Genomic DNA, 57671 nt, shown 5'->3' with positions numbered 1-57671 from the left:
ATTCAGCTTCTCGGGTCGATTGAGCGTGACGACGGCAACCGGCCCGGTTTTTTCGATCTGGATGAGCGGTTGATCAGACATGACGCGCCTCCTTGAGCTTCAAACCAAACGACGAGTCCGTGAAGATCGATGCGTCCATGGTTTTGAGCACAGGCGAAACGGCCAGCTCGATGTCAGACTGATCCAGCACGTCCTTTTGCAAATCGATGCCCGGTGCTATTTCGGTTACCTCGAGTCCATCGGGGCCGAGACGGATGACGCAGCGCTCCGTGACGTAGAGCACTTCCTGATTACGCTGCCGGCCCATGCGGCCGCTGAACGTGACGTGGTCCACGTCGGCGATGAATTTTTTCTTTCCTTCCTTGAGGATCGTGAGGCGGCCATCGCCCACTTCGAGCTTCGCGCCGGCGGTAAAGTAGCCGCTAAACACCAGCCGTTTCGCGTGCGTCGTGATGTCGATAAAACCGCCGCAGCCCGCAGTTAGATAAGGTTTGCTGGGCAACTTCGAGACATTCACGTTACCGACCCGGTCGACCTGCAGAAACGACAGCAGTGAGACGTCGAAGCCGCCGCCCTGGAAATACACGAACTGTGACGGCGAAGGCATGATCGCGTCCGCATTGCCGGCGCAGCCGAATGCGAAGCCGAGTAGGGGAATGCCGCCGACCGCGCCTTGCTCGATCACCCATGTGACGTCGTCGCGATACCCTTCCTCGAGCAGAATGCGCGGAACATTCGCAGAAATGCCGAAGCCGAGATTCACCGCATCGTTCTGCGCGAGTTCCATCGCGGCACGCCGCGCAATCACCTTGTCAGCATTCCAGTCGGAAAACGCGAAGGCACTGTCGGGCAGTTTCACTTCACCACTGATTTCCGGGTCGTATTCGATCTGCGTCGTCTGTTTCTGTTCAGGATCGACGACGACATAGTCCACGAGGTTGCAGGGGATATGCACCGCTTGCGTATGGAGCGAACCGGACTTGACCACCCGCTTGACCTGCGCGATCACAATGCCCCCGTTATTCCGTACTGCCAGCGCCTGATCCCGTCCACCGAGGAGCGCACCTTCGTGTTCGAAGGAGAGGTTGCCGCGTTCATCAGCCGTGGTGGCACGCACAATGGCAACTTGAGGAACGAAGTTCCTGTAGTGCAGCCATTCGTCCCCGTCGAACGAAACCTTCTCCACGATCGGATGTTCGGCGGCCCGCGCGTTCATGGCGCCGCCTTGCCGGGACGGATCGACATGGGTATCGAGTCCAACCTTGGTCAACACGCCAGGCCGTTTGGCGGCCACCTCGCGGTGCATGTCGAACAGCACGCCGCTCGGCAGGTTGTAGGCACGGATATCGTTGTCGACGACCATGTGCCAGATATCCGGCATGGGCAGGCTCGACGGACCACTGGGAAATGAACCGGCAATGACGGTATCGATCAAGCCCTTCTTCGCCAGATGATCGATTCCCTTGATGCCATACATATCGCCGGCAGCGATCGGGTGAAGCAGCGTGAGATTGAGCGGATGGTTCTCCTTGTCGAAGCGCGCGCCAATCGCGGCGAGCATCGCATCCGGGCAGCCGAGCCCGCTTGACGAACTCACGGTCACCACGTCGCCATCGTTGATCAGGCCGGCAGCCGTTGCCAATGAAACTACCTTGCTAGAAACCACAGTGAATCTCCTCGGACTTTCTTATCGCGCGAATTGCGTAGGAACCGGCACGTGCTCACCTGTCCCGGCGGATTTCGCTAGTGCCAGTGCGGTGATCAGGGAGCGGTATCCGTCGGCACCGGTCGCAGCCGGATCTTGCCCCTGCGTTATCGCGAGATGAAACTGGGCAACTGCCGTGACGTACAGGTCGCCGTGCGCGACATCGATGAACTCGACACCGCCGGCTGATCGCAACTGGATTTCTCCCACGGCGCGTTGGGTCATGACGTCTCGCGCGAACAGTGAACCGGCTGTGCCGTGAACTTCCAGACCCGTCGGCGCGTAGGGGACAGTGAAGGCGTCGTGGATCTGAGCAAGGACACCGTTTTTGAAACGGATGATGGCCATCACGCCGTCGGCGATGCCCGCGGCACTCATCGTTCCTGAGGCGGTCATCGCGCTGACTTCCACGGGTTCGTCGTCGAGAAGAAAGCGCAGGGTATCGACGTCGTGCACGGATATGTCCAGGACGACACCGCCGCCTGCGTCCGGACGCTCGATCCGCCAGCCGCGCAAATGCGGCGGAAGAGAGACGGCGTGAAAAACCCGCACGTAAAGCGGTGTTCCAACAGCGCCGGCACGGATAAGTTCGCGCATCTTCCGATGCGACGCCGCGCAACGCAGATGATGGTTGGTGCCGAGCATCACCTTGTTTGCGGCACAGGCTTCGATCATCTGTGCCGCCTCTACTTCCGACAGGGCGAGGGGCTTTTCACAGAGGACGTGCTTGCCGGCTTTCGCGGCGGCGAGGACCTGGGGGAGGTGTTTCTCGTTGGTGCTGCTGACGTAGACGGAATCAATTGCCGGATCGGCGAGGACAGCGTCCAGATCCGTCGATGCCATTGAAATACCGTGCTTTTGTGCGAATTCACGGGCGCGGCCGGCGTCGCCGCTAACGATGGCTTCCACCGAACCGTTCGGCTGCGACTTGATGGCGTTGACCATCCACTCGTCGGCGATGGTGCTGGCGCCTATCAGCGCCCAGCGAATTTGGGGCATCGTCTCTCTCCGTTGGAACGTTCCAACTACAGTTCGTTGGATCGTTCCAACGAACTGTAGTAGACTCAAATCACACTGTCAAACACTTTTTGGAACGTTCCAATTGTGCATAGCAACATGAAATCTGGTCCGACCATTCAGGACATTGCCGCCGAAGCTGGCGTTTCCAAATCGACGGTATCTCTGGTTTTGCAGGAGAGTCCGCGGATCAAGGCGGAAACTGCGGAAAAAGTGAGGGAGGCGGCTCGCAAACTGGGCTACGTCTACAACCGGGGCGCGGCCACGCTGAGAGGGCGGCGAAGCACGACGATCGGGATGGTGATCAACGACCTGACCAATCCCTTCTTTGTGGAGTTGCTGGTTGCAATCGAGCGGGTGCTCGCGCAATCGGGCTACACCACATTGATGGCGCACACAGCCGAAAACCTCGAAACACAAACCAGGGTTTTACGCTCGATGCGCGAGCAGAATGTCGCGGGTCTCATCATGTCTCCTGCACTCGGCACATCCGATGATTTACCCGCTGAAATCCAGTCTTGGGGCATTCCGCTGGTTCTGGTCATGCGTCCGATGGGTGCCGACGTTGACACAGTAGGTGTCGATAACGAATACGGCTTTGCCCTCGCAACTGAACATCTGATCGAGCAGGGACACACACGGATCGCTTTTGCCGGCAACCGGAAAGGCTACGCCGTTGCCAACCAGCGCCGTCAGGGCTATTTGTCTGCCATGGCGAAGCACTCTCTGTCTGTCAACGACGACTGGATTATCGATGTCGAGTTGACACCGGAGGGAGGCCGCAAGGCGGTTCGTGCGATCTTTGAGATGAAGCCGCGACCAACGGCAGTCGTTTGCTATAACGATCAGGTTGCCATCGGCGTATTGCACGAGCTCGACAGGATGGGTAAGCGCGCGGGTAAAGCGCTGGCCGTTGTGGGCTGTGACAATGTCGTGGCGGCAGAGCACACGAACCCGCCGTTGACCACGCTATTCGCCGGCGCGGACAAGCTCGGCACCATTGCGAGCGAGACGCTGCTCGCCCGGTTGAGCGAGACGCAGGAGGACGAAAAGCCGGCCGTGCAATACTTCGCGGTGCCTGCACTCGTGGTCAGAGAATCGAGTGTTGGCGCTGACGCAACGACGTCTGCGGCGACAAAAAAACAGGCACTTGTCGCTGGCGAACGATGAACTTTTCCTTCGTAATCTCCGGCAATGAAGGCGTGCCTCCCTGGTTCAATCCCATAGGCGCTGTCGCGAACATCTTGAAATAGACACGTTTAATTTTACATAATATAAATTATCAACAAACGGTGTGTTAGTCCAAAGTTCAGATGTCGTGTTTCCGCTAAATTGAAATGTCGTGTTTGCGGTTCAGGCTGGTGCCAGCCTTCCTTAAGGAGCGCTGGCCATGAACGCATCCGGGACGATCACCATGTCGATGACCGAGCTGGACCGGTTGAAGGTCGTGCAGGCCGTTTGCGAGCGGCGTCTGAAGCCGGGCCAGGCAGCGGACCGGCTTGCGTTAAGTGTGCGTCAGATTGAGCGCCTCGTGCAGCGCTATCAGGCCGCAGGAGTTGCCGGACTGGTCTCGGGCAAACGTGGTCGGCCGGGAAATCATCAATTGTCCGACGGTGTGTCGCGACGCGCGGTGGCCATCATTCGCGAGCGCTATGCCGATTTCGGGCCAACACTGGCGTGCGAGAAGCTTCGGGAATGTCACGGCATCAGTCTGTCGGTCGAGACGGTGCGCGCGCTGATGATGGCCGCCGGCCTGTGGATTCCCCGCAAGGATCGGCCGCCCAAGGTGTACCAGCCCCGCAACCGCCGCGCGTGCCTGGGTGAACTGATCCAGATTGACGGCAGCGATCACCGCTGGTTCGAGGAGCGTGCGCCGGCCTGCACGCTGCTGGTGTTTATCGACGATGCGACTGGCAGGCTGATGACGCTTCACTTCACGGCGACGGAATCGACCTTCAGCTATTTTGAGGCCCTGTCGACGTATCTGGCAGCACACGGCAAGCCCGTCGCGTTCTATAGCGACAAGTTCAGCGTGTTCTACGTCAAGGATCGGGCGAGCACGGCTGGCAAAGGCGTCACACAGTTCGGCCGCGCCCTGTATCAGCTCAATATCGAGGCGTTCTGTGCGAACACGAGTCAGGCCAAGGGGCGTGTCGAGCGCGCCAACCTGACGTTGCAGGACCGGCTCGTCAAGGAACTGAGGTTGCGTAACATCAGTACGCGGGAAGCCGCCAATGCCTATGCGCCCTCCTTCATCGCCGATTTCAACCGGCGCTTCGGCAAGCCACCGAAGAGCGACCACAACGCGCACCGGCCGCTGCGTGATGACGAGGACCTGAAGCAGATCCTGGCCTATCGCGTGGCGCGCAAGGTCTCCAATGCGCTGACAGTGCAGTACGACAGGGTGATGTACCTGTTGCAGGACACCGAGGCAAACCGGCGTCTGATGCATGAATACGTTGAGGTCGTTGAATACCGGAACGGAGCCATAGAGATTCAGGCGGCGGGCCGTGTGTTGCCCTGTCGCGAATATGACCGGATCACGCAGATTGATCAGGGCGCGGAGGTTGAGAACAAGCGGCTGTCCGCGGCACTGGCGGTTGCGCGGCTGGTGCAGGCGCAGCGCGATGACCGGCGCGTTTCCGGCTCGCCTTCACGCACCCATCTTGGCGAAGACGTCCGGGCAAGGAAGGCGCTTGCGGGCTTGAAGAAACAGCGGGCGATCACGCTAGCGGATGTCACGCAGGCCGTTCACGAGGTGAGCATCAAAAAACATGAAGAACAGGGGGTGGGCGGCTGCGCCGCCCACCCCAAAAACATAAGAAAAAGCACAGCAGCACAGCAAAACCCGACATTTCAATTTAGCGCAGACCCCGACATTTGAACTTGGCGGGGACACGGTGTGTTACGGCAAAGCTGTAATGTCGTGTTCTAGCCATTTAAAAATGTCGTGTTTGGAGCTCTGTATGCTTGCCGGTTCCTCGTGGGACTGCAGAGCCGGCGATGCATGCAGCTGCACTGGTGACATTGAACATGCGCGAACTCGACAGCTTCAAGGTCATTCAGAATGTTGCCGACGACAGGCTCAAGCCGGCAGTCAGGCTTTGTAGTCGCAGCCATCCCGATCGAGAAGTCGTAACAATGCCGTCCATTCGCGGTCGAGATGCACCGTGTCGAGGTATGCATAGTCGTCGTGCTGCTTCGCTGCGTGTTCGCAAACCTCCGGCGAAGGAATCACGACTTTCTGCCCAGCCGATAATGTCGCAACCTGAATTTCGCAGGCTTTATTCAGGTAATACATACGGGTGAACGCTTCGGCCACTGAACGTCCGGTCGTCAGCAATCCGTGGTTACGTAAGATCAGATAATCTTTATCGCCAATCGACTTCACGATGCGCTCACGCTCGTCGAGCTCGAGCGAAATGCCCTCGTATTCGTGATATGCGACGCGGTTGTAGAACTGCATGCTGATCTGATTCAGCGGCAGCAGCCCACACTCCATTGCGGCGACGGCCATGCCATAGGTCGTGTGCAGATGCACGACGCATTCACTGTCGTGACGCGCCTGATGCAACGCGCTATGAATCGTGAATCCAGCGGCGTTGACTTCGAACCTGTCGTCATCGACCGGATTGCCACGCACATCAATCTTGACCAACGATGACGCCGTGATTTCGTCGAAGAACCAGCCGTGTGGATTGATCAGGAACTGGTCGCTTGTGCCAGGCACGCGGGCCGAGATATGGGTGTAGATCAGGTCCGTGAGCTCGAATTTGGCTGCCAGCCGATACGCCGCGGCGAGCTGGACACGCGTATCCCACTCCGCTTGGGAAATGTTTCTGGGTTTGCGATTGACGTGCGGATCAGTAGTGGAAATCATGCTGAAATCTCTCCGTGTTTAAGATTGACGACGAGTCACGAGCAATTCATTAGCTGGGGCGTGACGCATCCAACTGTTGTTCGGGTTGGCGAGTTGGGGAAGCTCTACAGTTCGGCGACGAGAAGCGGCAATGCTTCAAACAGATCGCCCACCAGACCATAATCCGCGACGCTGAAAATCGGCGCTTCCGGGTCCTTGTTGATCGCGACAATCACCTTGCTGTCCTTCATGCCGGCCAGATGCTGGATCGCGCCCGAAATGCCGACTGCCACGTACAGTTGCGGCGCGACGATCTTGCCGGTCTGGCCAACTTGATAGTCGTTCGGCACGAAGCCCGCATCGACCGCTGCACGCGATGCGCCCAGCGCTGCGTTCAGCTTGTCCGCCAGCGGTTCGAGAACCTTGGTGTAGTTCTCGCCGTTGCCCAGACCGCGGCCACCCGAGACGATGATCTTCGCCGAGGTCAGCTCCGGACGGTCCAGCTTCGTCACTTCACGGCTCACGAACTGCGAGAGACCCGTGTCGGCTGCCGCGTCGATCTTTTCGACCGTTGCGCTGCCGCCAACGGCTGCGACTGCATCGAAGCCGGTCGTGCGCACCGTGATGACCTTGATCGGGTCAGCCGATTGAACCGTCGCGATGGCGTTACCCGCGTAGATCGGGCGCTCGAACGTATCGGCGCTGTCCACTGCGGTGATGTCGCTGATCTGCGCGACGTCGAGCTTCGCGGCGATACGCGGCGCGATGTTCTTGCCGTAGGCGGTCGCCGGCGCGAGGATGTGCGTGTAGTCCTTCGCGATGTTGAGCACCGTCGCTTCGACGTTTTCTGCGAGGCCGGCCGCGAGTTGCGGCGCATCGGCGAGCAGCACCTTCGAAACACCTGCAATCTTCGCTGCCGCGTCCGCTGCGGCTTGCGCGTTGTGACCTGCCACCAGCACGTGAATATCGCCACCGATCTTCTGCGCGGCGGCAATCGTGTTCAGCGTCGCGGCCCTGATCGACGCGTTGTCGTGTTCTGCTATTACCAGATTAACCAGATTCGTCATTTCGTCCGTCTCCGCGTTTTACTTAAAGCACCTTGGCTTCGGTCTTCAGCTTCTCGACCAGCGTCTTCACATCCGGCACCATCACACCGGCGGAGCGCTTCGGCGGCTCGGCGACTTTCAGCGTCTTCAGGCGCGGCGTCACATCAACGCCGAGGTCTTCCGGCTTGACGACTTCCAGCGGCTTCTTCTTCGCCTTCATGATGTTCGGCAGCGTCACGTAGCGCGGCTCGTTCAGGCGCAGATCGGTGGTGACCACAGCGGGCAGGCTCAGCGACAGCGTTTCCGCGCCGCCGTCCACTTCGCGCGACACCGTCGCCTTGCCGTCCGCGACAACAACCTTCGAGGCGAACGTGGCTTGCGGCAGGTTGGCCAGCGCAGCCAGCATCTGGCCGGTCTGGTTCGAATCGTCGTCGATGGCCTGCTTGCCGAGAATGATCAGCGAAGGCTGTTCCTTGTCGACGAGTGCCTTCAGCAGCTTGGCAACCGCCAGCGGCTGCAGGTCTTCGCCCGACTCGATCAGGATCGCGCGGTCCGCGCCGATCGCGAGCGCCGTGCGCAGCGTTTCCTGCGCTTGCGTCACACCGGCGGACACGGCGATCACTTCGGTCGCCACGCCCGCTTCCCGCAGACGAACAGCCTCTTCAACCGCGATTTCGTCGAACGGATTCATCGACATCTTCACGTTCGCGATGTCGACGCCCGTGCCGTCCGACTTGACCCGGACCTTCACGTTGTAATCGACCACTCTCTTGACTGGCACCAATACCTTCATCACCCATCCTTTGCCTTGCTGTTCATTCGATCCTTGTTTCGTTCACCCGGACAAGCCGCCCTTGCCTTCAGAGAACCCGATACAAACGCACCTCGCAAACCCACCTCGAAAACGCTTCAACCAGGACGGCGCGTCCGCCAAAAAAACCATCTAAAGACCAATTTTTTCTCCAAATTTCCATCCGAAGGCATAGTGGTTTACCGCTAGCGCCCAACAGTGCTCCGGCACACGTCACATCGCCACAAAACTTTATAAAACAATGCTTTACAAGAGCAAATCCGGGGAGAAAAATGACTGGAAACACGAGATTTAATTTGTTTGAGTTGACATCACTGTAAGACGTCACTCATCATATGTCAACGAGCAAAAAATAACGGATTCAATGCCCTTCCGAACACGCGGCGAAGGGTCGGTCCGGATGGCGCCACGTGCCCGCGCATACGCCTTCCGATGCTCGTCGAAGGGATTTTTCGCCTGGCGTTTTGCTCGGCGCATGTCATGGTTTTAAACAGGAGAGTCATGGTGGCCAGTCACGACAAGGCACGAGTGGGTGTGGACATTGGTGGGACGTTCACCGACGTCGCGCTTGAACTCGGTGGAGAACTCTTTTCCACCAAGGTCCTTACGGATTACACGGCGCCTGAGCGCGCCATCATCAAAGGCATCGGCATCGTCGCGGGCAAGGCCGGAATCGAGCTGAAGGACATCGGTGTCATCATCCACGGCACGACGCTCGCCACGAACGCGCTGATTGAGCGGCGCGGAGCGAAAACTGCCTTCGTTACGACTGAAGGCTTTCGCGACACCATCGAGATGCGAACCGAAAACCGGTTCGAACAGTACGATCTGAATATCAAGCTCCCCCCTCCCCTTATCGAACGCTGCGACCGGTTCACGCTGGGCGAACGCATCGACGCTCAAGGCGGTGTGCTGCTGGCGCCGACAGAGGCTCAGATCGCCTCTATCGTTCAACGCATCGAACAGGGCGGCTACGAGAGCGTCGCCGTGGGCTTCATTCACGCGTATGTGAACGGCGTGCATGAGCGGATGGTGCGCGACGCGATCGAGCAGCGTCTGCCGAATGTCTCGGTGTCCATCTCGAGCGAAGTGTCGCCCCAGATCCGCGAATTCGAGCGTTTCAACACGGTCTGCGCGAACGCCTATGTTCGCCCCATCATGAAGTCCTATCTGGATCGTCTGCTCGGAAAAGTTCGGGAAGCCGGAGCTGTATGTCCGATCTTCATCATCCATTCGGGCGGCGGTATCGTCTCGGTCGAAAGCGCATCCGAGTTTCCTGTGCGGCTGGTGGAGTCGGGGCCGGCCGGCGGCGCAATCTTCGCCGCGCACATCGCCGCGCGCTACGACCTGAATACCGTTCTTTCGTTCGACATGGGCGGCACCACTGCCAAGATTTGCCTGATCGACGATCTCACGCCGAAAACCGCCAACACCTTCGAGGTTGCGCGCACCTATCGGTTCAAGAAGGGCAGCGGCATGCCGATCTCCATTCCTGTGGTGGAAATGGTCGAAATCGGTGCGGGCGGCGGTTCGATCGCTTCCGTCGACGTGATGCGCCAGATTCGCGTGGGTCCGCACAGTGCCGCCTCGGAACCTGGTCCCGCGTGCTATCAGCGTGGCGGCATGCAGCCGACCGTGACCGACGCCGATCTGCTGCTCGGCCGTCTCGATCCCGCGAACTTCGCAGGCGGTTCGATCCCGCTCTCGATCGACGATGCAGCCGGCGCAATGGTCAGGCAGGTGGGCGGCGCGATCAATCTCAGCGCGGAGGAAACGGCCTACGGCGTCGCCGAAGTCGTCGACGAGAACATGAGTAATGCCGCGCGCGTGCATGCGGTCGAAAGCGGCAAGGACATCGGCGATTACACGATGATCACGTTCGGCGGCGCCGGTCCGCTTCATGCGGCACGTCTGTGCGAGAAAAGCGGCATCAGGAAATTTATCGTACCGCCGGGCGCCGGTGTCGGCTCCGCGATTGGTTTTCTGCGCGCGCCGTTCGGTTATGAAAGCGTGCGCAGCGCCAGCATGCGCTTTAACGAGTTCGATGCCGACGCACTCAACGAGATCGTCGATCAACTCAGCGAAGAGGCCGTGCATTTCGCGCGCCAGGGTTCGGGTGACGCGGAGCCGATCGTCGAAATCAAGACCTTCATGCGCTATGTCGGCCAGGGCTGGGAAATTCCTGTCGCTGTGCCGTATCGGCGCTTCACCGCGGAAGATCGCGTGACGTTCGCGGAAACGTTCACCAAGGCGTATACGCAGTTTTTTGGACGGCCGATCGATGGCCTCGACATCGAAATCGTCAGTTGGGCCGTGAAGGCAAGCTCGCCGTTGCCGCCCGTCGAGCGATTGCAACTCGTGACGTCGCGCGACGCCGTCGTTGCACCGAAAACCCGCAAGATTTTCGACGCGGCACTGCATCGTTTCGTGGACGCCGCGATCGTCGAGCGCGGTTCGCTGAAGATCGGCGAGAGCGTAACGGGGCCGGCCATCATCGTCGAGCCCGAAACGTCGACGCTCGTCACGTCGTCGTTCGACGCCATGGTGCAGCCGGACGGCTGCCTGCTCGTGGTCGCCAAAGAACTGAACGCCGCCCAGTAATCAGGAGAACAACCATGTCTCTCAGCAACCTCGACACCATCCACATGCAGGTCATGTGGAACCGCCTGATCTCCGTCGTCGAAGAACAGGCCATGGCCTTGATCCGCACGGCGTTCAGCACCAGTGTTCGCGAAGCGGGCGATCTGTCCGCCGGCATCTTCGACAAGCGCGGCCGCATGCTGGCGCAGGCGGTCACAGGCACGCCGGGTCACGTGAACACGATGGCCGAAGCCGTCGAACACTTCATGAACGCGATCGGCACGGACAATATGTATGAAGGCGATGTCTACCTGACCAACGATCCGTGGAAAGGCACCGGGCATCTGCACGACTTCACCGTCGTTTCCCCTTCGTTTCACAACGGCGAGCTGATCGGCTACTTCGCCAGCACGGCGCACGTGGTGGATATCGGTGGACGCGGCTTTGGTCCCGACTCGCGTGAGATCTACGAAGAGGGTCTATTCGTTCCGATCATGAAGCTGATCGAGCGAGGCCAGGTCAATCGCGATCTGATCAACATTCTGCGCAACAACGTGCGCGAAGCCGATAAGGTCGTAGGCGACCTCTACGCACTCGCCTCGTGCAACGAAACGGGCCACAAGCGCTTGCTCGAGATGCTGAAGGAATTCGAGCTGAAAGACGTCGAAGGTATCGGCGAATTCATCCTGGCGCGCAGCCGCGAAGCGACGCTCGAACGTATCGCCGCGCTACCGAAGCAAACCGAGACCAATCAGATGACGCTCGACGGCTATGACACGCCCGTCACGTTGAATGTCACGCTGACAATCGGCGACGATCATCTGATGGCGGACTTCGCGGGCACGTCGCCGTCCAGCCCGTACGGCATCAATGTGCCCTTGCTGTATGCAAAAGCGTACGCCTGCTACGGGTTGAAATGCATCATCGCACCCGAGGTGCCTAACAACGCGGCGTCGCTCGAACCGTTTCGCGTAGAGGCGCCCGAGGGCTGCATCCTGAACGCCCAGCGCCCGAGCCCGGTTGCGGTTCGCCATGTGCTGGGCCACTTCGTGCCCGACCTTGTGCTGGGCGCATTGCACAAGATTCTGCCGGGCCGCGTACCCGCCGAAGGCTCCGGTGCGTTGTGGAACCTGCATGTCAGCGCGCGTCCGGTGCACGAAGGTTCGGGCCTGAAAGGCAGTGAAATCCTGATGTTCAACAGCGGCGGCACGGGCGCACGTTCCGAACTCGATGGTCTGTCCGCCACCGCCTTCCCCAGCGGCGTTCACGCCATGTCGGTCGAGGCAACCGAGCAGGTCGGCCCGATCGTCGTCTGGCGCAAGGAAATGCGTTCGGGCTCCGGCGGCGCCGGCAAGTTGCGCGGCGGCCTCGGGCAGATCGTCGAAATCGGACCGCGTGCCGGCTACCAGTTCCGCTTCAACGCCATGTTCGATCGTATCGACCATCCAGCGCGCGGACAGTCCGGCGGCGAGTCCGGCGCCGCCGGCGAGGTTACCCTGTCCGACGGCACGAGGATGAAGGGCAAAGGTACGCAGATGGTCGCGGAACATCAGCGCGTCACACTCTCGCTGCCGGGCGGAGGTGGCGTCGGCTCTCCGGCGGAGCGCGACAGACAGGCGCTTTTGCGCGATATCCGCAACGAGTACATCTCAGAAGCGCAACTGCGTGACGACTATGGCGTTACGCTCGACGCCTTGAAGACATCGGCTGAACAGTAAGGAACCGATATGACCGACATCACCACGCCACCGTTCAGGAACATCCTGATCACGGGCGCCGCGGGCGCGCTCGGCGCCGTGCTGCGCGACTCGCTGCGACCCTACGCCGAAACGCTGACGCTCAGCGATCGTGAGCCGCTGGGCGAGGCACGCGAAAACGAAAAACTCGTGGTGTGCGATCTGGCCGACAGGGACGCCGTCTTCGAGATGATGAAAGGCGTCGATATGGTCGTGCACCTCGGCGGCGCACCGCGCGAGAACACTTTCCAGGTCATTCTGGATTCGAATATCGTCGGCAGCTACAACATCTATGAAGCCGCACGTCAGTTCAATGTGAAGCGAGTGATCTACGCGAGTTCCGTGCATGCGATCGGTTTCTACGAATGCACGCAGACCATCGACGCAAACGTGCCGCAACGGCCGGATAGCCTGTACGGCGTCAGCAAGACATTCGTGGAGAACCTGTCGCGCTACTACTTCGACAAGTTCGGACTCGAATCGGTGTGCCTGCGGATCGGCTCGTGCTTCCCGAAGCCCGTCGACCGGCGCATGCTGGCTACCTGGCTCTCTTACGACGACTTCTCGCACCTGTGCATACGCGCCGTGATGGCATCCAGCGTCGGCCATATGATCGTGTACGGCAATTCGAAAAACAGCGCGAACTTCTGGGACAACACGGAGGCGTCGTACCTCGGCTACGCACCGCAAGATTCCGCGGACGCGTACCGCGCCGAGGTCTACGCGAACACGCCGGTACCCGATCCGCGCCACCCCGCCGTGCGCTATCAGGGTGGCCAGTTCGCAGCAGACGGCCACTACGAAGATCCGAAAGCCAACTAGGTTTCGGTCCAGAACGTCTTTTCGGAAAGCATCCAGATGGCACAGCAAGCATCAAAGACCCACTACGACGTGGTGATCGTGGGCGGCGCGGTGGTCGGCAGCGCCACCGCCTATTTTCTGGCGAAGAACCCTGACTTCAACGGCTCGGTCCTCGTCGTGGAGCGTGACTGGACCTACGCACAGTCGGCGACGGCTCTGTCGAGCGCGTCGATCCGGCATCAGTTCTCCAATCCGCTGAACATCAGGATCTCGCAATTCGGCACTGAATTCATTCGCCATTTCCATGAACTCGTCGAAGTCGACGGCGATGCGCCGGAACTCGGCTTCAAGGAAAACGGCTACCTGTACCTCGGCGACGCGACCGGGGCGCCGATGTTCGAACGCAACTACGCGACGCAGAAAGAGAACGGTGCTGACGTCGCGCTGCTCGACGAGGCGAAGCTGAAGGCGCGCTTTCCCTGGCTCAACACCGATGGACTCGTCAACGGTGTGTACGGCCAGACCGGCGAAGGCTGGTTCGACAGCTATGGATTGCTGCAAGGCATGCGACGCAAGGCGCGCGCGCTCGGCGTCGAATACATCGAGAACGAAGTCGTCGACATTCGCCGCGAAGGCTCGAAGATCACCGGCGTCGTGCTCAGGAGCGGCGAGACCATCGGCTGCGGCACGATGGTCAACGCCGCGGGCACACGCGGACCGGCAATGGCCCGCCTCGCCGGCCTCGATATTCCCGTCGAACCGCGCAAACGCTGCCTGTTCGTATTCGATTGCCGTACGCCGCTCGAAGGCACGGTTCCGCTCACGATCGACACAACAGGCATCTTCTTCAGGCCCGAAGGAAAATACTATCTGACCGGCTGCTATCCCGATCCGGATCCGCTCGCGGACGTGAACGACTTCGACGTGATCCATTCGGAGTTCGATGAGGTGATATGGCCGGCCCTCGCCGAACGGATTCCCGCATTCGAAGCCATCAAGGTCGTCAATTCGTGGGCGGGACACTACGACTTCTGCATGCTCGACCATAACGCGGTCGTCGGGCCTCACACCGAGGTTAGGAACTTCCTGTTTGCAAACGGCTTTAGCGGCCATGGCCTGCAGCAGTCGCCTGCCGTGGGTCGCGGGTTGAGTGAACTCATCACTTACGGCGAATACCGCGCACTCGATCTCGCGCCGCTAGGTTATCAACGTGTCGTTGAAAACAGGCCGTTCCTCGAAGAAGGCGTGATCTGACGCCGCCCTTTACCCGTTAATTCGACACATCCATGAACTCTCATTCCTATCGTGCAGCACTGGTGACTGGCGCATCGAGTGGTATTGGCCGGGCGCTGGCAAGCCGGCTCGTTAAAGAAGGCCTGCATGTGTACGCCTTGGGCCGTGACGCGGGCGCGCTCGACAGCCTGGCGCAGGAAGGCAATGTCACGCCGATCGCGACCGATCTGCGCGACACATCCGGGCTGCGCGAACTCTTCGAGCGCGTCGAGATCGACGTCGTGGTCAACAATGCCGGACTCCTGCCGGCGCTCGGCCGATTCGACGAATGTGCGACCGACGATATCGATGCGATGATCGACATCAACCTTCGTGCACCACTGCGTCTCGCCCACATGGCCCTCAACGGCATGATGAAACGAAAACGCGGGCATCTCTTCTTCATCGGATCGAGTGCGGGCCGTTTCCCGCATCCGAACACCGCGGTATACGGCGCCACCAAGGCTGCAATCAGCATGTTCTGCGATTCGCTGCGTTGCGACCTGCTGGGCAGCAAGGTCCGCGTGACCGAGATCGCCCCGGGGCGGGTGCAGACGAACCTGTATCGCACCGCGCTCGGCGAGCAAGGCGCGAACGAGAAACTCTACGACGCCTATCGCTCGATACAACCTGAGGACATCGCGGAACTGGTCGCGACAGCGATCAGGCTTCCGGACTCCGTCGACCTGTCGCGCATGGAAGTCTTTCCCACCGATCAGGCGCCCGGCGGCTCGCAAATCGTCTCGGTCAAGTAACTTCTCACTGGAATAACCCGAACCATGAAGAATCAAAGAGCGGTAATCGTCGGCGGCGCGTCCGGTCTCGGTCTGTCAGTCGCAAGGCTCATGCTGGCGGACGGCGCGGAAAGCATCGCGCTGATCGACAAGAATGGGCCTCTGCTCGAAGAGACCGTCAGTCAACTGAAGAAAGAAGGCCACAACGTCTTCGGAGCGGAAGGCGACATTACGCGTAAAGAGTCCGCACACGAGGTTTTCCAGCGGACCGTTGTCGCGCTCGGCCGTGTCGACTGCCTGATAAACAGCGCCGCGATTTATCCGCGCCGGCCCATTCTTGAAATTTCGGACGACGACTGGGACCTGGAGAACGCGGTCAATATCAAGGGCACCTATCACATGATGGTCGCGGCGATCGAGCACATGCGCAACCGCCCCAAAATCGAGACTCACGTGGCAGGCCGCATCGTCAACATCACATCGGTCGACGCTTTCAAGGCACACCCGCAGAACGCTCACTACGCGGCGACAAAAGCCGCCGTTGTGAGCCTGACCAAGTCATTCGCGGCCGAAGTCGCAAAGGATGGCATTCTCGTCAACTCGGTCGCGCCCGCCGGCTTTGCAACAGAGAAGGCGAAGAAAGCGGGTTTCCTCGGCGAGCTTGCAGCCGCAAATCCATTGGGACGTGCAGCCGAACCTGAAGAAATCGCGCAGTGGGTCGTCATGATGGCAAGCGCTCGCAACACGTACGCAACGGGCGAGAATGTCATCGTGAGCGGCGGCTATATCTACGCTTGAGTGACATCGGGACATCACCCCATGCTGTCGGTGGGGTGAGCCGCGACCATAAGGTGACTGTGGTAAAGTCATAATATGTCATACGGCGCAGGTCAGACACTTTCTACCCGCGCCGGCGCGGTATGTCTGCATCCGTGAATTGCAGAGCTCTCCTGACCCGGTGTGGAGCATGAGGAATGACTCTGGACGCTGAAACTTTACTGAAGAATGCAGCCAGTTCTGGAAAACGCCGCAGCCTGACCGAGCTGGTCATTCAGGCTCTGAGCGACAAGATTGAACGCGGCGAATACGCCCCGGGCGCAAAACTTCCCACCGAACCCGAACTCTGCAACGAATTTGGCGTAAGCCGCACCGTGGTTCGTGAAGCAGTCGCATCGCTCAAGCTGGGGCGCCGGCTGATCGCGCGCCACGGCGTGGGCGTTTTCGTTGCGGATGGCAAAGGGCCGTCGTCGGAGCCCGGTTATCTCGACACCGCCACGCTGAACAATTCAATGTACGTGCTCGAATTGCGCACTGGCGTTGAAACGGAATGTGCGGCCTACGCCGCCCAACGCCGATCCGAAGCGCACCTGCGAGCCTTGAAGGAAGTCTATGCGCGCATGGAAATCGTTGCCATCGACGACGATGCAGAATGCGCACGGGCCGACTTCGAGTTTCATCTGGCCGTTGCCACGTGTTCGGAGAATCCGCACTTTGCGTCGATCCTGCGCACGCTGGGTCAGGAAATCATCATCGACCTGCGTCTGAAACACGGCAAAGCCAATCCAAAGGAACGCAAAACGTATATCAGGCGCATCCAGCGGGAGCACGGCGATATTCTCGACGCGATCGAACACAAGGATGAGACCGCGGCGCGCCGGGCCATGCGGCGCCATCTTAACGAGAGTCTCGAGCGCTACCATCACCTGTCGAGCACGCGTTCTGAATGACGTTCAGGTCCTCGTGTCGATTCGAGGACCTGCAGCGCTCACTCCCGTTTCTGCCGATCTCCAGGCATCGGCTTGCCTGTCCGGTCGACGCCACTGAAGGCGCTGACCGATCGCCGTGAAATCTTCTACAAACCTGACCGTGTATCCATCTGCCGGACCGGTTCAGTGTGTACAGCGCCCGGCTTGCGCGGATGCCCGTCAGTTGGCGAGGGGTTCGACCTTGTCACCCGTGGCGATAGCCTGCGGAACCCACTTCCCGCCGATGACCTTGTAGAACGTTGCAGTCGGGTCCTTCATGTCGCCATTCGGCATGAACGCGATGTTTCCGGAGATGCCGGTGAACGAGACGGATTTTACGAATGGGCCATACACCTTCGGGTCGGTCGAATTGGCTTTCTGCATGGCATTGATCAGCACCCAGGTGGCGTCATAGGCGGATGGCGCATAAGCAACCACGCCTTCGTTGTATTTCGCCTTCATCTTCTCGTCGAACTCCCGGCCCGTCTTCATCTTCGACAGCGGAATCCCGTAGTCCCAGGACACCGCGCCTTCGGCGGCATCGCCGGCGACCTTGAGGAACGTGTCGTTTTCGAAGCTGCCGCCACCCAGCATGACCGCCTTGATGCCGAGCTGTCGCATCTGCTTCATCAGCAGACCAGCCTGCTGGTCGAGACCACCCCAGAAAACGACGTCAGGCGTAAACGACTTGATGCGCGTGAGCTGTGACTTGAAATCGACTGCCTTGTCTTGCGTGTACTCACGATCGATGACCTTGCCGCCTGCCGCCTGCACGCCCTTGACGAACTCGTCGGCCATACCCTGCCCGAATGCCGTGCGGTCGTCGATGACCGCAATGCTTTTGCCCTTCAGTGCCTGGACGGCGGAGTGTCCCGCAAGTTGTCCCATCTGCGCGTCGGAGTTGACGACGCGGAACACGTTGTCGAACCCCTGCGACGTCAGCGTGGGATTGGTGGCGGTCGGCGAAACCATTGGAATATTCGCGGTGTTGTAGATGCGCGAGGCCGGGATGCTGGTGCCCGAATTGAAATGGCCAACTATGCCCGCCACCTTCGCGTCGGCCATCTTCTGCGCAACCTGCGAACCCATGCGCGGATCACCCTGATCGTCTTCGGCGTCCAGGATGAAATGAACCGGTTGTCCACCGATGACGAGTTTCTTCGCGTTTGCATCGTCGAGGGCAAGCTCCACGCCGCGCTTCAGATCCACGCCGTAATGAGCCGACGCGCCCGTCAGGGGGGCGGCGAAGCCGACCGTTACGTCGCCCGCGTAGGCGGCAGGAGTGGACAGAGATGCGCCAGCAGCCAGTGACGCAGCCAACGTAAAGCGTGTGATTGAAAGCGGGGTCTTCATTTGATACCTCAGCGGTTTTCGAATTGATCAATCGACCCAAGCGCGGTGCTGTTGCGATCGGGCGTCGGCCTTTTTGGCGTACGAATGGGCGGACTCGCGCGTCATGCGAGTCGTCTTCACCTGTGCACCTTTCGTCAAGGTATTAGGTGAGACGTCATATGTCAACGAGGAAAAAATTAGCCGGAATCCAGGGTTTTCGAGAGGTGGGAAACGGATTTTTCGGCTGAAAGGCCCGCCGCATGGGCCTCAGGCGGCAACAGCAATCAACGGGCATCCGCGATGCTTATCTGCGGAGGAAATCGAATTTCGGAGGTGAGTCCAGCGCCAGATGGATGATTGAACAAGAAGTCGCACGACAACGCGCTGGCCAACGGCCCTCATTGGACATATCCAAAGGTCATCGCGCCAAGACAAAAACGGGAAATACGCAGCCCTGACCTGCCGAGTGTGCTGTGTTCCATGGCGAACCCCTTGACATGAATCCCTTGATCAACGACGAGCGGACAGCACCCGGCGACGCGGCATCCCGCACGCGTCGCCGGGTGTGCCCGCTTTAGCCTGCGCCTGTCTGCGAGACGAGACCTTGCAGAACGGTTTCCAGTTCCACCTCGCCCTTGACGATGCCGTCGTCATCCCCTTCGAAGGCGATGAAACCGTCATTGAAGCCGTCGAGCATGCGAATGCGCGGCAACGGGTTCTTCATGCCCTGGGACCGGAACAGCGCGTCCCATGTTTCGCGCGCCACCACCTCCGCACGAACCGGACGACCGAGCACTTGCGCAAATGCCTCGGCCAGATCGTTCGGGCTCACACGTCGTGGCCCCTCCGCTTCGACGACACGCACGCCGTGCCAGGTTTGTTGAAGCAGTTGTGCGGCAACGCGACCCACGTCCGCGGTGGCAATCATCGGCACAGCCTTGTCGAGCGGTTGCAGAAAGCTGGGGATGATCCCTGTGTCCCGGGCAGGTGCCACGTCCCACGCGGCGTTTTCCATAAACCAGCCGGGACGCAGGAAAGTCACGGGCATCGGCAAATCGCAACACGCCTGCTCCATCAGCGTACGTTGCGTCAGCAGATTGATTTCGGTGGCTTGCGCGCCGATCGTCGACAGGCACACAACCTTGCCGGGTGCCGCCGCCTGAAGTGCCCCATGCACGGCCTCGATGACTGCGCGTGCCTCGGGAAAGCCCGGCGACGGATCGAAATCGGACGGCGGCAGAATGAAGACGCCTTGCGTGCCCTCGAAAGCGGCGGCGAGAGACGCCAAGTCGCCCATGTCGGCCCTCACTACTTCGCACCCGCGTTCAACCCACGAACGTGCCCGAGTGGCATCGCGCACAACCGCGCGTACCGGCTGACCCGCTGCGAGCAACGTGCGCGCCACCGCACCGCCGACTTTTCCTGTAATCCCTGTGATTGCATACATTGCAGTTTCTCCTTGCATAAAAAGATGTTTCCCGGTCACGGGTCACCGGTCGGTGCTCAGGCGTGTTGCAAGCCGTGATACAGCCCCTGCTCGAACCGTCCATACAGGCTGGAAGTCCGCATCGACAGATCGCGGCGGGTGAGTTGAACGGCCATCCCCTACTCGTTGGAAATTGGAATGAACAATGATTGCACTGAGCTTGAAATGCACTGTCGGGATGCATTGTGGGCAAACGCGACACCAAACTAAATGACATGAATAACACTTGTGAAGTGACTCATAGTTATCAATGGGTCATAGTGGTGTTTTTGACGTATTGCGCGGGGAGCGCTCATGAGATCGTCCAGCGAGAATCTCTCTAGCGGTATCGGCGTATTTGCGGCCGTCGTCGATGCGGGGACGTTCGCAGCCGCCTCCGAAGTGTTGGGTATGTCGCCGCCGGGGGTTAGCCGCGCAATCGCCCGGCTCGAAAAACGGCTGAAAATACGGCTCTTCAATCGCACGACCCGCTCCGTCTCCCTTACTGAAGATGGCCGACGGTTCTACGAGCAGGTCATGCCGCACTTAAGGGGCATGGAGGAAGCGGCCGCAGCCGCGACAGGAGGCGCCGCGACCGTGCGCGGCAAGCTGCGAATCAATCTTGACCCGGTTTTTTCGCGAATCATTCTGGGCCCGAAGCTCGACGAATTCATGGATGTGCATCCTGAACTCGAGCTCGAGTTCATTGCGCGAGATCAGCTCGGCGACCTCATCATGGACGGCTTCGATCTGGCCTTGCGATTTGGCGAACCACGCTCGTCCAGTCTGATTGCGCGGAAGCTCCTTGACACCGCAGTTGTCACAGTCGCATCCCCTTCGTACCTCGCTCGCCGGGGACGGCCCGCGGAGCCTCAAGATCTGGGGCGCGGGGTGCACCGGTGCCTCGAATTCCGCAACCCGGATACCGGAAAGCCGTATCCGTGGGAGTTTCATCGCAAGCGCAAAAAGCTGGTTGTCGAAACGAATGGACGGCTTACGGTGAACGATCCGAGCGCACTCCTCAATGCGTGTCTGGCCGGCTCCGGCGTCGCGCAGATGCTTCTGCTCGGAGCGGAGCCGCTCATTCGCGAGGGACGGCTCGTCAACCTGTTCCCGGACTGGCCGGATGAACGCTTCCCGCTCTATGCGTACCATCCATCGCGACACCACACGCCGGCCAAGACAAGGGTCTTTCTCGACTTTATCGTCGCGTTGACGAGTACATGAAGAGATCGAACAACGATTTAGCCAGAACCTCCTTTTTCATATCCTGTTCAGTCAACAACTTGCCCCAATCCGCCGCCCGCGTCCGCTGGCTGCTTCGAACGACTACACTCAGATCCGGTCTTTCGAGGGGGCTTCTCTCAAGCAAACCCCACCCCTCGATCTTTCAGCCTGCCGCTCCCTCGGGCGGCAGGCTCTTTTTCCTGCAATCTCCGCGGTATTTGTTGGGTGGAATAGCCAAAAGCATGGTTGCATCCGCCACGCCGCAGAAGGCTTCTGACTCGAGGGAATGGTCCGTCGAGCCAATTGGGCACGCCATACGGAACGACGATTTCTGTCTTCGTCTTTATAGGTAAGGCCTCCCCTCTTCTTCGCATCTTTCTTCAGGGCGCCGCGATGTCATCGCAACACCCTTCGGATCTGCCCGATGAGGCCAAGCGAACCCCGCTGCAGTTGTGCGAGACTTCTATTGAATAGAAAGCCTGATTTATACAAGCGAGGTGCAGATGGATGAAAAAGTGACCTATGTGTACGAGTACACAGGTGGCTTTGGTACTTACCGTACTACGGGTACACGGGCAGCACATCAGCTTCCTCTCGTCGGCGACAACGTAACAATGAAGGTCGACGAACTGGGATTCGATGGCATTCTGAAAGTGAAATCACGGCTTTTCGATTACGACAAAACCGGTGCACTGACTGTCATCCTGAGTTTGTCGCACACGGTCGCGTAGGATTGCTCGACGACAGACCTGTTCCAGCACGCTTCACCTTGATGAAAGAGTCACTCATGGAAGAGATTCAACAGATGCGGATGCAACTTCTCGCGTACCAGACGCTAATTGCGGCGCTGCTCGCGAGGACATCTCCCACGATCGCCGAACTCGAGCGTATGCGGCGGGTGATCCGGCGCAGCGCCGCATTCCATCCACTGGACGAACAGAGTCGCGCTGCAGCGGGCGAGTACGCCGCAACGATTGAAGACGTATTTCTGTCCGCGTCGCTCGCCATTCAGGATCTCGGAGAACCGCAGATTGCGTCTGATTGAACGGCGTTTGCGGACATGGCCGGGCAGCGAGTCCGCCAGGCCCGCTGTGGTTGAAAGATATCCGCTCCGGCTCGAAAATCGCGCGCCGCATTCGAGGACACCATGCAGCTACCGAGCGTTGATAATTTTGTCAAAGACCGGCAATACGGCATCACCTACAACATTTGCGCCTATCGCGAACTGTCCCACGAAGAGATGATGCGCGCCGTGCAGGTTTTTATTCAACAGCAAGGCGGCCGTCAACCGCGGCAAGGCGCGGTCGTCAAAATCTTTTCAGTGATCGGACTCAATGATGGGTAGCCGCGCGATATCCTCGGCCGACAGGGTTAGCTGTCGCCAGTCCAGCCGAAGCCTCGCGCCACGCGTCTAATTCAGGATCGAAAGCAGGTCGGCAATGCTCATGTCGGGCAATTGCTTGACCACCATGTCCCAAAAGATCACATCGTGCATCGCACTTGCGTCTTCGGCCGTCTTCCATTGTCGCGCGCCGACGATAGTGTTGGCAGTTTCGTTGGCGGCATCAACGATTGTCTTAATGTCTTGTTTGTGCATGAACGGGTTATCGGCTGCGCGTCCGGCTTATTTAGGCTTTCGCGCAATCGTTTGCTTGATATTTGACCGACCTAGGCACAATCCTGTCTGATTCGGGCTCCTGCAGCCGGCCTCGTAAGGCGAGCGCACCGCGCGTGGCGTGCCCATATGATACGGGGTGTCACCTTTCAAAAGTGATTCACCCACGCCTGCCCCGACTATCCCGGCTCGATCGGATACGCATAAGCAGAAACGCGCAAGCGTTGCCTAACGGCAAACCGAAATCCTGATGAAGTCGCTTGCCGACAGCCGATGCGATTCTATCAATATCGGCTTGACATATCGCCTAATGGCGGTTATTGGAAAGATTCTGTCCGAGGACACCCCGCTGTCTTTTACGTCGCATGACGAATCGCAACGAGTCCCAATTCTCCTCGCGTCTGTGGCAGACTGCGCACGGGTCTCAAATGGGGATGACGAATGCGCAGTCGGTCTAAATCAAATTTTTTTACGTCATGACAAATTTTTTTCATGATTTTGGTGCCGGTTGCCGTAGTCGCGGACAGACGGTCGATTCCTCATTCTGTTATCACATACGGCCGGATTCGTCATTACGGTGAGACGGATTCTTACCACACATTACCTGACACATGCGTGCTGCATTAGTATTGACACCTCAAATGTGATTTCTTATCGTTTCTGGTATAAGCGTTTTTAGAAAATTCTCTATACTTCCCGTCTCAGTTTTTCCGGGATACCATCTCGGCGCATTCGAATTTGTCGTTTGAAAAGTGGGCACCAGGCTGGGTGTTTCCTTACCCGCTCAATGTCACCAACTGCCAATTTCCTGGCTAATTCGGCCATATAATAATGATGCCAATATCAATTGCATAACATACGTCAACAAAAAAATCACATGGTCTTGAGAGAGGCTTTGCCGGCCACAACATTCCGGGGATAAACCAATGCAGCTGGTACATACTGCGCCGCCCAACTCGCGGCACAGTGCCATGTCGACGCAAGCGAGCGCAATGACTCGCGTCGACATAGCGCTGTTCAATGGCTTTGCGCTGCCTAAGGTCGCAGCGCTCATCGAGATATTCCATAAGGCTAACGCACTTGCCGCGTCGCAACGATCGGGACGCGCACGCTACGACGTCTCGCTGCTTTCCGCTTCGGGAGGCCGCATCGCGAGTTCTTCGTCAGTGTTCGTCTGGACGGAAAGCGTCGATACACACAAAAGCACGAACGACACGCACCTGTTGTTCGTCGCAGGCGGCGCGGGCGCGCAGCAGGCACGCTGCGATGAGCGTCTGCGCAGTTGGCTGCGCCACCGGCATCCGCTCAGCAAAATCGTTCACCCAATCGCGGAAGGCCGGCTGCTTCTGGAAGCGGCTGAGCTTCCCAGCCGCTACTGCCCGCTCCCCCACAACGACGCTGAAGCATGCGAGAGCAGTCCGGCGTGCTCACGGGACGACGCGCCGGCGGCCGTACGTACGGCATTGCACATCGTTGAAGAAGACCTCGGACCTGAACTGGCGCGTCAGGTTGCCGAATCCGTTGCGCCGCTGCACAAGACCCCCTTCAGCGCGCCTGTCGCCCGCAGTGAGGCGCCGCAGGTTAGCGAAAAGATCCTGGCGTCGGCCCGCTGGCTGGAGGCAAACGTCGATCGTCCTATCTCGATCGACGACGCGGCGCGTCTCGCGGCCATGAGCGAGCGCAACTTCCTGCGGCGCTTTAAAAACGAGATCGGCATGACGCCCTCCGACTTCCTGCTTCGCGCACGTCTGAATCTGAGTTGCCGGATGCTCGTCGAATCCCGGTTGCCCATCGACAAGATCGCGCGGCACTGCGGGATTGGCAGCGGCGGTCAGTTGGCCAAGCTGTTCAGAAAACATCTGGAGACCACCCCCACCGACTATCGGCTGAGCAAAAAAGTCTCGCCCGAAAGTCTCGTCTGAGCGTTCAGTTCGACTCGTCCCCTCCCCCTACACGTCACCATAAGCCATGCGCCTGCAGCAGCTGTGGGACGGTGGGGGGCTGCCTGTGGGGGGCTGCCTGTGGCAGGCCGCTGCGGACGCTTGTCCGCCAGATTGCGTCTGAAATAGTCACTAATTTGCTTTGAATTTTTGGCTTGCATTTTTTTGACTTGACTTCCAATAGCAAGCTCCAATCAATGCAATAGTCAATCTAAATTGGCGACTCCTTTTATGCGTCGTGGGCATTGCGCATTGAAGAATTATCCAGCCGACTCCGCTATGGCAACCGACATGATGCATTGCGTATAAGCCATCAGCCCCCGCACAGACGACAATACCCTTAAATATCCTCATTTCGCCACGATTTGCCCACATTTGAATCAGGCGAAAGCTGTGCTGTAGACACGGGATATCCCCATTGCGCCGCCACTCCGCGCCGATAACGCGCGTAAGGTATTCATTTCCCCGATGTATAGCAAATAGGAATTTTTTTGGCGCTTGACGGTGGCAAAGCGCTGCATTTGCCGCATAAAAATTACCGTCCTGGATGTTCTTGATCAATTCCGCCAAGAGCATGGTTGAATCGGACGCCTCAGTCTGATAGGCACACCCTCGCGAATATGATGCGCTGCAGAAAACTCAATTTCGCTAATTGTGCCGGGGGCCAGCGGTATGGAATGTGCGACTGATATAACAAGGAAGACAACTCATCTCATGATGGGTGGGAGCGTTGGATCGACACGCCGCCACAGACAGGTGGTGATTCTCCTGTTCGAGGGCTTTTCACTCATTCACATGGGACGCCTGGCGGAGACATTCAGTCTTGCTAACCGTTTGCGTCATCCGGACAACGCGCTCGACAACTATTACGACCTGCGCCTGGTGTCCGCCAGCGGCGGAGCCGTACGTTCGTCCTCAGGTGTGCCGATCTGGACTGACGCGGTCGACGCGCACCAGGCCAAAGACGTCCACGCGCTGTTTGCGCTCGGCGCCGCGAGCGTGCCTGCCGAAAGCGATGAGCGGCTGCTCTCGTGGCTGCGCCACAGCTATCCGCATGCGCAGGTGATACAGGGGATCGGCGGAGCGCATGGCGTTCTCGAATTGGCCGGGATCGAGCCCAAGGATGGTGTAGCGACGGAGATGGCGGGCGCCGCCATGACGACAGGCGCGCCGCCGGCACCCCGAACGGCCGGCATCGACGCCGACGCAAGCGTCGCGTTAACCAGCGCGTTGTCCGTGGTCAAACGCGATTGCGGCTACGAGACCGCCAGCCAGGTTGCGCACGACCTGCTGCCCGTCACGTCGAAGCAGTTCACCCACTCGATATTCAATTCTCGTGAAGCGCGCGCAAGTGACCTGATTCGCACGTCAGCGCATCAGTTGCGGGTCAGCAGCGAGAGCCGCGTATCGATTGCGGATGCCGCTCAGGCTGTGGCGATGAGCGAACGCAATTTCCTGCGCCGTTTCAAGCAGGAGATCGGCGTGACGCCGACGGAGTTCGTGCTGCGAGTGCGCCTTGAAAAAGCCTGCCACATGCTGGTCGATACCGACCTGCCCGCCGACAAGATCGCACGCCGTACGGGCCTGGGTAGCGGCGACCGGCTTGCCAAGCTGTTCCGCCAGCATCTGTCGATGTCGCCAACGGAGTACCGGACGACTGAGCGCAACCGGTTGGCCGATAACGGATCGCCCGAACCAGACCTCGTCAAGCGGGTACGCCGGCCCATTTCGTAACGGGACGAGAGATAGCTGGATCGTTCACGCCCATGCGCTCGATATATCACCTCTTTGCCCGGCTTCTGCCGGCATGGCTGATCTTGCAGTTCGCCGGCTTGCTGCTTCTGCTTTCGATTCACCGCCAGGACGCCACGCTCGTGTCGTGGATTGCATGGTGGACATGTCTTGGCGTCGTGCTGCTCGCGTCATGGCGACTGGCTGCTTACGCCACGCATTCCTCTCTGCGTATGTTCGGGCTGCACGCGCGCAATGTCGTCGTCGTGGGCAATGGCGAATACTTCAAGCAAGTCATTGCAAAAGTCGCCGCCAGCCATCATCAGAATTTTCGTGTCGCGGATGTCGTCGAGCTGCACACCGCAGAGGGTCGGCCTGGCACCGGCATGGGCGAGCACGGCAAGACCGAACTCGCTCGTGTCGCACGGCTGGCGGAGTCCGGTGGCATTCACGAAGTATGGCTCGCCTTGCCGTTGTCCGCGCATGCTGTGGCAGCACATTGCATCGAAGCGCTCAGGAGCACACTGGTGGAAATACGGCTCATGCCGGATCTCATGCCACTCGGGCAATACGCCGGCGTGGCGTCGCTCGATGCGCTCGACATCCCTTCCCTCAGTCTCTCTCCATCTTCCATTTCCGGCGAAGCGATGACCGGCAAGGATATCTTCGACCGGGCTTTCGCACTCGCCGTGCTGATCGGGTTTGCACCGTTATTCATGGTGATTGCCATCGCCGTCAAGCTCTCTTCGCCAGGGCCGGTTTTTCTCCGGCAACGCCGCAAGGGCCTGAAAGGACGCCCGTTTTCGGTGTACAAGTTTCGTTCGATGCGGGTTCACTCGGAAGAGCGCGGTGTCGTGCGTGAGACAACACGCAACGACAGTCGGATCACGCTGGTGGGGCGCTTCCTCCGCCACACGAATCTCGACGAGATTCCGCAGTTCATCAATGTCCTGCGCGGCGAAATGTCGATCGTCGGTCCTCGCCTCTCTGCACTCGAGCACGACGACCTGTATGAGCCCTTGATCTCGGACTATCTCGATCGCTATCGCATCAAACCGGGCATTTGCCGGCTGGGCGCGGATCAACGGCTATAGAGGTGAAACGGATGCGCTGGAAAAGATGGTGGGCCCGCGTCGAGCACCACACATGACAACCTCATGAGCGAACGTCACCTACACATCGCACAGATTCTCTACTTCAGAGTTCAGTGAGGCGATCGAGCGAAGCGGTTTGCGCGAATTGACCTCAAGCTCTCGTGGTCTCGTCGATCTGTCTATCGAGGTCATGTTGCGCTCGCACTTTGCGGTCGGCAATGATCGACATCAGCACACGCGCGTAAAGCGATTCCTTATCCTGGATCGCCTCGTACTCAGTCATGAGGTCAACGATTTCGTTCACAATGTCCTACGTTCGACAAATTCGCTGAGTTCCGCGGCTTGAGATTGTGTGTACCAGTCCGCACTAGCTACCTATCCAACTCACTATCAGGGCCAATGCGATCACAATACATACCCAGTCGGAACTGTTCATGGACCACCGGGCAAATCGTCTCAGCACGGCTCAACCGAATAAATTAGAAACCTGCTTGCCCTCCGGGGGAGGCTAAAAGTCAGAGGGCGTTACGTGTGGAATCCCCCGAGACGGCTGGCGACAATCATAGATCGATAGATATTTGTTGCGGGGCGAGTGGCGGACAAGACCATGAAATTGACTGAGTACGGCAATGAAGCGGGCCGCCGCGGATCCTCGGCCATATCCCACTCGCGTACCCCGAAGATGAATTCGGGGGTTTCGCAAGCGGCATTGATGATTGTCCGAGTGTCCTGCCTCTGCATAGACGCGTTAACTGCGACACAGAGGGCTCATCTACCCCTATGCGCAATCGTTTGCTAAAACTATGGCCGCGATCGACACATTCCGGTCTGAAGCAAAAGACCGCCCGCTGCTTGCGACGATCGAGCCGACGCAGCGCCTCTCTTGATAGATACAACTCGCGTCGCAACGGCTTCATGAGAGCCGTACTTCGACAGCCCCAAAGGCTTGCTGCGGGAAAAGCTGGCAGCGATGCGCCGGCAGCAATGGCTCAATGATTTTTATATCATTCAGCATATAAGTAATTTCAAAAGAGACTCTATGCACTCCGTCTCACTTTTTTCAAAACAATGCCTTACCAATATTTCCTGGTCTTCTCGCGTCGTACCATGAATCATGCGGCATAGTTGCGCATCGAGACCGTGCGCCTCCTGGTCGCTCAGTGTCTCAAACTGCCAATGTATTGGTTAGATCGGCCACGTAATAATGGCGCATTAGTCACTGCGATAGCATGCGTCAAAAGAATAAAGACAGAGTCATGAGACGAGACTTTGCAGGCCAAACATTCCGGGGGCAAAAATGGAACTGATGCATGCTCTGCCGCATTGCGCGCGGCGAAGTGCGGTGGTGACGCAAGCGAACGACACCACGCGCGTCGACATAGCGCTGTTCAATGGATTCGCACTGCCGAAAGTCGCAGCGATCATCGAGATCTTCCAGAAGGCAAACGCACTCGCCGCCGCACAGCGAGCGGACCGCACACGCTACGATGTTTCACTGCTTTCAGCTTCCGGCGGTCGTATCGCGAGTTCGTCGTCGGTGTTCGTCTGGACGGACAGTGTCGATTCGCACCGCGGCACCAATGACACACACCTACTCTTCATCGCAGGTGGTGCGGACGCGCAACATGCGTGCCGCGACGAACGCCTTGGCAGCTGGCTGCGCCGCAGGCACCCGTTCAGCGAGATCGTTCATCCGATCGCGGAAGGACGGCTGCTTCTGGAAGCGGCAGGGCTTCCGAGCCGCTATTGCGCGCTTCTGTACGAAGACGATGATGCGCATGGTCTCTATCAGGCAAACCCGCTGACTGAAGCGCCAGACGCTGTGCACACAGCCTTGCGCGTGGTCGAAGAGGATTTAGGATTGGAACTGGCGCGGCTGGTTGCCGAATCCGTCGCACCGGAACACAGGACGCCCATCAACCCGTCGACGACCCACAACGCGACGTCGCAAGTCAGCAAAAAGATCCTGGCCTCGGCGCGTTGGCTGGATGCAAATGTTGATCGCCCTATTTCTATCGACGCGGCCGCCCAGGTTGCGGCAATGAGCGAGCGCAACTTCCTGCGACGCTTCAAGAGCGAGATCGGCATGACGCCGTCCGACTATCTGCTTAGGGCACGTCTGAACATGAGTTGCCGGATGCTCCTCGAGTCGCGTTTGCCTGTCGACAAGATCGCCCGCCGCTGCGGTATCGGCAGCGGCGGCCAATTGGCCAAGCTATTCAGAAAGTATCTGGCGACGACACCGACCGACTACAGGGTACGCAACGCGGTATCTCCGAGTGGTTCGACCTGAGCGTTCAGCGAGTGCAATCTTATCCACCACGTGGACGTGTCGCGCGAAGCCTTCGGTGCTCGATCTTGGGCGGCGCGCTCCATCGCGGGATTCATTGCTACTGCGCTCGATTCACGCACGTTGCACGTGACGCACGATATTGTCTCTGTAAAGGTGGTGCGTATTCACCTTTTCATTCATGACGTCTGCGTGGGATCATTGAGTGTTAGGCAGGCACGGGGATACCTATTGCTGTTCTGGCCGCGCCCGGCTTCTAGCGACATTTCGATCGACAACGAAGTCTATGCAGACACCGTAAATTCTGGCTGCCGCGGGAGAGCGATAGTCCTGGCGCTCACAACCTAAGAGAGCCCGTCTCAGGGCAGCAGCTTTGAAGGTTATCCCTTCAATTCGTGTCACGCTCTCCGCCAATCCTTCGGCGCGGCCGGCCAGTTCTATGCGCGCTAGCCAGTCAATCCGGTCGCCGTGGGATCGAAGCCAGAGGTGCGTAGATTCGACTACCTGATCGACTGTTAACCATCTGTGCGCCACGTGACGCATAAGTAGTTGCGAAACTACAAGATAAGTCAGGAGTTCGGCTTGCGCGCCGGTATCGGGATATGGTGACGAATGCATAGGCAATCAGAATAGATAGTTAGTTATCCCATGCGGCTCCAAGCTGGAAACTTTGCGTGTGATTGTGGCCAGATCGCTACCCGCAAAGCGTGCGGATCATGATAGATCGCAAGCGATTGAACGTGAGGCGCACGGCGAAACAGGCCACGCTGTTGGCCGAATCCGACAATAGACGGCAACAGGGTTTTCCATTGACAATACCCGGCACTGATTTTGTCCTGTTCCATCAGCGTCAAGCCGCATCTGCGTAACCGCGGCCATGCGCGATTCCGACGAAACCTTTACCGCCACCGCCACTTATGCTGCGCCACATTTATCCCACCCGATACTTGAGGCTGGCCGAATCGAGGGGCCATCCCGGTCCTATGATCCCCCTCGATTCTTTTCGCCCGCCGGTCCTCGTACGGCGGGCTTCTTTTTTACGAGCTGCGTCTCAAGCCGCCGTTGCCATTTCATTCACCGCAGATGATCCCTCTGCAGTCGGTCGACGGCAAAGTTATTCCTTGGGTGGGTCTTGACCTGGCGTACCCAGGATTTCGGATTCTGCGCCATCAGGTTTTCAGTCCTGCCCGCCTCGAAGCGGAACCAGCAACTTCGCAAGGTTCATCCAAACGAATTTCCAAGTATTCCCACTGGTGTAGTCCACAGCGGCAAGAACCGGCACCACGTACATTATTTCCCGTCGCGCTGTATCGGATGTCCTGATGAACGCGCTCCCAACATGGTATGGACCAAACAGGCGCGGTGGACCTCCACTACCGCTGGTGACTGATAGTCGAGATTGACGGAATCGAAAAGTGCGCCTGCCAGATCTTCGGCGTCAAATCGCATCTTCGACACTCGTATCAAATGTATCGCGATGTCTTGCGCGCAACTGGTCAACGCCACACGCTGCAGCAAGTCGACGCTGCCGTTCACGTGCATCCAGAGATGCGTGGATTCGACCACGTGCTGAACCGTAAGCCACCTTCCAGTAAGACAACGCCTGATCAACTGCGACACAACGAGATAAGTTAGAAGGTCGGTGCGCGCGTGGGTGTTTGGGTAGTTTGACCAGGACATTATCAATCTGGAGCGCCGGCGGAGTTGTAGATGCGGAACCCAATGGGTTGTTCTCGTTTTTCCGGAAAGAGCGTGCCGGATAGGTACTCAACAGGCGAGGCAATTGCCATGGAGGTCTTCAAGCGATCGTTGAACCCATGCAGATCAACCGCAGTCCAATTCGCCCACCCCGCCGACACGGCTGATCCGCTTCAGCACGATCTATCCGTTCCGATAGCCGTTACGCATAGCACGCAGATGTAGCCACACCGTAACCCCCGAGACGAATGTTCCTATATTCGATTTGAGTAGGTTCGCCAAAACATTGAAGGATTCCGCCGAATATAAATTCAGCAATCAACCCAGCCTATTGAAAAAATGGAATCGCTCTGCATTCACCTCGAAAGTGAATAGTGAGCAGCGACGGGCTGGAATGATAGATGGCGTATCGAGGCAACGTTTTGGCGCTAAAGGCGAAGCCCTCCCTTGTATCATCGGTAGCCTCGGAGATGAGGATTTTTTGAAATATCTTCCCGAACACAGTCAGAACGCCCTATTCATTCGCAGCGCATCCACATGCATAACCACAGGCTTATTGCCTACGCCCGCTGCCACTCTCTTCTCTCATCGTCTTTGCGACGTCCGATCCGCATCGGTGCGACGCTGGCCGACGTTCTATTTTCATCATCTTCGGCCTGGCGGCATCCATCGCGAAGTCTGTTTAAATTTCTTATCTTATTCGTTACCGATGGCAATGCATGTTCAACACACAGCAATTATCGACGTCAAGCTGATTGAACCCCGCATATTTTCCGACATGCGAGGCGTTTCATTCGACAGCTTCGATCAGGAAGAATTTGAAGAGCACGTGGCCCGCGGCTACCGATTTGTGCAGGAGCGCCATTCAGTCGTTGCTCATAACGTCCTGCGCGGTCTGCATTATCAGATCCAGCGACCACAAGGGAAACTGGTTCGGGTAGTGAGCGGCGAAATAGTCGATGTAGCGGTTGACTTGCGCCGCTGGTCGCCAACGTTCGGGCGATGGATCAGTGCGCGCTTATCTGCATCCAACTGCCATCAGTTGTGGATACCACCCGGGTTTGCTCATGGTTTCCACGCACTGTCGGATGTCGTGGAGGTGCTCTGCAAGACAACCGAGCGCAGTTTTGTCGAGCATGAGCGTACATTGCGGTGGGACGACCCTGACATTGCGATCGACTGGAAGCTCCACAAGACTCCGATCACGTCGGCACGCGATTCAGTCGGTACAAGCTTCAGCATGGCCGATGTCTATTGACAGTAGTCATCGTTCACGGCTTTACATCCTTCTGCTGATCCAGCTGCCTGTGATCGCGCGGCGCAAACCAGGCTGGCTGTCCTATAGCCTCTGTCATCGCACTTAGCTGATAGACCGTTTGCTCGCGCGATACTCTGTCGGCGTCACACCTAGATATTTGCGAAATATTTTGGAAAGTTGTCCACCGCTACCCATTCCGCAACGCCGCGCAATTTTGTCGACCGGCAGATCGGTCTCGGAAAGAAAATGAGAGCACTTGTCAATGCGGACGTATAAAAGATAGTCGGACGGCGTCACCCCCATTTCCATCTTGAAGCGACGCAAGAAATTCCGCTCACTCATCGCGGCGAATTGCGCCGCTTCTTCAATTGAGATCGTTCTCCCACAGTTCATTTCCAGCCATTGCGCCGACGCCTGAATCTTTTCGCTCACTGCGCCGAACACGTTCTTGTTGGAAGTCGCGGCAAACTGCGCCTCGAAGCGCAACCTCACAGCGCCGGTAATTTGCCGTGCTATCTCTGTGCCAAGGTCTTCTTCGATCATCGCCAGCGCGGCTCGCAGTGGCGTGCTGGATCGCTGCGGAGCGGGCACCTTCAATCCATTCCACGCCACCGCATGAGCAGCTTCGCCGCGTCGCAGCTTGCGAGATGTATCCGGGAGTTCGGCGGCGTCCAGCAGCAGGCGTCCGTTGGCAATCGGAAAAACCCGTTCTCTGCGCAAATCCAGTCTACGCAACCATCCGATCAAGCGCTCCTCGCTCAGGACGCTGCGGACACCGGCACCACCGGCAATGAAAATTGCATGGAGGTCGTCTGCATGAGCACTTGACTCAATGCTGTCGGTCCAAACGAACACCGACGACGAACTCGCTATCCTCCCGCCGGTGACCGACAACAGGCGAACATCGTAGCGTGGCCCGCCAGTGTGCATGGAAGCACTGAATTCGTTTGCTGACTGAAAAATCTCCACAATCGTGGCTGCCTCAGGCAACGCGAAACCGTTAAACAGTGCGATTCCGATACGTCGTACAGTGCAAACGTCGTGCTCAACCTGAGGCTGAGTCGCCTTGCGACTACAGCGGGCAAAAAAAACTGCCATCCAGTCGTCCCCCGAAGATAATTGGCCTCCTACGGCTACATCCGAGCCGTTTTGACTGTCTCGATAATCGTACACAAGCAGCACGCATAACATCTTTGGATGGCTGAATACGATAATACGTTGGCGGCTGCGGACGGTTATCAGCACGCAGTTCGGACTATGACTGCATGCATCATCTCTGCCCACAATGTACGGATGGTTTCGTAACATTACTTCGCCGTCCTATTCAACAGAAATGGACAACGTCGATCTTCCTCGATCTCCGCCAGCTAAGGTGGAGAATCACAGCGGCCAAACTTTTGGGTTCTTTGCCGTCAAAGTCCTGACGATTTATGCCAGCCAGGAGTGACCGTCTCATGGCCAACCTATACTCACTCGCGCTTGGGTCTTGGCGAGCAAGGCCGCGTCCGGGCCAGTCGCTCCCTGCAATTTTAGTTTTTTCGATCCAATCCGATTGCCGAGCGCTCGCCAACAATCCTGACCTGGGGTCACCCTTAAGGATTTGAACGATCGAGGTACTACTTGACCCAATTGGCTCGCGCATTTTCGTTCATCGCTAACCGAAAAAAGGATCAGGCGTCATGCTGAGGGAAGGAAACTTCACACACTCCTCGATTTCACCAGGAGGTTCGAATATGCCGCACCCTCGCCCTCACGTACGCGCCGGTCTGCGCCTTTGGGGCTATGATCCGTCGGTGGTGGCAACGTGGATCAGCGGATTGCCGGACGCCGGTGGAAGGCTATCGTGGGAGGTGACGCATGATCGAGATGCGAATGGCGCTGATCTGATCCTGCACCTGGTCAGTCCTTCTCGAACCTCGGCGCCCTTTTGTTGGAATTGCGCCGGCGCCAATCATGCGATGCGGAATTCCAATGGCGTAGGACGCATTGAGATAGCGCTTCTAGCCGGACATTTTCATCAGTTGGAATTTCCTCGCATAGGACATTGGGTAGCGTCCGAAGGACTACCGATCAGAGTGGCTCTGCACAAGTTGGCAAAGTCAATCGAAAACCGGGTGCTCACTCAGGAACACTGGATCCTGGAGTGATCTTCATTGATTGATTGATTGATTGATTGATTGATTGAATGAATGAAGATCTTGCATCCTGACTCAATACTCACATGCCGGCTTTTATCCGGCATGCGTGCACCGAGTCAGGACGCGCGACAATTTCACGTCGGCAGCAGCGACAGGTGCCGCTCGAGGTACTCACGAAACTCGGTACCTACCTCAGGATGCCGCAGCGCAAATTCCACTGTCGCCTTCAGATAACCCAGCTTGCTGCCGCAGTCGAAGCGCGTGCCGTGGTACTTGTACGCCAGCACCTGTTCATCGGCGAGCAAGGACTGAATCGCGTCCGTCAGCTGCAACTCACCGCCCGCGCCCGGCTTCAGCGCGCGCAGATGTTCGAAGATCCGCGGCTTCAGCACATAGCGGCCCACCACGCCGAGATTCGACGGCGCCACACTCGGCTCCGGCTTCTCGACGATTCCCGACATCTTGATGATCGACTCCTCCCATTCCTTGCCGTCGATGATTCCGTACGATTTGGTATCCTGCGCCGGAATTTCCTCAACGCCGATCAGGGAGCTATGGTAATGATCGAACACCTCGATCATTTGCTTCATGACCGGGGGGCTGCCATATAGCAAGTCGTCCGCAAGAATCACGGCGAACGGGCTATCGCCTACCAGCTTCTCCGCGCACAACACCGCGTGCCCCAGCCCGCGCGCCTCCGGTTGGCGCACGTAAAAACAATCGACATGGCTCGGTTTGATGCTACGTACCAACTCGAGCAGCTTGGCCTTGCCGCGCGCCTCCAGTTCCGCCTCGACCTCGTAGGATTTGTCGAAATGATCTTCGATGGCTCGCTTACTGCGGCCTGTGACAAAAATCATCTCGGTGATACCGGCCGCCATTGCCTCCTCGACCGCGTATTGAATCAGCGGCTTATCCACAATCGGCAGCATCTCCTTTGGGCTCGCCTTCGTGGCAGGAAGAAATCGGGTGCCAAGGCCAGCTACCGGAAATACTGCCTTTGTAACTTTTAGCATGCGGGACTCCGAATGTCATTGATATGGCCAGATCGCGGTTAAGTCATCCCGGCCCGCGCTGATAGGTACGCAAACCTGGAGGCGGTCGACGGAACACACTAAGGCATGGTCCGAAGGTCAACGCCTCAGGTGGAAAGCGGTAGGTCGGTGTCGACCGCCGGGATCTGGTGCAGGTTGTCGCTCACACGAGCCGAAACGACGAGGCGGGAACATAAGGTCCCGGTTGGTCACGTAGCCGCGCATGGCGTAAGCGATTCGAGTTTTGGCCGAACCGCCCCTACTCAATGCGTTTTTCTCGCCCAGTCCGCCCTCGCCTGCATCAGCCTTTCCACTCAGATTCGTTACTGCCGCTTGAATTTAAAGGTCTTTTTCGCGAATAATTGTTTGCGCCGCGCGCCTAATTTGAACATTTATCCATTTAGCAATTTTTCTGCGAGCGAGCCATGACACTCACGGAGTGATCATGACGAAAGATCATCTGGCAAAAATGATACCGATCGAGACCGATTAATCTCCATCAGGCTGTAGTCATTAGGCATAACATCAACCCGAATGACTGACGTTATCGGCAATAAAAATCCCGATGCCTGATAAATAACTGCACTCCCCAAAAAACATGGGCAGCTTCTGACATGGTGAAATTAGCGGCTTCGAGGTGGACGGAAGCGTCATTTTCCATTCAGCCCCGTTTGCCCATACGATACTCAGTGGGTGTTGTCGTTAAATGCTTGCGGAAGAGTTTCGCCAGCCGACCGCCACACCCAATGCCACAATGGCGTGCCACCTTGTCGACTGGCAGGTCAGTTTCGACAAGCAGGCGACAGCTCATATCAAGCCGCACATACAGCAAGTAATCAGACGGCGTCACACCCATTTCGACCTTGAAACGCCGGAGGAAATTGCGCTCGCTCATGCCGGCGATCTGCGCTGCGTCGTCGATCGAGATAGGCCGGTGTCCGTTTGTTTCAAGCCATTTTGCCGACGCCTTGATTTTCTCGCTCACGCCAACCGAAGCATTCTTGCGCACAATCGCCGTAAACCGGGTATTTGTGGATGGCGCGACCCAGTCAGCGATCTGACGCGCAACTTCGGCTCCGAAATCTTCCTCAACCACCGCAACGGCGGTTTGGAAGGGGCTCAGGGAAGTGCTCGCAGAGCCTTTACCAGCGCCGGTCTGCGCGATTTCACCCGTGCGTTCGCCGTAGCGCCTGATACCCGTGGTTTGCCCGAACCCGGCGACGTCGAGCAGCGCCCGTCCTTCACCGATCGGGAATACCAGCTCTCCACGCCGATGCGCCCGACGAAGCCACGCAATCAGATGTTCGTCGCGTAATGCATCGATCGCGCCTCCGCCTCCCGCAATAAACAAGGCGTGAAAGCGCTCTGAGTCGCGCTGTGCCTCGATGCCCTCGGTCCAGACAAACACCGATGAAGAACTCACGATCCTGCCCCCGGCCGCCGACAACAAACTGACGTCGTAACGTGTCCCCCCATACTGCTCGCCCTCTGTGAACGCATTCGCCGACTGGAATACCTCCGCAATCGCAGCGGCCTCTGGAAGGGCAAAGCCACTAAACAGAATTACACCGATACGCTTCACGGTGCCGGCCGCCGGCAATACGCGAGGTGCCATCGTGCTGTTGCGGTATGCGACTGAAGAACACTCCATCAGATTTTCCCGGAAATTGGTTGCCCGTTCCGGCTTGCGTCGAGCCGGATTAATTGTCTGAGCTGATCGTACATAAGGACGGTCGGCGACGTATTTTTATGGCCGAATCGACCAACATGTTGGCGGATCCGATCAATCCTTTTAGGCGGAATACAACTTTACGCGTAACAACAAGCTATTTATTCAAAATCCATATTTATATTTTGCATTGGCAATTTGATACGCATATATGACCACGTCATTAATATGCAGCGTTGTTCGAGCGCTCCATTTCAGGAAAAGCGGACGTTCATTGCTCTATGCAAAGTAATATCTAATTGAAACGGATCAATTAGAATCGAACGAACATCTGGTCTTCGCAGACCGGCTACCGCTTACAGCCAGCGTGGCACAGTTTCCGTACGCTCCTGACGTGCCGATCGTCGCCAATCAGTCATGGAGTCCCGTCGATACAGCCCGAGCCGGATTGACAGGACGCCCTGTCCCGAGCTCACATGTCGCGGCCGTCACACGTTACTTCCCAGTCGGCAACCATGCCGATGGGCGGCCCATGCGGCCGTGGTCTGTACGAGGCGTTTGCGTCGTTCCTGCCCGAACGACGCCTTTTCGTGTCCCATTCCGTCAACAGTTTGACTCAATCCGCCACGCACATCCGCCGTCTGCTCCGACCGAATAAACTCTGCTTCGGTCTTTCGAGGGGGGCCTCCCTGAGGCAACCCCGCCCCTCGATTTCACCTGCCGCCTCTCGGGCGGCAGGCTTTTTTCTTGAGCCACCAGATTCGATTCCCTACCATAGGGTCAACGATGCGTTAGAGCGGCACCGTCACGTTGCTGGGATCGCCGATCAAGATCGCGTGATGGCCTAGCATCGTTTCACGGAAGCCACCCAGATTCCGTCCGTCTACTGAGCAAGCGTATGTCCTCACCACTATTGCGTCGTGAACAATTTAACGTGACAGCGCCAGACAGCCTGCAGGCGATTGCCGCATTCAACCAGTCGTACCTCCTGCTCGCGCAACGGATGCTTGGAGAAGACCGGGGGCAGGCAAAACGCGCGCTCGGACTAACCGATTCGATGGCAACGCGGATCTCTTCATTGACAGCGGCCGAGATCGAAATGCTCGCCGATAGCGCGGACGTGATCTGTCAATTCCGAGTCGACGCAGCGCCCGGCCGGGCGTGATACCTGGCGGCCGCACCCTGCGCGCAACGCCCGCACGCCACGCACCCACGACAATATTTAACGTGGCAACCCCATCTGTCGTCTGACTGGAAGGCACTATAGTAGAGAGGACTTCCAGCCGGCAGAAGGAGTTCGAGTATGAACGCGCGCACGTATCGCATCGCAACTGCAGGGGTTCTGATCGCCGTCTTGCTGCCTGTCCCGGCCGTCCAGGCGCAGCTCGGCAACCTGCTCAACCAGGGTTCGGGGGGCGAGTCGTCCGGCGGACTCGGGAGCCTCGGCGGCATGGGCAGCGCCTTGTCAGGCCAGTCATTGACTTCCGGCAGCACCGGCAATGTCGCGGGCGTGCTGGAGTTCTGCATCAAGAACAACTATCTCAGCGGCAACAGCGCGTCGTCGGTCAAGGACTCGCTGATGAGCAAGCTCCCGGGCGGTTCCAGTTCGGCCTCGTCTGACAGCGGCTATGCCGATGGCGCCAAGGGCATCCTGACCGGCAGCAACGGCAAGCAACTGGATCTGAGCGGCGGCGGCCTCAAGGAACAGATCACCAAGCAGGTCTGCGACAAGATTCTCGCCCAAGGGAAATCGTTGCTGTGAGCGGGTGTGAAGCAATGCGTAATGAGTGGCAGAGGCGCCGCGTTGAGTCGCGGACATGGATTCGATTGCGTCCGGTTGAGCGTTCGATACATCGTCCGGGTTCTGCATTTTTCTACGGCTCGGCCTGACCTCGTTCGGCGGCCCTGCCGCCAATGTCGGTTACTTCCGCGACGAGTGCGTCAAGCGGCGGCGCTGGCTCGACGAGCACACGTTCCGCAACCTGCTCGCGCTGTGCCCATTTCTGCCGGGCACCGGCAGCAGCCAGGTCGGCATCGCGATCGGCCGGTTTCGAGGCAACCTGTCCTGGCGTCGGCACGTGCTCATTCCCTCCTTACATTTTGTCATGCTATGATGCGAATCATTCTCATTTACAAAGGCGTCGCATCTCTCGATCCGGCGCGCCCGGCAGGCCATGGCGGCAAACGAATCAGCCCTGCATCACGAGATGCAGGCGCTCTACAGCACTCATCACGGCTGGCTGCACGCATGGCTGCGCAAGAAGCTCGGCTGCGCGCATCGCGCCGCCGACCTTGCGCACGACACATTCGTGCGTCTGCTCGCCCGCGATGAACCACTCGCCCTGGAAGAACCGCGTGCGTTCCTGACGACAGTCGCACAACGCGTGATCGCCAACTACTGGCGTCGCGAGCAGATCGAGCGCGCTTACCTGGAAGCATTGGCGCTCGTCCCCGAGCGGTTCGCGCCCTCGCCTGAAGACCGTGCGCTGCTCCTTGAGGCGCTGTGCGAAATCGACAGTTTGCTGGAACGGCTGCCGGTGGCCGTGAAGCGTGCGTTCCTGCTGGCCCAGCTCGACGGCTTGAGCCATGCCGAGATTGCCGCTCAACTGAAGCTGTCCATCTCGACCGTGAAACGCCATCTGATGCGCGCCGGCGCGCAGTGTTTCTTTGCACTCGACGCGGCTTGACGGATCGACGGATGAACGCGAGCGCGAGACCCGATATTCCGCAACACATCGCGCTGCGCGCCGTGGAGTGGTGGATGGAATTTCAATCCGGCGACATCACGCGCGCGCAGCAACTCGCCCTGGCACGCTGGTGCGCCGAGCATCCCGACCATGAGCGCGCATGGCAACACATCTGCAGCGTCAGCAGCCGCTTCAGAAGCCTCGCCGACGCCACCCCGGGTAACGCAGGCGCGGGCACCGGCGGCGCATCAGCCCTGCGCGCCGCGCTGACGCGCCCCGGCTCGGCGAAGCGCCGCGCGAGCGTCAAAGTGCTCGCGACCCTGCTGTTCACCGGCGGCGCGACGTGGATCGCCGGTGAACACGTGCCGTGGCGCGCATGGAGCGCGGATGCGCGCACCGCACTCGGCGAGCGCCGCACCCTGACACTTGCCGACGGCACTCGCCTGACGCTGAACACCGACAGCGCGGTCGATATCCGTTTCGACAGCACCGAGCGCCGCGTACGCCTGATCAAAGGCGAAATCATGATCGCGACCGGTCACGGCGACCGTGAGCAGCGGCCGTTCGTCGTCGAGACCGCGCAAGGCGGCTTGCAGCCCTTGGGCACGCGCTTCGCCGTCAGACAACAGGGCGTGCTCTGCCGCCTCGATGTGTTCGAAGGCGCGGTGCGGATCAGCCCATTCGATGCACCCGGTCTCGCGCCGGTCATCCATGCCGGCCAACGCGCCCGCTTCACGCGCGACGACGTCAGCGCGGTCGAGCCGATCAGCGAGGACGACGCGGCATGGACGGATGGCCTGATCGTCGCGAGCGGCATGCGGCTCGGCGATTTCGTGAACGAGCTCGACCGCTATCGTGCCGGACATCTGAGCTGCGATCCCTCCGTGGCCGGTTTGCGGCTCTCGGGCACCTTCCCGCTCACCGACACCGACCGCGTGCTGGATACCGTGGCGAGAACCTTGCCGGTCGAGGTCGCATTCATCACGCGCTATTGGGGCACCGTGCGCGCGGCCCGCTCTTGAAACCGGCGCGCTGCCGGCGCCGAAAATTTTTTCATCTGTTGTGAGCTGTTTTCGAATCTCGCGTGACAAGGGAGATGAGAGCAACACATCGTCTACCTTCCTGCGAGCTTTGAACATGGGACAGCATCGAAAAACCGGCGCCGGCAACGGCATCTGCGGCAGTCGTGACAGTCGTGGCGCTTTGCGCGCGCGACAGCCGGCACACTTCGCGCGGCATCTTGCAACGGCCGCGCTGATCTCGGCGGGACTGCCGTTCAACGTCGCGCTGGCAGCCGATGCGCCATCCACGGCGGAGGCGTCGCCGCGTAAAAGTTACGACATTCCGGCAGGCCCGCTCGAAGCCGTGCTCAATCGCTTCGGACGCGAGAGCCGCTTGCTGCTGTCGTTTCCGCCGGCGCTGACGGACGGGCGCAAGAGTGAAGGCCTGCGCGGCGATTACGACGTGCAGCAAGGCTTCGATCGAATCCTGCGCGGCACGGGGCTCGGCGCGGTGCAACAGTCCAATGGCAGCTATACGCTCGTGCAGCGCGCCGAGCCGTCGGCCGACAACAGCGACGCGCCCGGCGCCACCCTTCCCGCCGTGACCGTCAGCTCGTCGACGGTGAAAGCCGGCAGCTACCGGCCACCTGTCGACGCAGTCGTGACCCGTTCGGATACGCCGGTGCTCGACACGGCCCAGGCCGTCAACATCGTGCCGGCCCAGGTATTGCGCGACCAACGTCCGCGCAATCTGGACGACGCGCTCGCGAACGTGAGCGGCGTCGTGCAAGGCAATACGCTGGCCGGCACGCAGGACACCTTGCTCAAGCGCGGCTTCGGCGGCAATCGCGACGGCTCGATCATGCACAACGGCATGCCGCTCGTGCAGGGGCGCGCGCTGAACGCCGCCGCCGACAGCGTCGAAGTCCTCAAAGGTCCGACTTCGCTGCTATACGGGATCATGGACCCGGGCGGCGTCGTCAACGTGGTAAGCAAGCAACCCTTGCTCCACTCCTATCACGCGATCTCGGTGCTCGGCTCAACCTACGGACACGGCCGCAATGGCGCCGGCGCGACGCTCGATACGACCGGGCCGATCGGCGACTCCCGCCTCGCCTACCGGCTGGTTGTCGATCAGACCGACGAGCAATACTGGCGTAATTTCGGCGAACATCGCGAGACGCTCGTGGCGCCCTCCCTCGCCTGGTACGGACGCGACACGCAGGTGGTGGCCTCGTACGAATACCGCAAGTTTCTCTATCCATTCGACCGCGGCACCGCGCTCGACCCGAAGACCAACAAGCCGCTCGCCATCTCGAGCCGTGAACGTCTCGACGAACCGTTCAACGAAATGGACGGCGAATCGAATCTTGCGCAGATCAGCATCGACCATCAGATCAACGCCAACTGGAAGGCGCACTTCGGCTACAGCTACAACCGCGAGACCTATGACGCGGGCCAGTTACGCGTGCAAGGCATCAACAGCACGACCGGTGCCGTGTCGCGCAGTAACGACGCCACGCATGGCGCGCTCAGCACGGACAGTTACGCGATTGCCTACGTGGACGGTCATTTCGACATTGCCGGATTGCGCAACGATCTGCAGGTCGGCGTCGACGACGAGTACCGCCGCATCTATCGCAAGGACCTGCTGCGCCAGGCTACGAAATATCCGTTCAACTATTTCCACCCGGTCTACGGTCTGGAGAGCCCATCGACGACTGTGTCGGCGAGCGACAGCGATCAGACCGACACGCTGCACGACCGGTCGCTTTTCTTCCAGGACAGTTTGCACCTCACGGACAAGTGGATCCTGATCGGCGGCGCGCGTTTTCTGAGCTACAACCAGATCGCGGGAAAGGGCCGGCCATTTGTCGTCAACACCGACATCAACGGCACCAAATGGCTGCCGCGTGCGGGCGTGGTTTACAAATGGACCGACACGGTATCGCTATACGGCAGCTACACACAGTCGCTCAAGCCGACCTCGACGATCGCCCCGCTGTCTTCGGGCGTGGTGATCGATTCATCGGTGCAGCCTGAGGAAGCCACTTCATGGGAGCTCGGCGCCAAGGTGGCGATGCCCAACGGCCTGAGCGGCACGCTGGCGCTGTTCAATATCGACAAGAAAAACGTGCTGGTGCAGCAGTACAACGACACCACTAAACAGACTGACTGGCGCACCGCCGGCAAGGCGCGTTCGCGCGGCGTGGAACTCGACGTAGCCGGCCAGATCGGCCAGCACTGGAGCGTGATCGCGAGCTACGCATACATCGACGCGAAGACCACCGAGGACCCGCTTTACGCCGGCAAGCGCCTGTGGAATGCCCCGCAGAACACGGCATCGCTTGCGGCCGTATACGACTTCGGCGCGATCTTCGGCGGCGACCAGTTGCGCATCGGCGCCGGCGCGCATTACGTCGGCACGCGCCCGGGCGATTCGGCCAACAGCTTTACGCTACCGGCCTACACCGTCGCCGACGCCTTCGCCACGTACGAGACCAAACTCGGCAATCGGCATCTGTCGTTCCAGCTCAACGTGAAGAACCTGTTCAACAAGACTTACTACCCGTCGAGCGTGAACAAGTACTTCGTATCGGTCGGCGACGCACGCCAGGTCTCCCTGCTGTCGACACTCGAGTTCTAGGCCGTACCGACCTCGCACCTCGCACGCAATACACGCTTCTACCTGATCAACACGAGACTGGAATCATCATGAAACGTCTGAATCGCCGCCCTGAACAGGGCTCAGCGCCCGCACACAAACGCCGTACCTTTCTCACGGCGGCAGCGGGCCTCGGAGCCTTGCTCGCCGTCGCGACACCGGCCGCGCACGCGGCATCGAGCGGATCACGCACGGGCAAAAAAATCGTGATGATCGTGCAACTGAACGGCCCGAACCTGGCCGTCGACCAGAAGATCGCGGCACGCCTGGACGCACGCGGCTACAGCGTGCGCATGCTGGACCAGGCGCAACCGCCCGAGGCAGTTGGCGATGCGGAGCTGGTCGTCATTTCATCGACGGTCTCATCGAAACAGGTGGCGGGTGGCTGGCGCTATCTGGCCAAACCGTTGTTGACGTGGGAGAACGATTTACTCGACGACTTCGCGATGACGGGCAAGCGTCACGACGTCGATTTTGGCGAAGCGGAGAAAGAGCGTTACTTGTGGCTGGTCAACGCCCCGCACCCGATCGCAGCCGGCTTACCGGCAGGCGTCGCGAACGTATACGTCAAACAGGCCCCGATGAGCTGGGGCAAACCCGGCTTGGGCGCGACAACCATTGCAACGTTGTACGGCCAACCGGAAAAGGCGGCGATCTTCGCGTATGAGAAGGGTGCGACGATGGACTACGAGTCGCTGGCCCCGGCCCGTCGCGTGATGCTTTTCCTGAACAACGACACATTCGCCAACCTGTCGCCGGCGGGAAACAGCCTGTTCGACGCAGCGGTGGACTGGGCAGTGGGTTTGAGTTAGCGCACGTTACCTGCGTGACATAACTGAGCGCGGCAAAAAAGACGGCACCCGCAACGCACGGCGAGGTCACACCAGCGAGTGCGCGCTCAAGCGCACTCGAACAATTCGGCAATGCCCAACCGGCCAAGGGCAACACAACACAGATCACCGCGTTGGATAAAAGCGAACACGAAAACGCAGCGATCGGTGTTATGAAGCACGCTTCGGCGCGCGCAGCGCCGCCGGAAGAATGACGCCCTTGTCACTAGCGCAGGCAGGGGCGCGAGCACGGATTCCAGATGCACCACTACCGTGTGCGAGCTACGGTGCCCGCTTAGCATTAGCGGTTTGAGCCGCTTTCTTTTGCCTACTTTTCTTTGCGGCAGGCAAAGAAAAGTAGGTGCCTGCCCCGCACAGGGGCGACGCTAATAGACCACTACCAAAACAAGGAAAAGCCAACACCGCGCGCACACAAACCAAACAGAAAAACAAACAGAAAAACAAACAGACCAAGAAAACCCCAACACGCGCAGGCGTCCCGACAACCCATCAATTAGAACCCACCCCACCCTGCCCCACAGCCGCCCCAGCAGTCTTCACAGCGCCAGCGTCACCCACCCCATGCTGAATAGCATAAATCTCCCGATTCCGGGCGATCTCCGCATCCGAAGGCGGATAGTCGTTACTCCGCACCGGCACGAGCCCTTCAGCCTGAGCCTGCTGCAACTGCGCCATAACTTCAGCGCGCGTCAACCCTGACGGATTGGATTGAGCAAAGGCATTCGCGCCGAACGGCAGGCTGAGGGCAGCAACGGCAATAGCGGTAAGCAGTTTCATGATGTCTCTCCGATGATGTGCAAGAAGTGCAAGAAATGAGTGGCCTGAACCTGAACCACGCTTCCCATTCTTGTCATTTCAGCTGTCGGAGCCCTGACCCGCAGATTACCGTTTCGTTATCTGCACATCGCCGATAAACAGAACCTCAAGATAACAGAACGGTAATCCACCCGACCACAACAGGTAAGCGCCCCAACCCCACACTCCTGACTCACGAAGAAGCCCGCGTCCCGCGCCGCCCCATGCCGCGAGGCGCACCGAAAACCGCGCGCCTCTCTCTGCCTCTTTTCAGGAAACCGCCATGTGGATCGTCAAGCTCGCGCTGCGCCGCCCCTATACATTCGTGGTCCTCGCGGTGTTGATTTTTATCGTCGGCCCCCTCGCGATACTGCGCACGCCGACCGATATCTTCCCGAACATCGATATCCCGGTAGTCAGCATCGTCTGGACGTATAACGGCTTTTCCGCCCAGGACATGGCCAACCGCATCACGTCGAACTACGAGCGCGCACTGACCTCCGACGTCGACGATATCGAGCATATCGAGTCCCAATCGCTGAACGGCGTTTCGGTGGTGAAGATCTTCTTTCACCCGGGCGCGGACATCAATCGCGCGATTGCCGAGGCAGCCTCCAATTCCGCGTCGATCCTGCGCGTGCTGCCGCCTGGCACGCTACCGCCGAACATCATCACGTACAACGCGTCGACGGTGCCGATCCTGCAACTCGGACTTTCCAGCGACACGCTGTCCGAACAGCAGCTCTACGACCTCGGCAACAGCCAGATCCGCACACAACTGGCGACGGTGCAAGGCGCCTCGGTGCCGCTGCCGTTCGGCGGCAAGGTGCGGCAGATCATGGTCGATATCGATCCGCGCGCGCTGCAGGCCAAAGGCCTCGCCCCGCTCGACGTGGTCAACGCCGTCAATGCGCAGAACCTGATTTTGCCGGGCGGCACCGCCAAAATCGGCACAAAGGAATACAACGTGCAGATGAACGGCAGCACCGACACGGTGGCCGCGCTGAACGACCTGCCGATCAAAACGGTAGCCGGCGGCGTGGTGTATGTGCGCGACGTCGCCCACGTGCGCGACGGTTATGCGCCGCAAACCAACATCGTGCGCAACGACGGCAAGCGCGCCGCGCTCCTCACCATCGAAAAATCAGGCAGCACGTCCACGTTGACCATCATCCAGCAGGTCAAGGCGATGCTGCCGCATATCGCGGCCGGTTTGCCGAGCGCGCTGCATATCACCGCGCTGTCCGATCAATCGGTGTTCGTGAAGTCGGCGGTAGTGGGTGTGGCGCGCGAGGCGGTGATCGCCGCGGCCCTGACCGCGCTGATGATCCTGCTGTTTCTCGGCAGCTGGCGCGCCACGCTGATCATCGCGGTGTCGATTCCGCTCGCGGTGCTGACGTCGCTGATCGCACTGTCCGCGCTCGGCCAGACCATCAACATCATGACGCTCGGCGGGCTCGCGCTCGCGGTGGGGATTCTCGTCGACGACGCCACCGTCGCGATCGAAAACATCACGCACCATCTGGAGAACGGCGAGCCGCTGCACGACGCGATTCTGAACGGCTCGGGCGAAATCGCCGTGCCGACTTTCGTCTCGACGCTGTCCATCTGCATCGTGTTCGTGCCGATGTTTCTGCTCTCCGGCGTGGCGCGCTATCTGTTCGTGCCGCTCGCCGAAGCGGTGGTGTTCGCGATGATCGCGTCGTATTTCTTCTCGCGTACGCTGGTGCCGACCCTCGCGATGTATCTGATGCGGGCGCGCAGCAACGCGCCGGTCACAGGCAACGGCCCGATTGCGCGCCTGATCCGTTTCCAGGCTGCCTTCGAACATCGCTTCGAGAGGTTGCGTGAACGCTATCGCAGCGTGCTCGGCTCGGCGATCGCGCACCCGCGCCGTTTCATCGCGATCTTCCTGCTGCTGTGCATCGGCTCGCTCGCCCTGGTGCCATTTGCCGGCCGCGATTTCTTCCCCGCTGTCGATACCGGCGAGATCCGCCTGCATCTGCGTGCGCCGACCGGCACGCGCATCGAGGACACCGCGCGCCTCACCGACGAAGTCGAGGCCCGTGTGCGCAGCGTGATTCCGAAGCAGGAGCTCGCTTCCATGCTCGACAACATCGGCGTGCCGGTGAGCGGCATCAACCTGACCTACGATTCGTCCGACCCGATCGGCCCCGAAGACGCCGACGTGATGATCACGCTCGCAGCCGGGCACAAGCCCACGGCCGCCTATGTCGCGACGCTGCGCACCACGCTGTCCAGGGATTTCCCCGGCGTCACGTTTGCTTTCCTGCCCGCCGATATCGTCAGCCAGATTCTCAACTTCGGCCTGCCCGCGCCGATCGATATTCAGATCGTCGGCAACAAGCTCGACGCCAATCGCGTCGTGGCGAACCGCTTGCTCGCCCAACTGCGCGGCGTGCGCGGTCTGGTCGATGCGCGCATCCAGCAACCGGGCGACGAACCCGCGATCAACGTGAATGTCGACCGTACGCGGGCGATTCAGGCCGGCCTGGTGCAACGGGACGTATCGCAGAACCTGCTGATCGCGCTCTCCGGCAGCGCCCAGACTACGCCTAACTTCTGGCTCGATCCGCACAACGGCGTCAGCTATCCGCTCATGGCGATGATGCCGCAGTACGACATCAACTCACTGCAGGCGCTGGCCAATATTCCGGTCGCGCAGAGCGGCGCCGCCGGTACAGGGGCAGTGACGGCGTCCGCAACGGCCAACGGCGCCGGCCCCGCTCCGCAGAACCTGCTCGGTGCGATGAGTACGCTGACACGCGCCACCCAGCAAGCCGTCGTCTCGCACTACAACGTGCAGCCGGTGCTCGATATTTTCGCGTCGGCCCAAGGGCGCGATCTCGGTGGCGTGGCAACCGACGTGACCCGCCTCGTCGATCAGATCCGGCCGCAATTGCCGCCGGGCGCGTCGATCGTGGTGCGCGGCCAGGTGCAGGCGATGCACGACTCGTTCAGCGGCCTCGCAAGCGGTCTCGTGTTCGCGATCGCCCTCGTCTATCTGCTGATGGTCGTCAATTTTCAGTCGTGGCTCGATCCGCTCATCATCATCAGCGGCCTGCCGGGTTCGCTGGCGGGCATCGCGTGGATGTTGTTCAGCACCGGCACGAGCCTGAGCGTGCCGGCGCTGACCGGCACCATTCTGTGCATCGGTATCGCCACTGCCAACAGCATTCTCGTGATCAACACCGCGCGTGAATTCCATCACGGCGGCAAGCCGCCGCTGCAGGCCGCGCTCGAAGCCGGATTCAGCCGTTTCCGTCCGGTGCTGATGACCGCGCTCGCGATGCTGATCGGCATGCTGCCGATGGCGCTCGGTCTCGGCGACGGCGGCGAACAGAACGCGCCGCTCGGCCGCGCGGTGATCGGCGGCCTGGCGCTCGGCACGGTGTCCACCTTGCTGTTCGTTCCGGTCGTCTACGGCATGGTGCATGCGTGGCTCGACAAACGCCGCGCGACTCGCGCCGAGCAACAGGAATCCCGCGTTCCCGCCCGCACACTTTGACTCCGACGAGAACTAGCTCATGAACAATCCATCACTTCCGCCGGACCTCGGCGACAGGTCTGAACCGGCTGTTGATACTGATCGAGCCGCAGAGGCTGCCAAGGTCGACGAAGCGGTACGCTCCGCCAGCACTGCGCATGCCGCTGAAACCGCTCAGTCCGCGCGCGACAAGGAATACTCGCACGCCGACGCTGCCGGAACCGCACGCTCAGCCGACCTGAGCACAAGCTCGAATCGGCGCCGCCACGCGTGGCCGTTCGCATTGGCCGGCCTCGCCGCGGCGTTGCTGATTGTCGGCATCGTGCCGCGTCTGCATGCAAGCGCCGCGTTGACGCAACAGACGCAAGCCCAAAGCGTGCTCAGTGTTTCCGTGGTCACGCCCCGCCCCGCGCCGGCTGTCCACGAACTGCTGCTGCCAGGCGCGGTGACACCGTTCGCCGAAGCATCGATCTATGCGCGCACCAGCGGCTATCTCGCGCACTGGAACACCGACATCGGCGCGCAGGTGAAAAGCGGCCAGACGCTCGCCACCATCGACGCGCCCGATCTCGACGCACAACTGCGCCAGGCCCGCGCCGACGAAGCCACCGCCCAGACCAACTTCGACTTTGCGAGGACCACCGCGCAGCGCTGGCAGGAGATGCTGAAAACCCAATCGGTCGCGCAGCAGGATGCGGATACCAAAGTCAGCGACATGGAGGCGCGTCGCGCGATGCTGGCGTCGGCGCAGGCCAACGTCGCGCATCTCGCCGAGCTGGTGTCGTACGAGAAGATCACCGCGCCGTTCGACGGCGTCATCACCGCGCGCAACGTCGACGTCGGCGCACTCGTGACGGCGGGCGGCACGCCTGGCGCGGCAGGCATGTCGGGCGAGCTGTTTCATATCCAGCAGACCGGCGTGCTGCGCGTGTTCGTGGACGTGCCGCAGAACGACGCGCCCTACGTCACGCCCGACACCGGCGTGTATCTGACCGCACAGCAATATCCCGGGCGGCACATCGCCGCAAAGGTAGCGCGCACGACCGGCTCGATCGATCCATCGAGCCGCACCTTGCGCGTCGAGATCGACGTCGACAACAAGGATGGCGCACTGATGCCAGGCGCTTACGCGCAGGTGCATCTGCAGTTGCAGTCGACCACGCCGGCGCTCGATCTGCCTGTCAGCGCGCTGCTGTTTCGTCCGGATGGCGTGACGGTCGCCGTGGTCGACGGCAATGGCCATGCGGCGCTCAAGACAGTGCACATCGGCCGCGACTTCGGCACGCATGTGGAAATCACCACGGGCCTCGCGGCCACCGACCGCGTGATCGACAACCCCGGCGATTCGCTGAGCACCGGCCAGGCCGTGCAGATCGCGCCGGCTGCGCACGGCTGAGCGGCCGTCATCGAAAGGAGTTGCCGATGTTCTCCATGCCTCTTTCACGCCCGTTGCTGCGCCGCTCGCTTGCCGCGACGATGATCGGCGCACTGCTGAGCGCCTGTTCGACTTTGCCGCCGTACCAGCGCCCCACCGCCGAGATCCCCGCGCAGTACGCGGGCGCGGCGCCCGGCTGGACCCAGGCCGCCCCCGCCGACACGGCGCCGCGCGGCCCCTGGTGGACGATCTTCAACGATCCCGTGCTGAACCAGCTCGAAGCGCGCGTCGACGTCTCGAACCAGAGTGTGCGTAAAGCAGTCGCGCAGGTTCAGCAGGCGCGCTCGATGGTGGACTATCAGCGCGCCGGATTTTTCCCGACCATCACGGCCGGCGCTGCGCAGAATCGCTCGCGGACGTCGCAGAACGTCGAAGGCAAGTCGCTCGCGGGCAAGACCGTGCCGGACTATTCGGCCGGCGTATCGGCGAGCTGGGAGCCGGATCTGTTCGGCCGCGTGCGCGATAGCGTGACCGGTGCGAAGGCCGATACTGAGGCAAGCGAAGCGGATCTCGAAGCCGTGCGCCTGTCGATGAGCGCCGATCTGGCCGTCGACTATTTCGCCCTGCGCTCGCTCGACACGCAAAAGAAGCTGCTCGACGACAGTGTGACCGCCTACGCCGCCGCCTTGAAGCTGCTGCAGCAACAACTGAAGGACGGCGCGATCGACGCCTCGGCGGTCGCTCAGGCCACCACCCAGCTCGAAGCGACGCGCACGCAGGACACTGACATCGACGTGACGCGCGCGCAGATGCAGCATGCGATTGCCACGCTGATCGGCGAGCCGGCCTCGACCTTCACGCTGCCGCCGAACGGCTCGGCTGCGACGCCGCCAGCGATTCCCATTGGCGTGCCGTCGCAACTGCTCGAACGGCGTCCCGACATCGCGGCGGCTGAACGGCGCGTGGCATCGGCGAATGCGCAGATCGGCGTGGCGCACGCAGCCTTCTTCCCCGATCTGGTGCTGTCGGCGAGCGCGGGGCTGGAAAGCACCTTCTTCGCGCCGTGGCTCAGCGCGCCGAGTTTGTTCTGGTCGCTCGGCCCGCAACTGGTCGGCACGCTGTTCGACGGCGGCAAGCGCACGGCCAGCCTGCACGGCGCGACGGCGCAGTATGACGGCGCGGTTGCCGATTACCGGCAATCGGTGCTGGTGGCCTTCCAGCAGGTCGAAGACAATCTGTCCGCCCTGCATTCGCTCGCCGACGAAGCCGCCAGCCAGCAGCGCGCGACGACGGCGGCGGATCTGTCGCTACGTCTCACGACAAACCGCTTCAACGCCGGCGCGGTCAGTTACCTCGACGTGGTGACGGCGCAGACGATCGCGCTGACGAACCAACGCACCGCGGATCAGATTGCGGCGCGGCAGTTGGAGTCGAGCGTGTTGTTGTTGAAGGCGCTGGGCGGGACGTGGCATGGACAAGGTGATGGTGCGGCGACGACGGATGTGGCAGCCGCGGCGAGCGCGGCTGGGCCTGTCACCCCATCCGCTGTTCAAACTGACGCCACGCTCGCTACCGCTTCGGCCGTTCAGGCCCCCCCTAAACCCGCCGGAACATAAGCACGAACCGCGTGCTCTGCGCGTCGCTCTCCGCATGCACCGTGCCGCCATGCAACTCCATGATCGTGCGGACGATGGCAAGCCCAAGCCCCGTCGACCCTGTGGACCCTTGCGACAGGCCGGACGAAGGCAAGGAACTGCGCGACGGATCGACACGATAAAAACGGTCGAAGATCCGTTCGAGGTGCTCCGCGGCAATCGGCTGCCCCTGGTTCGACACGGTGACGCGCACCGCCTCCGCCGATGCGCGGACTTCGAGCGCGATCTCGCCGCCACTCGGCGTGTAGCGGATCGCGTTGGCGAGCAGATTGCTGACCGCGCGGCGAAACAGTTCGAGATCCGCCGTCAGCGTCGCTGCACCGGTGACCTGCACCCTGACATTCGCATCGTCGGCGATACCCTCGAAGTATTCGGCAATCCGCGTCAGTTCCAGCCCGGCATCGAACTCGCGCATGTGTTTGACGAATTGCGGATGTTCTGCGCGTGCAAGAAACAGCACGTTTTCGATCATTCGCGAGAGCCGGTCGCATTCCTCCAGATTCGATGCGAGCAGCGATTCATATTCGTCGATCGAGCGTGGCCGGGCAAGCGCGACTTCGGCGGCGCCGCGCATGTTGGCAAGCGGCGTGCGCAGATCGTGCGCAAGGTCGGCCGTGAAACGCGACAGGCGCTGAAAGCCGTGATCGACACGTTCGAGCATCGCATTGAGCGCGCTCACCAGTGCCTCAAGTTCGCTCGGCACGCGCGCCACCGCGATCCGCGTATTCAGGCGATTGACCGTGACGCGGCCCGCACTCGCCGCGATATCGCGCAACGGCCGCAAGGCGGCGCGAATCAGCAGATAACTCAGCAGCATCGCCAGCATCACACCGGCTGCACCCGCCAGATGCAGCTTGTCGCGATAGCGGTCGAGCAGCCGCCAGCGGTCGCTCATGTTGCGCGCGATCAGCACGGTCGCCGTGTCGCCGTCGTGCAGCCGCGCGTCCGCCAGGATGCCGCGAATCGGTGCGCCGTTGCGGCCGGTCCAGTTGCCGATATCCGCATCGGTGATGCGCGCCGCAGCGGCAATGCGCGTGAGCGCCGGCAGCGCGGCGATCGTCTCGACGCCGCCGGCTTCGGCGGTCTCCCCGGCGTTGTGTTCGATCGCCATACGCCCATCGGGACCGAACACCTCCATCGACATCGCTTCATTGCCCAGCACGATGCTGCTCAACCGGTCGCTGTGCTCGCGAATGCCTTTCGAGGTATCCAGCTCCTCCGCGAGCCGCCGCGCATGGCGTGCTGCAAGCACGATGTCGAGGTCGTCCTGCGCCTTGATCTGCTTGTCCAGCGCCAGGTACAGAAAACTTCCAACGAGCACGAAAACCGCGAGCGTGGTGACACCGAAGGCAAGCGCGAGCGTCGCGGCGAGCGAACGGCCGCGCATCAGGCCGTGTCCTTCAGTTCGAGCACATAGCCGACGCCGCGCACCGTATGAATCAGCTTGACGGGAAAGTTATCGTCGATCTTGGTGCGCAACCGGCGGATCGCGACTTCGACGACATTGGTATCGCTGTCGAAATTCATGTCCCACACATACGACGCAATCTGCGTGCGGCTCAGCACCTCGCCCTGGCGGCGCGCCAGCAACTGCAGCAGCGAAAACTCGCGCGGCGTGAGGTCGATACGCGTGCCGCCGCGTTTCACGCGCCGGCGATTGACGTCCATTTCCAGATCGCCCACCTTGATCAGCTCGCTTTCGCGCGGCGGCCCGCGGCGCGCCAGCGTGCGCACCCGCGCCAGCAATTCGACGAAGGCGAAGGGCTTGACGAGGTAATCGTCCGCGCCGAGTTCGAGGCCGCGCACGCGGTCGTCGACGTCGTCGCGGGCGGTGAGGAACAGCACCGGCGTGGTACGCGTGCTGCGCAGGGTCTTGACGATGGTCCAGCCGTCCATGCCCGGCAGCATCACGTCGAGCACGATCACGTCGTATTCTTCTTCCTGCGCGAGGATCAGCCCTTGTGGGCCGTCGTTCGCGACGTCGACCGCGTAGCCGGATTCCTCCAGGCCTTTCTTCAGATAAGCCGCTGTTTTGAGCTCATCCTCGATCACCAGGATTCGCATGGGAGTGCTCCGCTGTGCTTGACCGCCAAATCATACCGGTAAGCGGAGCGCAGGATGATTACGATCCGGTAATGTTGGCTGCGGACGGTGGCACAGCGGCGCTTCCGACAGGACGACATCGTCCCGCCCTTGCCGCCAAAGGGCGAGCAGCGGCAGCTTCTATTCGACGTTGTCGGTCACGTCCGTCATCCGGACCATATGCGGCTTGACGACATCCTCTTCCTCGTCGTCGGTGGCCGTGGGCGGATGGATCAGCGCTTCGAGCCGCGCCTTGGTGGCAAGAAACTCCGGCGACGTGGCCTGCGAATAGTCGCGCGGACGCGGCACCGGCACCTCGATCAATTCCTGCACCTCGCCAGGATTGGCCTTGAGCACCAGGATGCGGTCGGCGAGAAAAATCGCTTCGTCCAGGTCGTGCGTGATGAACAGCACGGTCACATCGATGTTGCGCCAGATATCGAGCAAGTGCGTCTGCATCTTCGCGCGGGTCTGCGCATCGAGCGCACCGAACGGCTCGTCCATCAGCAGAATCCGCGGCCGGTTCGCGAGCGCGCGAGCAATCGCCACGCGCTGCTTCATCCCGCCGGACAATTGGTGCGGATAGGCGTTGGCGAACTTCGTCAGACCGACCAGATCGAGCCATTGCAGCGCGTCGCGCTCGGCGTGCAGGCTGCTGTGGCCGTTCATCTTCAAACCGAACATGACGTTCTTCTTGACCGTCAGCCACGGAAACAGCGTGTAGCCCTGAAACACCATGCCGCGATCGGCGCCGGGCCCCTCCACCGGCTTGCCGTCGAGCAGCGCGCTGCCGCTTGTTTGCCGCTCAAGGCCCGCAAGAATGCGGATCAGGGTCGACTTGCCGCAGCCCGACGGCCCGATCACGCAGACGAACTCGCGCCGGTGCGTCTTGAAGCTGATGCCGTTCAACGCGGTGCATTCGCCCTGCGGGCTCTTGAAGCGCTTGTCGAGATCGCGAACCTCGAGAATGACCTCGCGCGACTTGAGACGGTCGAAACGCTCACGCACCGCTTCGGACTGGATAAGGTACGACGGAATCGGTTGCGGATTTAACATGATTGAATCCCTTCAATACGGTGCAGTGTGATGCCATGCGGTGCGATGCAGGGCGGCAGGCCGTGGCACGAACGGTCCCGCTACGCTTTGAGCGTGCGGTCCCACGGAAACAGCTTGCGGCCGGCATAGGCGAGCACGAGATCGGTGCCGAGTCCGATGATCCCGATCATCATGATCGCCGCGTAGACATTGTCGAAATGCTCGTAGCGCGCCTGCTGCGTGATGTACCACGTGATACCGGAGCTGGTGCCGACCAGTTCCGCGACGATCAGATACGTCCACGCCCAGCCGAGCAGGATGCGCTGGTCGCGATACAGGTCCGGCAGGATGCCGGGAATCACCACATGCGTGAGCAGCTTGAGCTTCTTCGTGCCGAGCGTCATGGCCGCTTCGAACAGCCCGTACTCCAGTTTGCGCGTGGTGTTCGCCACGATCAGCACTTGCTGGAACAGCGTGCCGATCACGATGATCGCGATCTTCGGGCCGTCATAGATGCCGAGGATCGCCACCATCAGCGCACCGAACGCGGGCGCCGGCAAGTAGCGGAAGAACTCGAAAAACGGCTCCTGCAGCCGCGCGATAGCGCTGTAAGTCCCGCAGACGATGCCAACCGGCACGCCGATCACCGACGACAGCAGAAAGCCCCAGAAGATCACCTGGATGCTGTGCCACAGGCTTTGATGCAGCCACACGCCGTCGCGTGACGCGGGGGGCGTCGTGAACGCGGTGTAGAACGCACGCAGCACCTCGTGGGGCGCGGGCAGGTACACCGGGTTGACCGGCTCGCCCGTCGGCAAGGCGGTGTGGCCGTCTCGCGCATGACTCAGCTCGTCGGCGAACACGTCCTTGTCGACCCGCATGCCGGGCTGAAAATAGTCGACGCTGCCCGGGCTCTCGACCAGCACCTGCGGATGCCAGACGAACGGCACGTAGCTGACGATGCACCAGACGAACACCGGCAACAAAAAAGAGCCGAGGCCCAATAGCCATTTGCCGCGTGCGGAGAGTTCGCGGCGCACCGCGAACCAGTCGCTTCTGTTAATGACGGTCATGGGGTTCTCCAGGGCAGCGTTCGGTGCCGGAACTCGCTCCGCCTGAACGGCGGAGCGACCGCAGTGCCGCAGTCGGCATCGATTCCAGCAGGTCGTCAGGATGTTTCATTTGCACGTCGCCTCCTCGGTGGCGCCGGCCGCCACGCCGGCGCGCAGCACCATCAGGCGCTGACCCGCGACCACCGCTGCGCCGGCAGCACAATCGATCGTTTCGATCACGCCGTCTTCGGCGACGGCGACGGACACTTCCATCTTCATCGACTCGACGATCGCCACCACCTGCCCTTCGCTCACGCGATCCCCTTCGCTGACGAGCAGTTTCCAGACGCTCCCCGAGACGTCGGCGACGATGCTCTGTTGACCCGCCACAAGCGTATCGTCCGCCCTGCTGCCGGTGGCCGAACCCGCGTCGTCGCCCGGCTCGCCGGCATATTCAGCGTGCCCCGCGGCGTTCCAGCGCTCGCGCTCTTCATCGAACGCCGTCTGTTGCATGCGTTTGAAGGCGGAGATCGATTCGGCTTCGTCCTTCAGGAAGCGGTTGTACGCACCGAGGTCGAACACCGACTCCTCGATCTTCAGACTCGCGCGGCCGGCGATGAAATCGGCACGCAACTCGGCCAGTTCGGCCTCGCTCACTTCGTAGAAGCGTATTTCGTCGAAAAATCGCAGCAGCCACGGCTTGCCGGCTTCGAATTCACGTGTGGTGCGATAGCGGTTCCACATCTGCACGGTGCGGCCGACGAACTGATAGCCGCCCGGCCCTTCCATGCCATACACGCACAGATACGCGCCGCCGATCCCGACCGCGTTTTCCGGCGTCCAGGTCCGCGCGGGGTTGTATTTGGTCGTGACGAGCCGGTGACGCGGATCGAGCGGCGTCGCCACCGGCGCGCCGAGATAGACATCGCCGAGGCCCATCACCAGGTAACGCGCGTCGAATACGATGCGCTTCACGTCGTCGATGCTATCCAGACCGTTGATGCGGCGAATGAACTCGATATTGCTCGGGCACCACGGCGCATCGGGCCGCACCGACTGCATGTAGCGCTCGATCGCGATCCGCGTCGACGGGTCGTCCCATGACAGCGGCAGATGCACGATGCGGTTCGGCACGCGCATGTCGTCGACGGCGGGCAATTCGCGTTCG

47 protein-coding genes and 1 pseudogene (2 of these 48 cut by a window edge) are annotated in these 57671 nt (G+C 60.1%); 28 read left to right on the top strand and 20 right to left on the bottom strand.

What is annotated here, in order from left to right:
* The 3 genes in view from DSC91_RS06925 to DSC91_RS06915 are tightly spaced (at most 45 nt apart) and all read right to left on the bottom strand, a layout consistent with a single transcriptional unit that may run on beyond the window.
* A protein-coding gene (locus DSC91_RS06925) for an enoyl-CoA hydratase/isomerase family protein (RefSeq protein ID WP_115777444.1) crosses the window boundary here: on the bottom strand, window positions 1-81 show its 5' portion. The gene continues 702 nt to the left of window position 1, outside the view; the window shows 81 of its 783 coding nt (coding positions 1-81); it begins with the start codon at window positions 79-81; its stop codon lies off the left edge, out of view.
* Window positions 74-1642, bottom strand: coding sequence for an acyl CoA:acetate/3-ketoacid CoA transferase (locus tag DSC91_RS06920; RefSeq protein WP_425272036.1), 1569 nt, complete (start codon window positions 1640-1642; stop codon window positions 74-76). The genes DSC91_RS06925 and DSC91_RS06920 overlap by 8 nt, the downstream gene beginning before the upstream one ends.
* 45 nt (window positions 1643-1687) lie before the next feature.
* On the bottom strand, window positions 1688-2704 hold the full coding sequence (locus DSC91_RS06915; RefSeq protein WP_115777442.1) for a Gfo/Idh/MocA family protein: 1017 nt from the start codon (window positions 2702-2704) through the stop codon (window positions 1688-1690).
* A 117-nt stretch (window positions 2705-2821) separates the two neighbouring features.
* Here DSC91_RS06915 and DSC91_RS06910 point away from each other — a divergent pair, with 117 nt between their 5' ends.
* The gene (locus DSC91_RS06910; protein ID WP_115777441.1) at window positions 2822-3892 is read left to right on the top strand and encodes a LacI family DNA-binding transcriptional regulator; all 1071 of its coding nucleotides are present in this window, start codon (window positions 2822-2824) and stop codon (window positions 3890-3892) included.
* A 244-nt stretch (window positions 3893-4136) separates the two neighbouring features.
* Window positions 4137-5606 carry an ISNCY family transposase gene (locus DSC91_RS06905; RefSeq protein WP_373291976.1) on the top strand — a complete coding sequence of 490 codons (1470 nt, stop codon included), beginning with the start codon at window positions 4137-4139 and terminating at the stop codon, window positions 5604-5606.
* A 213-nt stretch (window positions 5607-5819) separates the two neighbouring features.
* On the opposite strand, the gene DSC91_RS06900 is transcribed toward DSC91_RS06905, so the two are convergent.
* The 3 genes from DSC91_RS06900 to DSC91_RS06890 all read right to left on the bottom strand — a co-directional run bounded on the left by DSC91_RS06900 (window position 5820) and on the right by DSC91_RS06890 (window position 8420).
* Complete coding sequence (locus DSC91_RS06900) at window positions 5820-6602, bottom strand: class II aldolase/adducin family protein (RefSeq protein ID WP_115777440.1); 783 nt, start codon at window positions 6600-6602, stop codon at window positions 5820-5822.
* A 104-nt stretch (window positions 6603-6706) separates the two neighbouring features.
* Window positions 6707-7639, bottom strand: coding sequence for an electron transfer flavoprotein subunit alpha/FixB family protein (locus tag DSC91_RS06895; protein ID WP_115779728.1), 933 nt, complete (start codon window positions 7637-7639; stop codon window positions 6707-6709).
* Between the two features lie 31 nt (window positions 7640-7670).
* Entirely contained in the window at window positions 7671-8420 is a 750-nt protein-coding gene (locus DSC91_RS06890; RefSeq protein ID WP_115777439.1) for an electron transfer flavoprotein subunit beta/FixA family protein, read from the bottom strand.
* A 519-nt stretch (window positions 8421-8939) separates the two neighbouring features.
* On the opposite strand from DSC91_RS06890, the gene DSC91_RS06885 reads away from it, so the two are divergent.
* From DSC91_RS06885 to DSC91_RS06855, 7 genes are all read left to right on the top strand, one after another.
* Window positions 8940-11039: a hydantoinase/oxoprolinase family protein gene (locus tag DSC91_RS06885; protein WP_115777438.1), complete on the top strand. Its 2100-nt coding sequence runs from the start codon at window positions 8940-8942 to the stop codon at window positions 11037-11039.
* A gap of 14 nt (window positions 11040-11053) precedes the next feature.
* Complete coding sequence (locus DSC91_RS06880) at window positions 11054-12736, top strand: hydantoinase B/oxoprolinase family protein (RefSeq protein WP_115777437.1); 1683 nt, start codon at window positions 11054-11056, stop codon at window positions 12734-12736.
* Window positions 12737-12745: 9 nt separating this feature from the next.
* A complete protein-coding gene (locus DSC91_RS06875) occupies window positions 12746-13576 on the top strand; it encodes an NAD-dependent epimerase/dehydratase family protein (RefSeq protein WP_115777436.1) in 831 nt (276 codons plus the stop codon).
* 36 nt (window positions 13577-13612) lie between these two features.
* The gene (locus DSC91_RS06870; protein ID WP_115777435.1) at window positions 13613-14809 is read left to right on the top strand and encodes an NAD(P)/FAD-dependent oxidoreductase; all 1197 of its coding nucleotides are present in this window, start codon (window positions 13613-13615) and stop codon (window positions 14807-14809) included.
* Window positions 14810-14841: 32 nt separating this feature from the next.
* A complete protein-coding gene (locus DSC91_RS06865) occupies window positions 14842-15582 on the top strand; it encodes an SDR family oxidoreductase (RefSeq protein WP_115777434.1) in 741 nt (246 codons plus the stop codon).
* 24 nt (window positions 15583-15606) lie between these two features.
* Complete coding sequence (locus DSC91_RS06860) at window positions 15607-16359, top strand: SDR family NAD(P)-dependent oxidoreductase (protein WP_115777433.1); 753 nt, start codon at window positions 15607-15609, stop codon at window positions 16357-16359.
* Window positions 16360-16535: 176 nt separating this feature from the next.
* Entirely contained in the window at window positions 16536-17288 is a 753-nt protein-coding gene (locus tag DSC91_RS06855) for a FadR/GntR family transcriptional regulator (RefSeq protein ID WP_115777432.1), read from the top strand.
* Window positions 17289-17486: 198 nt separating this feature from the next.
* Here the strand turns inward: DSC91_RS06855 and DSC91_RS06850 are convergent, their stop codons facing one another.
* Both DSC91_RS06850 and DSC91_RS06845 read right to left on the bottom strand, forming a co-directional pair.
* The gene (locus DSC91_RS06850; RefSeq protein WP_115777431.1) at window positions 17487-18659 is read right to left on the bottom strand and encodes a branched-chain amino acid ABC transporter substrate-binding protein; all 1173 of its coding nucleotides are present in this window, start codon (window positions 18657-18659) and stop codon (window positions 17487-17489) included.
* A gap of 553 nt (window positions 18660-19212) precedes the next feature.
* Window positions 19213-20085 (bottom strand): NmrA family NAD(P)-binding protein, encoded by an 873-nt coding sequence (locus DSC91_RS06845; RefSeq protein WP_115777430.1) that lies wholly within the window; start codon window positions 20083-20085, stop codon window positions 19213-19215.
* A gap of 333 nt (window positions 20086-20418) precedes the next feature.
* Between DSC91_RS06845 and DSC91_RS06840 the strand changes: the two genes are divergently transcribed.
* The 4 genes from DSC91_RS06840 (at window position 20419) to DSC91_RS06825 (ending at window position 22675) form a co-directional block, all read left to right on the top strand.
* Entirely contained in the window at window positions 20419-21330 is a 912-nt protein-coding gene (locus DSC91_RS06840) for a LysR family transcriptional regulator (RefSeq protein ID WP_115777429.1), read from the top strand.
* Window positions 21331-21833: 503 nt separating this feature from the next.
* Window positions 21834-22061: a hypothetical protein gene (locus tag DSC91_RS06835; RefSeq protein ID WP_115777428.1), complete on the top strand. Its 228-nt coding sequence runs from the start codon at window positions 21834-21836 to the stop codon at window positions 22059-22061.
* 56 nt (window positions 22062-22117) lie between these two features.
* Window positions 22118-22375 carry a hypothetical protein gene (locus DSC91_RS06830; protein WP_115777427.1) on the top strand — a complete coding sequence of 86 codons (258 nt, stop codon included), beginning with the start codon at window positions 22118-22120 and terminating at the stop codon, window positions 22373-22375.
* Window positions 22376-22477: 102 nt separating this feature from the next.
* A complete protein-coding gene (locus DSC91_RS06825) occupies window positions 22478-22675 on the top strand; it encodes a hypothetical protein (RefSeq protein ID WP_115777426.1) in 198 nt (65 codons plus the stop codon).
* A gap of 66 nt (window positions 22676-22741) precedes the next feature.
* Here DSC91_RS06825 and DSC91_RS06820 read toward each other — a convergent pair whose 3' ends face one another.
* Complete coding sequence (locus DSC91_RS06820) at window positions 22742-22927, bottom strand: hypothetical protein (RefSeq protein ID WP_115777425.1); 186 nt, start codon at window positions 22925-22927, stop codon at window positions 22742-22744.
* 944 nt (window positions 22928-23871) lie between these two features.
* Here DSC91_RS06820 and DSC91_RS06815 point away from each other — a divergent pair.
* From DSC91_RS06815 to DSC91_RS06805, 3 genes are all read left to right on the top strand, one after another.
* Window positions 23872-24867, top strand: coding sequence for a GlxA family transcriptional regulator (locus DSC91_RS06815; RefSeq protein ID WP_115777424.1), 996 nt, complete (start codon window positions 23872-23874; stop codon window positions 24865-24867).
* 807 nt (window positions 24868-25674) lie between these two features.
* Complete coding sequence (locus DSC91_RS06810; protein ID WP_229758243.1) at window positions 25675-26619, top strand: GlxA family transcriptional regulator; 945 nt, start codon at window positions 25675-25677, stop codon at window positions 26617-26619.
* Between the two features lie 32 nt (window positions 26620-26651).
* Window positions 26652-27710, top strand: coding sequence for an exopolysaccharide biosynthesis polyprenyl glycosylphosphotransferase (locus DSC91_RS06805; protein ID WP_115777422.1), 1059 nt, complete (start codon window positions 26652-26654; stop codon window positions 27708-27710).
* Window positions 27711-27861: 151 nt separating this feature from the next.
* Here the strand turns inward: DSC91_RS06805 and DSC91_RS38495 are convergent, their stop codons facing one another.
* Complete coding sequence (locus DSC91_RS38495; protein WP_279636309.1) at window positions 27862-27993, bottom strand: hypothetical protein; 132 nt, start codon at window positions 27991-27993, stop codon at window positions 27862-27864.
* Window positions 27994-29007: 1014 nt separating this feature from the next.
* Here DSC91_RS38495 and DSC91_RS06795 point away from each other — a divergent pair.
* Entirely contained in the window at window positions 29008-30003 is a 996-nt protein-coding gene (locus tag DSC91_RS06795; protein ID WP_115777420.1) for a GlxA family transcriptional regulator, read from the top strand.
* Between the two features lie 1287 nt (window positions 30004-31290).
* On the opposite strand, the gene DSC91_RS06790 is transcribed toward DSC91_RS06795, so the two are convergent.
* Complete coding sequence (locus DSC91_RS06790; protein ID WP_244218025.1) at window positions 31291-31566, bottom strand: hypothetical protein; 276 nt, start codon at window positions 31564-31566, stop codon at window positions 31291-31293.
* 841 nt (window positions 31567-32407) lie between these two features.
* On the opposite strand from DSC91_RS06790, the gene rfbC reads away from it, so the two are divergent.
* Complete coding sequence (gene rfbC, locus DSC91_RS06785; RefSeq protein WP_115777418.1) at window positions 32408-32956, top strand: dTDP-4-dehydrorhamnose 3,5-epimerase; 549 nt, start codon at window positions 32408-32410, stop codon at window positions 32954-32956.
* A gap of 102 nt (window positions 32957-33058) precedes the next feature.
* Here rfbC and DSC91_RS06780 read toward each other — a convergent pair whose 3' ends face one another.
* The 3 genes from DSC91_RS06780 to DSC91_RS06770 form a co-directional block, all read right to left on the bottom strand.
* Window positions 33059-34054 (bottom strand): GlxA family transcriptional regulator, encoded by a 996-nt coding sequence (locus DSC91_RS06780; protein WP_115777417.1) that lies wholly within the window; start codon window positions 34052-34054, stop codon window positions 33059-33061.
* A gap of 1174 nt (window positions 34055-35228) precedes the next feature.
* Window positions 35229-36110, bottom strand: coding sequence for a UTP--glucose-1-phosphate uridylyltransferase GalU (gene galU / locus DSC91_RS06775; protein WP_115777416.1), 882 nt, complete (start codon window positions 36108-36110; stop codon window positions 35229-35231).
* 679 nt (window positions 36111-36789) lie between these two features.
* On the bottom strand, window positions 36790-37779 hold the full coding sequence (locus DSC91_RS06770; protein WP_115777415.1) for a GlxA family transcriptional regulator: 990 nt from the start codon (window positions 37777-37779) through the stop codon (window positions 36790-36792).
* Window positions 37780-38695: 916 nt separating this feature from the next.
* Between DSC91_RS06770 and DSC91_RS06765 the strand changes: the two genes are divergently transcribed.
* From DSC91_RS06765 to DSC91_RS06735, 7 genes and pseudogenes are all read left to right on the top strand, one after another.
* Window positions 38696-38962, top strand: a complete 267-nt coding sequence (locus DSC91_RS06765; RefSeq protein ID WP_115777414.1) for a flagellar transcriptional regulator FlhD — start codon at window positions 38696-38698, stop codon at window positions 38960-38962.
* Window positions 38963-39100: 138 nt separating this feature from the next.
* A complete protein-coding gene (locus tag DSC91_RS06760; protein ID WP_115777413.1) occupies window positions 39101-39559 on the top strand; it encodes a YjjA family protein in 459 nt (152 codons plus the stop codon).
* A gap of 106 nt (window positions 39560-39665) precedes the next feature.
* Window positions 39666-39854 (top strand): annotated as a pseudogene (locus tag DSC91_RS06755) (chromate transporter); the annotation flags it as partial.
* Between the two features lie 117 nt (window positions 39855-39971).
* Entirely contained in the window at window positions 39972-40484 is a 513-nt protein-coding gene (locus DSC91_RS06750; RefSeq protein ID WP_115777412.1) for a sigma-70 family RNA polymerase sigma factor, read from the top strand.
* An 11-nt stretch (window positions 40485-40495) separates the two neighbouring features.
* Complete coding sequence (locus DSC91_RS06745) at window positions 40496-41506, top strand: FecR domain-containing protein (RefSeq protein ID WP_115777411.1); 1011 nt, start codon at window positions 40496-40498, stop codon at window positions 41504-41506.
* Between the two features lie 115 nt (window positions 41507-41621).
* Window positions 41622-44132: a TonB-dependent siderophore receptor gene (locus DSC91_RS06740; RefSeq protein WP_115777410.1), complete on the top strand. Its 2511-nt coding sequence runs from the start codon at window positions 41622-41624 to the stop codon at window positions 44130-44132.
* Window positions 44133-44200: 68 nt separating this feature from the next.
* Window positions 44201-44962 (top strand): hypothetical protein, encoded by a 762-nt coding sequence (locus DSC91_RS06735; protein WP_115777409.1) that lies wholly within the window; start codon window positions 44201-44203, stop codon window positions 44960-44962.
* A gap of 528 nt (window positions 44963-45490) precedes the next feature.
* Here the strand turns inward: DSC91_RS06735 and DSC91_RS06730 are convergent.
* Window positions 45491-45778: a DUF4148 domain-containing protein gene (locus DSC91_RS06730; protein WP_115777408.1), complete on the bottom strand. Its 288-nt coding sequence runs from the start codon at window positions 45776-45778 to the stop codon at window positions 45491-45493.
* A gap of 301 nt (window positions 45779-46079) precedes the next feature.
* On the opposite strand from DSC91_RS06730, the gene DSC91_RS06725 reads away from it, so the two are divergent.
* The 3 genes from DSC91_RS06725 to DSC91_RS06715 are packed head-to-tail and all read left to right on the top strand — an operon-like array spanning window position 46080 to window position 52295.
* Window positions 46080-49325, top strand: a complete 3246-nt coding sequence (locus tag DSC91_RS06725; RefSeq protein ID WP_115777407.1) for an efflux RND transporter permease subunit — start codon at window positions 46080-46082, stop codon at window positions 49323-49325.
* Window positions 49326-49344: 19 nt separating this feature from the next.
* A complete protein-coding gene (locus tag DSC91_RS06720) occupies window positions 49345-50700 on the top strand; it encodes an efflux RND transporter periplasmic adaptor subunit (protein ID WP_115777406.1) in 1356 nt (451 codons plus the stop codon).
* 35 nt (window positions 50701-50735) lie between these two features.
* Window positions 50736-52295, top strand: a complete 1560-nt coding sequence (locus tag DSC91_RS06715) for an efflux transporter outer membrane subunit (protein WP_373291866.1) — start codon at window positions 50736-50738, stop codon at window positions 52293-52295.
* Here DSC91_RS06715 and DSC91_RS06710 read toward each other — a convergent pair.
* The 5 genes from DSC91_RS06710 to uca form a co-directional block, all read right to left on the bottom strand.
* Window positions 52276-53721 (bottom strand): heavy metal sensor histidine kinase, encoded by a 1446-nt coding sequence (locus DSC91_RS06710; RefSeq protein WP_115777404.1) that lies wholly within the window; start codon window positions 53719-53721, stop codon window positions 52276-52278. The genes DSC91_RS06715 and DSC91_RS06710 overlap by 20 nt on opposite strands.
* Complete coding sequence (locus DSC91_RS06705) at window positions 53721-54398, bottom strand: heavy metal response regulator transcription factor (protein ID WP_115777403.1); 678 nt, start codon at window positions 54396-54398, stop codon at window positions 53721-53723. The genes DSC91_RS06710 and DSC91_RS06705 overlap by 1 nt, the downstream gene beginning before the upstream one ends.
* 159 nt (window positions 54399-54557) lie before the next feature.
* Window positions 54558-55472, bottom strand: coding sequence for an ABC transporter ATP-binding protein (locus tag DSC91_RS06700; protein WP_115777402.1), 915 nt, complete (start codon window positions 55470-55472; stop codon window positions 54558-54560).
* A gap of 80 nt (window positions 55473-55552) precedes the next feature.
* The gene (locus DSC91_RS06695) at window positions 55553-56524 is read right to left on the bottom strand and encodes an ABC transporter permease (RefSeq protein WP_115777401.1); all 972 of its coding nucleotides are present in this window, start codon (window positions 56522-56524) and stop codon (window positions 55553-55555) included.
* A gap of 105 nt (window positions 56525-56629) precedes the next feature.
* Window positions 56630-57671, bottom strand: partial view of an urea carboxylase gene (gene uca / locus DSC91_RS06690; RefSeq protein ID WP_115777400.1) — the 3' portion only. Its footprint extends 2636 nt past the window's final position; 1042 of the gene's 3678 nt are visible here — the last part of the coding sequence; its start codon lies beyond the right edge, outside the window — the gene reads right to left on this strand; its stop codon occupies window positions 56630-56632.

Source organism: Paraburkholderia caffeinilytica (assembly GCF_003368325.1).
In the GTDB taxonomy this organism is placed as follows: domain Bacteria; phylum Pseudomonadota; class Gammaproteobacteria; order Burkholderiales; family Burkholderiaceae; genus Paraburkholderia; species Paraburkholderia caffeinilytica.
The sequence above is the reverse complement of the archived record's forward strand: the minus strand, read 5'-3'. Positions and strand labels throughout refer to the sequence as shown.

Excerpts from the sequence above, each read along its gene's own strand:
- DSC91_RS06835 (WP_115777428.1), top strand. The coding sequence starts at position 21,834 with ATGGATGAAAAAGTGACCTATGTGTACGAGTACACAGGTGGCTTTGGT.
- DSC91_RS06720 (WP_115777406.1), top strand. The coding sequence starts at position 49,345 with ATGAACAATCCATCACTTCCGCCGGACCTCGGCGACAGGTCTGAACCG.
- DSC91_RS06805 (WP_115777422.1), top strand. The coding sequence starts at position 26,652 with ATGCGCTCGATATATCACCTCTTTGCCCGGCTTCTGCCGGCATGGCTG.
- DSC91_RS06695 (WP_115777401.1), bottom strand. The coding sequence starts at position 56,524 with ATGACCGTCATTAACAGAAGCGACTGGTTCGCGGTGCGCCGCGAACTC.
- DSC91_RS06880 (WP_115777437.1), top strand. The coding sequence starts at position 11,054 with ATGTCTCTCAGCAACCTCGACACCATCCACATGCAGGTCATGTGGAAC.
- DSC91_RS06820 (WP_115777425.1), bottom strand. The coding sequence starts at position 22,927 with ATGCACAAACAAGACATTAAGACAATCGTTGATGCCGCCAACGAAACT.
- DSC91_RS06855 (WP_115777432.1), top strand. The coding sequence starts at position 16,536 with ATGACTCTGGACGCTGAAACTTTACTGAAGAATGCAGCCAGTTCTGGA.
- DSC91_RS38495 (WP_279636309.1), bottom strand. The coding sequence starts at position 27,993 with ATGACTGAGTACGAGGCGATCCAGGATAAGGAATCGCTTTACGCGCGT.
- DSC91_RS06760 (WP_115777413.1), top strand. The coding sequence starts at position 39,101 with ATGAACGCGCGCACGTATCGCATCGCAACTGCAGGGGTTCTGATCGCC.
- rfbC (WP_115777418.1), top strand. The coding sequence starts at position 32,408 with ATGGCAATGCATGTTCAACACACAGCAATTATCGACGTCAAGCTGATT.
- DSC91_RS06710 (WP_115777404.1), bottom strand. The coding sequence starts at position 53,721 with ATGCGCGGCCGTTCGCTCGCCGCGACGCTCGCGCTTGCCTTCGGTGTC.
- DSC91_RS06700 (WP_115777402.1), bottom strand. The coding sequence starts at position 55,472 with ATGTTAAATCCGCAACCGATTCCGTCGTACCTTATCCAGTCCGAAGCG.
- DSC91_RS06770 (WP_115777415.1), bottom strand. The coding sequence starts at position 37,779 with ATGGAGTGTTCTTCAGTCGCATACCGCAACAGCACGATGGCACCTCGC.
- DSC91_RS06735 (WP_115777409.1), top strand. The coding sequence starts at position 44,201 with ATGAAACGTCTGAATCGCCGCCCTGAACAGGGCTCAGCGCCCGCACAC.
- DSC91_RS06890 (WP_115777439.1), bottom strand. The coding sequence starts at position 8,420 with ATGAAGGTATTGGTGCCAGTCAAGAGAGTGGTCGATTACAACGTGAAG.
- DSC91_RS06875 (WP_115777436.1), top strand. The coding sequence starts at position 12,746 with ATGACCGACATCACCACGCCACCGTTCAGGAACATCCTGATCACGGGC.
- DSC91_RS06850 (WP_115777431.1), bottom strand. The coding sequence starts at position 18,659 with ATGAAGACCCCGCTTTCAATCACACGCTTTACGTTGGCTGCGTCACTG.
- DSC91_RS06705 (WP_115777403.1), bottom strand. The coding sequence starts at position 54,398 with ATGCGAATCCTGGTGATCGAGGATGAGCTCAAAACAGCGGCTTATCTG.
- DSC91_RS06825 (WP_115777426.1), top strand. The coding sequence starts at position 22,478 with ATGCAGCTACCGAGCGTTGATAATTTTGTCAAAGACCGGCAATACGGC.
- DSC91_RS06745 (WP_115777411.1), top strand. The coding sequence starts at position 40,496 with ATGAACGCGAGCGCGAGACCCGATATTCCGCAACACATCGCGCTGCGC.
- DSC91_RS06715 (WP_373291866.1), top strand. The coding sequence starts at position 50,736 with ATGCCTCTTTCACGCCCGTTGCTGCGCCGCTCGCTTGCCGCGACGATG.
- DSC91_RS06780 (WP_115777417.1), bottom strand. The coding sequence starts at position 34,054 with ATGGCAGTTTTTTTTGCCCGCTGTAGTCGCAAGGCGACTCAGCCTCAG.
- DSC91_RS06765 (WP_115777414.1), top strand. The coding sequence starts at position 38,696 with ATGTCCTCACCACTATTGCGTCGTGAACAATTTAACGTGACAGCGCCA.
- DSC91_RS06865 (WP_115777434.1), top strand. The coding sequence starts at position 14,842 with ATGAACTCTCATTCCTATCGTGCAGCACTGGTGACTGGCGCATCGAGT.
- DSC91_RS06845 (WP_115777430.1), bottom strand. The coding sequence starts at position 20,085 with ATGTATGCAATCACAGGGATTACAGGAAAAGTCGGCGGTGCGGTGGCG.
- DSC91_RS06840 (WP_115777429.1), top strand. The coding sequence starts at position 20,419 with ATGAGATCGTCCAGCGAGAATCTCTCTAGCGGTATCGGCGTATTTGCG.
- DSC91_RS06900 (WP_115777440.1), bottom strand. The coding sequence starts at position 6,602 with ATGATTTCCACTACTGATCCGCACGTCAATCGCAAACCCAGAAACATT.
- DSC91_RS06725 (WP_115777407.1), top strand. The coding sequence starts at position 46,080 with ATGTGGATCGTCAAGCTCGCGCTGCGCCGCCCCTATACATTCGTGGTC.
- DSC91_RS06870 (WP_115777435.1), top strand. The coding sequence starts at position 13,613 with ATGGCACAGCAAGCATCAAAGACCCACTACGACGTGGTGATCGTGGGC.
- DSC91_RS06815 (WP_115777424.1), top strand. The coding sequence starts at position 23,872 with ATGCAGCTGGTACATACTGCGCCGCCCAACTCGCGGCACAGTGCCATG.
- DSC91_RS06830 (WP_115777427.1), top strand. The coding sequence starts at position 22,118 with ATGGAAGAGATTCAACAGATGCGGATGCAACTTCTCGCGTACCAGACG.
- DSC91_RS06730 (WP_115777408.1), bottom strand. The coding sequence starts at position 45,778 with ATGAAACTGCTTACCGCTATTGCCGTTGCTGCCCTCAGCCTGCCGTTC.
- DSC91_RS06910 (WP_115777441.1), top strand. The coding sequence starts at position 2,822 with ATGAAATCTGGTCCGACCATTCAGGACATTGCCGCCGAAGCTGGCGTT.
- DSC91_RS06750 (WP_115777412.1), top strand. The coding sequence starts at position 39,972 with ATGGCGGCAAACGAATCAGCCCTGCATCACGAGATGCAGGCGCTCTAC.
- galU (WP_115777416.1), bottom strand. The coding sequence starts at position 36,110 with ATGCTAAAAGTTACAAAGGCAGTATTTCCGGTAGCTGGCCTTGGCACC.
- DSC91_RS06740 (WP_115777410.1), top strand. The coding sequence starts at position 41,622 with ATGGGACAGCATCGAAAAACCGGCGCCGGCAACGGCATCTGCGGCAGT.
- DSC91_RS06915 (WP_115777442.1), bottom strand. The coding sequence starts at position 2,704 with ATGCCCCAAATTCGCTGGGCGCTGATAGGCGCCAGCACCATCGCCGAC.
- DSC91_RS06795 (WP_115777420.1), top strand. The coding sequence starts at position 29,008 with ATGGAACTGATGCATGCTCTGCCGCATTGCGCGCGGCGAAGTGCGGTG.
- DSC91_RS06885 (WP_115777438.1), top strand. The coding sequence starts at position 8,940 with ATGGTGGCCAGTCACGACAAGGCACGAGTGGGTGTGGACATTGGTGGG.
- DSC91_RS06905 (WP_373291976.1), top strand. The coding sequence starts at position 4,137 with ATGTCGATGACCGAGCTGGACCGGTTGAAGGTCGTGCAGGCCGTTTGC.
- DSC91_RS06860 (WP_115777433.1), top strand. The coding sequence starts at position 15,607 with ATGAAGAATCAAAGAGCGGTAATCGTCGGCGGCGCGTCCGGTCTCGGT.